Annotated in this window: 45 protein-coding genes and 3 pseudogenes (2 of these 48 cut by a window edge); 32 read left to right on the forward strand and 16 right to left on the reverse strand. The window is 65.8% G+C overall.

Features of this window, described 5'->3' with window-relative positions; all coding sequences use genetic code 11:
• The 11 genes from FB548_RS15505 to lpxC form a co-directional block, all read left to right on the forward strand.
• Nucleotides 1-888: the 3' portion of a UDP-N-acetylmuramoyl-L-alanyl-D-glutamate--2,6-diaminopimelate ligase gene (locus FB548_RS15505; protein WP_142125698.1), read on the forward strand. 597 nt of this gene lie to the left of the window's left edge; 888 of the gene's 1,485 nt are visible here — the last part of the coding sequence; the start codon falls outside the window, past its left edge; its stop codon occupies nucleotides 886-888.
• Nucleotides 885-2,264: a UDP-N-acetylmuramoyl-tripeptide--D-alanyl-D-alanine ligase gene (gene murF / locus FB548_RS15510; RefSeq protein WP_142125699.1), complete on the forward strand. Its 1,380-nt coding sequence runs from the start codon at nucleotides 885-887 to the stop codon at nucleotides 2,262-2,264. The genes FB548_RS15505 and murF overlap by 4 nt, the downstream gene beginning before the upstream one ends.
• Entirely contained in the window at nucleotides 2,254-3,339 is a 1,086-nt protein-coding gene (gene mraY / locus FB548_RS15515; RefSeq protein ID WP_142125700.1) for a phospho-N-acetylmuramoyl-pentapeptide-transferase, read from the forward strand. Before murF ends, mraY begins: the two co-directional genes overlap by 11 nt.
• The gene (gene ftsW, locus FB548_RS15520) at nucleotides 3,339-4,634 is read left to right on the forward strand and encodes a putative lipid II flippase FtsW (protein ID WP_142125701.1); all 1,296 of its coding nucleotides are present in this window, start codon (nucleotides 3,339-3,341) and stop codon (nucleotides 4,632-4,634) included. Before mraY ends, ftsW begins: the two co-directional genes overlap by 1 nt.
• Before the next feature lie 20 nt (nucleotides 4,635-4,654).
• Nucleotides 4,655-5,725 (forward strand): undecaprenyldiphospho-muramoylpentapeptide beta-N-acetylglucosaminyltransferase, encoded by a 1,071-nt coding sequence (gene murG, locus FB548_RS15525; RefSeq protein ID WP_142125914.1) that lies wholly within the window; start codon nucleotides 4,655-4,657, stop codon nucleotides 5,723-5,725.
• Nucleotides 5,725-7,176, forward strand: coding sequence for a UDP-N-acetylmuramate--L-alanine ligase (gene murC, locus FB548_RS15530; protein ID WP_185742151.1), 1,452 nt, complete (start codon nucleotides 5,725-5,727; stop codon nucleotides 7,174-7,176). Before murG ends, murC begins: the two co-directional genes overlap by 1 nt.
• On the forward strand, nucleotides 7,173-8,132 hold the full coding sequence (locus FB548_RS15535; protein ID WP_142125702.1) for a D-alanine--D-alanine ligase: 960 nt from the start codon (nucleotides 7,173-7,175) through the stop codon (nucleotides 8,130-8,132). Before murC ends, FB548_RS15535 begins: the two co-directional genes overlap by 4 nt.
• Complete coding sequence (locus tag FB548_RS15540; RefSeq protein ID WP_142125703.1) at nucleotides 8,132-8,917, forward strand: cell division protein FtsQ/DivIB; 786 nt, start codon at nucleotides 8,132-8,134, stop codon at nucleotides 8,915-8,917. Before FB548_RS15535 ends, FB548_RS15540 begins: the two co-directional genes overlap by 1 nt.
• Nucleotides 8,914-10,149: a cell division protein FtsA gene (gene ftsA, locus FB548_RS15545; RefSeq protein WP_142125704.1), complete on the forward strand. Its 1,236-nt coding sequence runs from the start codon at nucleotides 8,914-8,916 to the stop codon at nucleotides 10,147-10,149. The genes FB548_RS15540 and ftsA overlap by 4 nt, the downstream gene beginning before the upstream one ends.
• An 86-nt stretch (nucleotides 10,150-10,235) precedes the next feature.
• Nucleotides 10,236-11,462: a cell division protein FtsZ gene (gene ftsZ / locus FB548_RS15550; RefSeq protein WP_142125705.1), complete on the forward strand. Its 1,227-nt coding sequence runs from the start codon at nucleotides 10,236-10,238 to the stop codon at nucleotides 11,460-11,462.
• Nucleotides 11,463-11,788: 326 nt separating this feature from the next.
• The gene (gene lpxC / locus FB548_RS15555; RefSeq protein WP_142125706.1) at nucleotides 11,789-12,703 is read left to right on the forward strand and encodes a UDP-3-O-acyl-N-acetylglucosamine deacetylase; all 915 of its coding nucleotides are present in this window, start codon (nucleotides 11,789-11,791) and stop codon (nucleotides 12,701-12,703) included.
• 201 nt (nucleotides 12,704-12,904) lie between these two features.
• On the opposite strand, the gene FB548_RS15560 is transcribed toward lpxC, so the two are convergent.
• On the reverse strand, nucleotides 12,905-13,378 hold the full coding sequence (locus FB548_RS15560; RefSeq protein WP_142125707.1) for a DUF721 domain-containing protein: 474 nt from the start codon (nucleotides 13,376-13,378) through the stop codon (nucleotides 12,905-12,907).
• Between the two features lie 8 nt (nucleotides 13,379-13,386).
• Here FB548_RS15560 and FB548_RS15565 point away from each other — a divergent pair, with 8 nt between their 5' ends.
• From FB548_RS15565 to FB548_RS15575, 3 genes are all read left to right on the forward strand, one after another.
• On the forward strand, nucleotides 13,387-14,337 hold the full coding sequence (locus FB548_RS15565) for a M23 family metallopeptidase (RefSeq protein ID WP_142125708.1): 951 nt from the start codon (nucleotides 13,387-13,389) through the stop codon (nucleotides 14,335-14,337).
• A gap of 269 nt (nucleotides 14,338-14,606) precedes the next feature.
• Nucleotides 14,607-17,360: a preprotein translocase subunit SecA gene (gene secA, locus FB548_RS15570; protein ID WP_142125709.1), complete on the forward strand. Its 2,754-nt coding sequence runs from the start codon at nucleotides 14,607-14,609 to the stop codon at nucleotides 17,358-17,360.
• A gap of 121 nt (nucleotides 17,361-17,481) precedes the next feature.
• The gene (locus tag FB548_RS15575) at nucleotides 17,482-18,456 is read left to right on the forward strand and encodes a Nudix family hydrolase (RefSeq protein ID WP_142125710.1); all 975 of its coding nucleotides are present in this window, start codon (nucleotides 17,482-17,484) and stop codon (nucleotides 18,454-18,456) included.
• A gap of 70 nt (nucleotides 18,457-18,526) precedes the next feature.
• Here FB548_RS15575 and coaE read toward each other — a convergent pair whose 3' ends face one another.
• The 5 genes and pseudogenes from coaE to FB548_RS18905 all read right to left on the reverse strand — a co-directional run.
• On the reverse strand, nucleotides 18,527-19,147 hold the full coding sequence (gene coaE, locus FB548_RS15580) for a dephospho-CoA kinase (protein WP_142125711.1): 621 nt from the start codon (nucleotides 19,145-19,147) through the stop codon (nucleotides 18,527-18,529).
• A gap of 34 nt (nucleotides 19,148-19,181) precedes the next feature.
• Nucleotides 19,182-20,045, reverse strand: a complete 864-nt coding sequence (locus tag FB548_RS15585; protein ID WP_142125712.1) for an A24 family peptidase — start codon at nucleotides 20,043-20,045, stop codon at nucleotides 19,182-19,184.
• A gap of 3 nt (nucleotides 20,046-20,048) precedes the next feature.
• A complete protein-coding gene (locus FB548_RS15590; RefSeq protein ID WP_142125713.1) occupies nucleotides 20,049-21,314 on the reverse strand; it encodes a type II secretion system F family protein in 1,266 nt (421 codons plus the stop codon).
• A gap of 212 nt (nucleotides 21,315-21,526) precedes the next feature.
• Nucleotides 21,527-23,260, reverse strand: a complete 1,734-nt coding sequence (pilB, locus tag FB548_RS15595; RefSeq protein ID WP_142125714.1) for a type IV-A pilus assembly ATPase PilB — start codon at nucleotides 23,258-23,260, stop codon at nucleotides 21,527-21,529.
• A 305-nt stretch (nucleotides 23,261-23,565) separates the two neighbouring features.
• A pseudogene (locus FB548_RS18905) lies at nucleotides 23,566-23,706 on the reverse strand (prepilin-type N-terminal cleavage/methylation domain-containing protein); the annotation flags it as partial.
• A gap of 272 nt (nucleotides 23,707-23,978) precedes the next feature.
• On the opposite strand from FB548_RS18905, the gene FB548_RS15605 reads away from it, so the two are divergent.
• On the forward strand, nucleotides 23,979-24,830 hold the full coding sequence (locus FB548_RS15605) for a glycosyltransferase family 2 protein (protein ID WP_142125916.1): 852 nt from the start codon (nucleotides 23,979-23,981) through the stop codon (nucleotides 24,828-24,830).
• 12 nt (nucleotides 24,831-24,842) lie between these two features.
• On the opposite strand, the gene FB548_RS15610 is transcribed toward FB548_RS15605, so the two are convergent.
• The 8 genes and pseudogenes from FB548_RS15610 to FB548_RS15645 form a co-directional block, all read right to left on the reverse strand.
• Nucleotides 24,843-25,757, reverse strand: a complete 915-nt coding sequence (locus FB548_RS15610) for a lysylphosphatidylglycerol synthase domain-containing protein (protein WP_142125716.1) — start codon at nucleotides 25,755-25,757, stop codon at nucleotides 24,843-24,845.
• On the reverse strand, nucleotides 25,747-26,295 hold the full coding sequence (locus FB548_RS15615; protein ID WP_185742136.1) for a class I SAM-dependent methyltransferase: 549 nt from the start codon (nucleotides 26,293-26,295) through the stop codon (nucleotides 25,747-25,749). The genes FB548_RS15610 and FB548_RS15615 overlap by 11 nt, the downstream gene beginning before the upstream one ends.
• Before the next feature lie 71 nt (nucleotides 26,296-26,366).
• A complete protein-coding gene (locus FB548_RS15620; protein WP_142125718.1) occupies nucleotides 26,367-27,401 on the reverse strand; it encodes a DUF354 domain-containing protein in 1,035 nt (344 codons plus the stop codon).
• Nucleotides 27,402-27,490: 89 nt separating this feature from the next.
• Nucleotides 27,491-29,359 carry a hypothetical protein gene (locus tag FB548_RS15625; protein ID WP_142125719.1) on the reverse strand — a complete coding sequence of 623 codons (1,869 nt, stop codon included), beginning with the start codon at nucleotides 29,357-29,359 and terminating at the stop codon, nucleotides 27,491-27,493.
• A 460-nt stretch (nucleotides 29,360-29,819) separates the two neighbouring features.
• Nucleotides 29,820-29,933, reverse strand: a pseudogene (locus tag FB548_RS18910) (prepilin-type N-terminal cleavage/methylation domain-containing protein); the annotation flags it as partial.
• A 468-nt stretch (nucleotides 29,934-30,401) separates the two neighbouring features.
• Nucleotides 30,402-30,494: pseudogene (locus FB548_RS18915) on the reverse strand (prepilin-type N-terminal cleavage/methylation domain-containing protein); the annotation flags it as partial.
• A gap of 587 nt (nucleotides 30,495-31,081) precedes the next feature.
• A complete protein-coding gene (locus FB548_RS15640) occupies nucleotides 31,082-32,482 on the reverse strand; it encodes a sigma-54 dependent transcriptional regulator (RefSeq protein ID WP_142125722.1) in 1,401 nt (466 codons plus the stop codon).
• A 220-nt stretch (nucleotides 32,483-32,702) separates the two neighbouring features.
• Entirely contained in the window at nucleotides 32,703-34,325 is a 1,623-nt protein-coding gene (locus FB548_RS15645) for an ATP-binding protein (RefSeq protein WP_142125723.1), read from the reverse strand.
• Between the two features lie 212 nt (nucleotides 34,326-34,537).
• Between FB548_RS15645 and sucC the strand changes: the two genes are divergently transcribed.
• The 5 genes from sucC to FB548_RS15670 all read left to right on the forward strand — a co-directional run bounded on the left by sucC (nucleotide 34,538) and on the right by FB548_RS15670 (nucleotide 39,935).
• On the forward strand, nucleotides 34,538-35,707 hold the full coding sequence (gene sucC, locus FB548_RS15650) for an ADP-forming succinate--CoA ligase subunit beta (RefSeq protein WP_142125724.1): 1,170 nt from the start codon (nucleotides 34,538-34,540) through the stop codon (nucleotides 35,705-35,707).
• A gap of 96 nt (nucleotides 35,708-35,803) precedes the next feature.
• Entirely contained in the window at nucleotides 35,804-36,679 is an 876-nt protein-coding gene (sucD, locus tag FB548_RS15655; RefSeq protein WP_142125725.1) for a succinate--CoA ligase subunit alpha, read from the forward strand.
• Between the two features lie 295 nt (nucleotides 36,680-36,974).
• Entirely contained in the window at nucleotides 36,975-37,373 is a 399-nt protein-coding gene (locus tag FB548_RS15660) for a DUF559 domain-containing protein (protein ID WP_142125726.1), read from the forward strand.
• A complete protein-coding gene (locus FB548_RS15665) occupies nucleotides 37,370-39,007 on the forward strand; it encodes an NAD+ synthase (protein ID WP_142125727.1) in 1,638 nt (545 codons plus the stop codon). The genes FB548_RS15660 and FB548_RS15665 overlap by 4 nt, the downstream gene beginning before the upstream one ends.
• A gap of 40 nt (nucleotides 39,008-39,047) precedes the next feature.
• Nucleotides 39,048-39,935: a vitamin K epoxide reductase family protein gene (locus tag FB548_RS15670; protein ID WP_221625980.1), complete on the forward strand. Its 888-nt coding sequence runs from the start codon at nucleotides 39,048-39,050 to the stop codon at nucleotides 39,933-39,935.
• Nucleotides 39,936-40,038: 103 nt separating this feature from the next.
• Here the strand turns inward: FB548_RS15670 and FB548_RS15675 are convergent, their stop codons facing one another.
• Nucleotides 40,039-40,926: an outer membrane protein assembly factor BamD gene (locus tag FB548_RS15675; RefSeq protein ID WP_142125728.1), complete on the reverse strand. Its 888-nt coding sequence runs from the start codon at nucleotides 40,924-40,926 to the stop codon at nucleotides 40,039-40,041.
• Nucleotides 40,927-41,044: 118 nt separating this feature from the next.
• Between FB548_RS15675 and rluD the strand changes: the two genes are divergently transcribed.
• The 4 genes from rluD to FB548_RS15695 all read left to right on the forward strand — a co-directional run bounded on the left by rluD (nucleotide 41,045) and on the right by FB548_RS15695 (nucleotide 43,808).
• Nucleotides 41,045-42,019 carry a 23S rRNA pseudouridine(1911/1915/1917) synthase RluD gene (gene rluD / locus FB548_RS15680; protein ID WP_142125729.1) on the forward strand — a complete coding sequence of 325 codons (975 nt, stop codon included), beginning with the start codon at nucleotides 41,045-41,047 and terminating at the stop codon, nucleotides 42,017-42,019.
• Nucleotides 42,016-42,786 carry a peptidoglycan editing factor PgeF gene (gene pgeF / locus FB548_RS15685; protein WP_142125730.1) on the forward strand — a complete coding sequence of 257 codons (771 nt, stop codon included), beginning with the start codon at nucleotides 42,016-42,018 and terminating at the stop codon, nucleotides 42,784-42,786. The genes rluD and pgeF overlap by 4 nt, the downstream gene beginning before the upstream one ends.
• Nucleotides 42,771-43,304: a DUF4166 domain-containing protein gene (locus FB548_RS15690; protein WP_142125731.1), complete on the forward strand. Its 534-nt coding sequence runs from the start codon at nucleotides 42,771-42,773 to the stop codon at nucleotides 43,302-43,304. Before pgeF ends, FB548_RS15690 begins: the two co-directional genes overlap by 16 nt.
• Before the next feature lie 84 nt (nucleotides 43,305-43,388).
• Nucleotides 43,389-43,808, forward strand: a complete 420-nt coding sequence (locus FB548_RS15695) for a thiol-disulfide oxidoreductase DCC family protein (protein WP_142125732.1) — start codon at nucleotides 43,389-43,391, stop codon at nucleotides 43,806-43,808.
• Between the two features lie 143 nt (nucleotides 43,809-43,951).
• Here FB548_RS15695 and FB548_RS15700 read toward each other — a convergent pair whose 3' ends face one another.
• The gene (locus FB548_RS15700) at nucleotides 43,952-46,372 is read right to left on the reverse strand and encodes a TonB-dependent receptor (protein WP_142125733.1); all 2,421 of its coding nucleotides are present in this window, start codon (nucleotides 46,370-46,372) and stop codon (nucleotides 43,952-43,954) included.
• Between the two features lie 183 nt (nucleotides 46,373-46,555).
• Between FB548_RS15700 and FB548_RS15705 the strand changes: the two genes are divergently transcribed.
• The 8 genes from FB548_RS15705 to FB548_RS15740 form a co-directional block, all read left to right on the forward strand.
• Nucleotides 46,556-47,029 (forward strand): DUF3574 domain-containing protein, encoded by a 474-nt coding sequence (locus FB548_RS15705; protein WP_142125734.1) that lies wholly within the window; start codon nucleotides 46,556-46,558, stop codon nucleotides 47,027-47,029.
• Nucleotides 47,030-47,267: 238 nt separating this feature from the next.
• Nucleotides 47,268-48,851, forward strand: coding sequence for a hypothetical protein (locus FB548_RS15710; protein WP_142125735.1), 1,584 nt, complete (start codon nucleotides 47,268-47,270; stop codon nucleotides 48,849-48,851).
• Between the two features lie 167 nt (nucleotides 48,852-49,018).
• A complete protein-coding gene (clpB, locus tag FB548_RS15715; RefSeq protein WP_142125736.1) occupies nucleotides 49,019-51,628 on the forward strand; it encodes an ATP-dependent chaperone ClpB in 2,610 nt (869 codons plus the stop codon).
• A 228-nt stretch (nucleotides 51,629-51,856) separates the two neighbouring features.
• Entirely contained in the window at nucleotides 51,857-54,094 is a 2,238-nt protein-coding gene (locus tag FB548_RS15720; RefSeq protein WP_142125737.1) for an EAL domain-containing protein, read from the forward strand.
• A gap of 898 nt (nucleotides 54,095-54,992) precedes the next feature.
• Nucleotides 54,993-55,547 carry a spore coat U domain-containing protein gene (locus FB548_RS15725; protein ID WP_185742137.1) on the forward strand — a complete coding sequence of 185 codons (555 nt, stop codon included), beginning with the start codon at nucleotides 54,993-54,995 and terminating at the stop codon, nucleotides 55,545-55,547.
• Between the two features lie 85 nt (nucleotides 55,548-55,632).
• Nucleotides 55,633-56,145 carry a spore coat U domain-containing protein gene (locus tag FB548_RS15730; protein WP_142125739.1) on the forward strand — a complete coding sequence of 171 codons (513 nt, stop codon included), beginning with the start codon at nucleotides 55,633-55,635 and terminating at the stop codon, nucleotides 56,143-56,145.
• Nucleotides 56,142-56,729 (forward strand): spore coat U domain-containing protein, encoded by a 588-nt coding sequence (locus FB548_RS15735; protein WP_185742139.1) that lies wholly within the window; start codon nucleotides 56,142-56,144, stop codon nucleotides 56,727-56,729. The genes FB548_RS15730 and FB548_RS15735 overlap by 4 nt, the downstream gene beginning before the upstream one ends.
• Before the next feature lie 18 nt (nucleotides 56,730-56,747).
• A protein-coding gene (locus FB548_RS15740) for a fimbria/pilus periplasmic chaperone (protein WP_142125918.1) crosses the window boundary here: on the forward strand, nucleotides 56,748-57,189 show its 5' portion. The gene runs 311 nt beyond the window's last position; the window shows 442 of its 753 coding nt (coding positions 1-442); its start codon is at nucleotides 56,748-56,750; the stop codon falls past the right edge of the window.

A 57,189-nucleotide genomic window follows, 5' to 3' on the forward strand; every position in this document is an offset into this window, starting at 1 on the left:
ACCAACCTCACCCGCGACCATCTGGACTACCACGGCGACATGGAACGCTACGGCGCCGCGAAGTCGCTGCTGTTCTTCCGTACCGGCCTGAAGGCTGGCGTGGTCAATCTCGACGATGCCTACGGACGCGACCTGTTCGCGCGCCTGCCGCATGGCGTGCAGCGCATCGGCGTGAGCTCGCGCGGGCAGGCCGAGGCCAGCGTGCGCGCGGATGCTCTGCGCCTGGATGGCAACGGCATCGCGTTCGAACTGGTCGTTGGCGACGACGTGCAGCCTGTGCAGTCGCGCCTGCTGGGGCGCTTCAACGTGGACAATCTGCTGGCGGTCGCCGGCGCGTTGCATGCGCTGGGCGATACCACGGCCGACATCGCGCGCACGCTGTCGCGCCTGGCGCCGATCCATGGCCGGATGAACCGGCTCGGCGGCGACAGCGATGCCGCAGGCAACCTTCGCCCGCTGGTCGTGATCGACTACGCGCACACGCCGGACGCGCTGGAACAGGCACTGGCCAGCCTGCGCGACCACGTGCAGGGAAGGCTGTTCTGCGTGTTCGGCTGCGGCGGCGATCGCGACGCGGGCAAGCGTCCGCAGATGGCCGCGATTGCCGAGCGCCTGGCGGACGTGGTGGTGGTCACCGACGACAATCCGCGCACCGAAGATGGCGACCGCATCGTGGCGGACATCATGGCGGGCTTCTCCCGTCCTGGCGCCGTCACAGTGCAGCGCGACCGCGCACAGGCGATCGCGCAGGCGATCGCGCAGGCCAGCGGCGACGACATCGTGCTGGTCGCGGGCAAGGGTCACGAGCCTTATCAGGAAATCCATGGCGTGAAGCACCCGTTCGATGACACCGCCGTGTCGCGCCAGGCACTGGAGGAGCGTCGATGAAGCGCCTTCCTCTTTCCCTGCTGGCGCACTGGGCGGGCGGTGAACTGCTGGGCGATGACCTCGTGATCGGCTCGCTGACCCACGACACACGCACGCTGGTGCCGGGCAGCCTGTACGTCGCCCTGCGCGGCGAGCGGTTCGATGGCCATGATTTCGCCTACGACGCCTCCATGCGGGGCGCTGCCGCCGTGCTGGTCGACCATGAGGTGAAGGTCGACGTACCACAGGTCGTCGTGCCGGACACGCTGCTGGCGATCGCGCGCATCGCCGCCGGCCTGCAGCGCGACCGGGTGGAGAAGACCGTGGCCATCACCGGCAGCAACGGCAAGACCACGGTGAAGACACTGGTGGTCGCCATCCTGCAGCGCGCCGGCGTCACCTACTTCAATCCCGGCAACCGCAACAACGAGATCGGCTTGCCGATGGCCGTCATCGACGCGCCCGACGATGCCGACTTCTCGGTCTACGAGATGGGCGCGGGCAAGCCGGGCGACATCGCCTACCTGACCGACATCGTCACGCCGGAAGTGGCGCTGGTGAACAACATCGCGGCCGCCCATCTGGAGCGCATGGGCTCGTTGATGGGCGTGGCGGAGACCAAGGGCGCCATCTACGACGCCTTGCCCGCCGACGGTACCGCGGTGATCAACGCCGACGATGCCTTTGCCGAGTACTTCGCCAGCCGCGTGCCGGATCGCCGGATCCTGCGCTTCGGCCTGGAGACCACGGCCGACCTTTCCGCGCGCGATATCCGCGCGACGGCGGAGGGTTCGGATTTCGTACTGGTCGCTCCGCACGGCGAGGTGGGCGTGAGCCTGCACCTGCCGGGCCGGCACAACGTGCTGAACGCGCTGGCGGCCGCAGGGGTCGCGATGGCTTGCGGCGTGTCACTCGCCATCATCGCCGAGGGCCTGTCGGCCGCGCAGCCGGTGGCGGGTCGCCAGGTGGCGCACGCGCTCGCCAATGGTGCGGTGGTGATCGACGACAGCTACAACGCCAATCCTGGCTCGCTGATGGCCGCTATCGACACGCTGGCCGCGGCGAGTACGCAGGCCGGTGGCGAAGGTTGGCTGGTACTCGGGGACATGCGCGAGCTGGGCGACGATGCCGAGGCGCTGCATGCCGATGCCGGTCGTCGCGCCAAGGCCGCCGGGATCCGTCGCCTGTACACGCTGGGTCCGCTCAGTGCCGCCGCTGCCACCGCCTTCGGTGAAGGCGCGCATCCGTTCGACAGCCACGCTGCGCTGGCCGACGCCCTGGGCGTCGAGCTGCGGCCCGGCGTGCGCTGCCTGGTCAAGGGGTCGCGTGGCAGCGCGATGGACCGGATCGTCGCCATCTTGCTGTCCACCGGGGAGGACACATCGCATGTTGCTTGAACTGGCTCGCTGGTTGCAGAGCCTGGAGAATTTCTTCGGCCTGTTCGGCTACCTGACGTTCCGCGGCATTCTCGCTGCGCTCACGTCGCTGTTCCTGTCGCTGTGGCTCGGCCCGGCGGTGATCCGCAAGCTCGGCCAGTTGAAGGGCGGGCAGCCGATCCGCAAGGACGGCCCGCAGTCGCACTTCTCCAAGGCCGGCACGCCGACGATGGGCGGCGCGCTGATCCTGGTGACGGTACTGCTGTCGGTGCTGTTGTGGGGCGACCTGCGCAACAAGTACGTGTGGGTGGTGCTGCTGGTGATGGCGACATTCGGCGCCATCGGCTGGTACGACGACTGGATCAAGATCGTGAAGCGCGACCCGAATGGGCTGAAGTCGCGCTGGAAGTACCTGTTGCAGTCGATCTTCGGCCTGGCCGCCGGCCTCTACCTGTACCTGTACGCCGATGTGCCGGCGGCCACGACCTTCTACGTGCCGTTCTTCAAGTCGATTGCATTGCCGCTGGCCGGCATCAGCTTCGTCGCCATCGCGTACTTCTGGATCGTGGGCTTCTCCAACGCCGTCAACCTGACCGATGGGCTGGATGGTCTGGCGATCATGCCGACGGTGCTGGTGGCCTGTGCGCTGGGCGTATTCGCGTATGCCTCGGGCAACGCGGTGTTTTCCAGCTACCTGCAGATCCCGCAGGTACCGGGCGCGGGCGAGCTGACGATCATCTGCGCGGCCATCGCGGGCGCGGGCCTGGGCTTCCTGTGGTTCAACACCTATCCGGCCATGGTGTTCATGGGCGACATCGGCGCGCTGGCGCTGGGTGCGGTGCTGGGGACCATCGCGGTGATCGTGCGCCAGGAACTGGTGCTGGTGATCATGGGTGGCATCTTCGTCATCGAGACGCTGTCGGTGATGATCCAGGTGGCGTCGTTCAAGCTGACCGGCAAACGCGTATTCCGCATGGCGCCGATCCACCACCACTTCGAACTGAAGGGCTGGCCGGAGCCGCGCGTGATCGTGCGCTTCTGGATCATCTCCGTCGTGCTCGTCCTCGTTGGCCTGGCCACGTTGAAGGTGCGCTGATGAACGACACGCCGCGCCAGGCCACACGTCTTGAAGCCATCGGGGGCCGCTTCGACCCCTGGTTGCTCGGCGCCATGCTGGCGCTGGCGTCGTTGGGCGTGGTGATGGTGGCGTCGGCGTCGATCTACCAGCACGGCAATCCGTTCTACTACCTGGTCCGCCATGGCATGTTCCTCGTCGCCGGCGCGGGACTGGCGTGGTGGGTGACGCGTACCGAGCTGAAGAGCATCGAGGCGCGCAACCACCTGCTGCTGTTGGGGTGCATGGTGTTGCTGCTGCTGGTGTTCGTGCCCGGGCTGGGCGTGAGCGTCAAGGGTGCGCACCGCTGGATCAACCTGGGCGTGTCCAATTTCCAGGTCGTGGAAGCGGTGAAGGTGTTCTTCATCGTCTGGCTGGCCAGCTACCTGGTGCGGTTCCGCGACGAGGTCAACGCGACCTGGGCGGCGATGCTCAAGCCGCTGGGCGTGGTGGTGGTGCTGGTCGCGCTGCTGCTGATGCAGCCGGACTTCGGTTCGTCCTCGCTGCTGCTGGCGATCACCGCCGGCATGCTGGTGCTCGGTGGCGTCAACATGCCGCGCATGTTCGGACCGGTGCTGGTGGGCTTGCCGATCCTTGCGGTGATCGCCATCGCCGAGCCGTACCGCATGCGCCGGCTGACCTCGTTCTCCGATCCCTGGGCCGACCCGTTCGGCAGTGGCTACCAGCTGACCAACGCACTGATGGCGATTGGTCGCGGCGAGTGGGGCGGCATCGGCCTCGGCGGTTCGGTGCTGAAGCTCAACTATCTGCCGGAAGTGCACACCGATTTCATCTTCTCGGTGATCGGCGAAGAACTTGGCTTCGTGGGCGTTTGCCTGGTGGTGGCGCTGTACGCGCTGCTGGTGGGGCGCGCCTTCGTCATCGGCCTGCGCTGCGTGGAAATGCGCAGGCACTTCGCGGGTTACATCGCATTCGGTGTCGCGCTGTGGATCGGCATGCAGAGCTTCGTGTCGATGGGCGTGAACCTGGGTCTGCTGCCGACCAAGGGCCTGACCCTGCCGCTGATCTCGTCGGGCGGCTCCAGCATCCTGATGACCTGCGTGGCGATGGGCCTGCTGCTGCGCGTGTCCTACGAGCTGGAGCGCACGCAGCGCCAGGTCGCGCTGCGCGGGGAAGTGATCCAGGGCGCGGGCGATTCGCCTGCGTCGGTCGATCCGCGTCCGGTGCCCGCCGCGACCGCCTCGTTCCCGCAGACGCTGCGCGGCACCAGCCGCCTGCAGCAACGCGTCGAGCCCACGTTCGAGAGGATCGCATGAGCAGTGCGGGCGCTCCCGTCATGATCATGGCCGGTGGTACCGGCGGCCATATCTTCCCCGCGCTGGCCGTGGCGAAGGTGCTGCGCGCGCGCGGCGTGCCGGTGGTCTGGCTGGGCGCGGACGGGGCCATGGAAACGCGACTGGTGCCGCCGCACGACATTCCGCTGGATACGCTGGCCATCACCGGCCTGCGCGGCAAAGGCAAGTTGGCGTTGCTGGGCGCGCCCGTACGCGTGCTGCGCGCGATCCGCGCCGCCGGCTTCGTGCTGCGCCGCCGCGCGCCGCGGTCGGTGGTTAGTTTCGGAGGTTTCGCTGCCGGTCCCGGCGGTGTCGCCGCGCGCCTGATGGGCGTGCCGCTGCTGGTGCACGAACAGAACCGCGCGGCGGGCTTCACCAACCGCATGCTGGTGAAGGTCGCGCGCCGCGTGATGACCGGTTTCCCCGGTGCATTCCCGTCGCGCGAGGAAGTGGTCGGCAATCCGGTGCGGGACGAGATCGCGGTGCTGCCGCCGCCGGCCGAACGCATGACTGGCCGCACCGGCCCGCTTCGCGTGCTCGTGTTGGGCGGCAGCCAGGGCGCGCGTGCGCTGAATCTCGCGGTTCCGTTGGCCATCGCGACGCTGCCGGCAGGCAGCATCGAGGTGCGTCACCAATGCGGCGAGAAGCTGCGGGACGAAGCCGCCCGGGCCTACACGGATGCCGCCGTGGCCGCGAGCGTGGAAGCCTTCATCACCGATATGGCGGGCGCGTACGCATGGGCTGACCTGGTGGTCTGCCGCTCCGGCGCCTCGACCCTGGCCGAGCTGTGCGCGGTCGGCGTGGGCAGCGTCCTGGTGCCCTTCGCGCAGGCCGTCGATGACCACCAGACACGCAATGCCGAATACCTGGTCGAGCGTGGCGCAGCCGTGCTGCTGAAGCAGGACGACGCGCTGGCCGATGCGCTGGCCACCACCCTGCGCCAGCTGGCTGGCGACAGCGACAAGCGCCTGGCCATGGCGCAGGCCGCACGCGCGCTGGCGAAGACCGATGCGGCCGATCGCATCGCCGACATCATTCTCGAGGAAACAACGAACATGAGGACGCAGGCATGATGATGGCTGCTGCACGCGAGCGCCGCCTGCAACACACCGGCAACCTGGCGAAGGAGTTCCGTCGCGTGCACTTCGTCGGCATCGGCGGCTCCGGCATGAGCGGCATCGCGGAAGTGCTGTGCACGCTGGGCTATGAAGTATCCGGTTCGGACAACGCCGATAACGCCGCGACCCGTCGCCTGGCGTCGCTCGGCGCGCGCGTGATGCGCGGCCACAATGCGTCCAACGTGCTGGGCACCGACTGCGTGGTCGTCTCCAGCGCCATCAAGCACGACAACCCCGAACTGATGGAAGCGCGCAGTCAGCGCATCCCCATTGTTCCGCGCGCGGCCATGCTGGCCGAGCTGATGCGGTTCCGCCGCGGCATCGCGGTCGCCGGTACGCATGGCAAGACGACCACGACGAGTCTCACGGCCGCCGTGCTGAGCGAAGGCGGGCTGGACCCGACCTTCGTCATCGGTGGCCAGCTGCTTGCTGCCGGCGCGAACGCCAAGCTTGGCGACGGCCAGTGGCTGGTGGCCGAGGCCGATGAGAGCGACGGCAGCTTCCTGCGTCTGAATCCGTTGATCTCCATCGTCACCAACATCGATGCGGATCATCTGGAGAACTACGGCAACGACTTCGAACGTGTGAAGGCGGCCTTCGCCGAGTTCCTGCAGCGCCTGCCGTTCTATGGCCTGGCGGTACTGTGCATCGACGATCCGGAAGTCGCCGCCATTGCCGCGGAGACGCCGCGGCACGTGATGAGCTACGGCTTCGCCGAGAGCGCCGATGTGCGGGCCGAAGACGTGGAGCAGGACGGCGGCCGCATGCATTTCACCCTGCGCCTGCCGGAGGACGCGAGCATCCGCGTCAGCCTGGCGTTGCCGGGGCGCCACAACGTGCAGAACGCGCTTGCCGCGGCGGCCATCGGGTGGCAGCTCGGCGTGTCGCCGGAAAATATCGCCGCGGCGCTGGAGAAGTTCGCCGGCATCGGCCGCCGTTTCAACGATCTGGGCGAGATCGTCACGCCGCAGGGCGCGCACGTGCAGCTCGTCGATGACTACGGCCATCATCCGAAGGAACTGGCGGCCGTGTTCGCCGCCGCACGCGGCGGTTGGCCGCACAAGCGGCTGGTGGTGGCCTTCCAGCCGCACCGTTACAGCCGCACGCGCGACCAGTTCGACGCGTTTGCCGCAGTCTTGTCGGAGGTCGATGCGCTGGTGCTGAGCGAGGTGTACCCCGCCGGTGAGCAGCCGATCGCAGGTGCCGACTCGAAGTCGCTGGCGCGCGCCATCCGTGCGCGCGGCCGCAACGAGCCCGTGGTGGTCAGTCAGGTCGCGGACCTGGTCGACGTGCTGCCGGACGTGCTGCAGGACGGCGACTTGTTGCTGCTGATGGGGGCAGGTGACATCGGCCACATGTCGCAACACATCGCGGCGCATGGCTTCACTGCGAAGGACCCGGCATGACCACCGTGACCGTGCAACCGCCGCGCTTCAAGGATCCGGCCCGTTTCGGTCGCGTCGCCGTGCTGATGGGCGGCGTGTCCAGCGAGCGCGAAGTGTCGTTGAACTCGGGCCAGAACGTGCTGGCCGCGCTGCTGTCGCGTGGCGTGCAGGCGTTTGCCGTCGACGGCGTGCCGGCCCTCATCGAAGCGATCCGCGCGGGCAAGGTGGACAGGGTGTTCAACATCCTGCACGGCGGCGACGGCGAGAACGGCGTGCTGCAGGGCCTGCTGCAGTCGCTCGGGGTGCCGTACACGGGCCCGGGCGTGCTGGGTTCTGCGCTGACCATGGACAAGATCCGCACCAAGCAGGTGTGGCAGGCGGCCGGTTTGCCGACCGCGGGCTTCGTGCGGATTGCGCCGGGCGGAGACCTCGCGGCCGCGGTGCGAACGCTGGGCTTCCCCGTGTTCGTCAAGCCGAGCGCGGAAGGGTCCAGTGTCGGCGTGTTCCGCATCCTGGGCGAAGAAGACCTCGTGCCGGCCGCGACGTTCGCGTCCACCTATCCCGGGGAACTGCTGGCAGAGCAGATGCTGACCGGCGGCGAGTTCACCGTCGCCATCCTGGGCGACCTCGCACTGCCGTCAGTGCGTATCGTGCCGGCGCAGGGCTGGTACGACTACCACGCCAAGTACATCGCCGACGATACGCAATACCTCTGTCCCGGCCTGGATGACGCGGCCGAGGAAACACAGATCCGTGCACTGGCGCTCGAGGGCTTCCGCGCCGCCGGCTGCAGTGGCTGGGGGCGGGTCGACGTGATGCGTCACGCGGACGGGCGTTTCCTGCTGATGGAGGTGAACACCGCCCCGGGCATGACGAGTCATTCGCTGGTACCCAAGGAAGCGGCGCAGGTCGGCATCGGTTTCGAGGAACTGTGCTGGCGCATCCTGGAGCAGACCGTGCCGGAGGTCGCCGGCTGATGAATGCCGCTCTGCGCATCATGGCCTGGTTGCTGGCGCTGGCGCTGGTCGCGCTGCCGGTCGTGGCCGTGGTCAATGGCTGGATCGGCGCCGAGCGGTGGCCGTTGTCCAGGCTGCGCGTGCAGGGCGAGTTCGAACGCGTGGACGCGGTGCAGTTGCAGGCCGCCGTGCTGCCCTACGCGAAACGCGGCTTCTTCGCCGTCCAACTGGAAGATGCCAAGCATGCGGTCGAGCGGCTGCCGTGGGTTGAGCGCGCCGACGTGCGTAAACGCTGGCCGGACGTCCTGGAAGTGCGCATCACCGAGCACAAGCCGTTCGCGCGCTGGGGCAACGACAAGCTGCTGTCCGAGCATGGCCGCCTGTTTCCGGTGCCGAAGGAGCTTGCCGGCCTGGATCTGCCGCAATTGGGCGGACCGGCGTCGCAGGTGCAGGAAGTGACCGCGCTCTACAACGAATCCCGCCAGCTGTTCGCGCCGATGGGCCTGGACGTCACCACGCTGGTGATGGATGCACGCGGCAGCTGGTCGCTGCTGCTGGGCAACGGCACCCAGGTGGTCGTCGGCCGCACCGATGCGCGTCCACGCCTGGGCCGCTTCGCGCGGATGCTGCCGCAGCTGCTGGCGGCTGCGCAGGCACAGCCGCTGGTGCGCGCGGACCTGCGCTACACCAATGGGTTCGCACTCAGCTGGGGCGAAGCGCCCAAGGCGCCGCCACCGGCTTCCACACCGTCTCCATTGCCTGCGCCGATCGCGGCCGCGGGTCGTCTTCTGCAGGGCATTACATGAATCGCAAGGGTGACAAATCGCTGATCGTCGGGCTGGACATCGGCACCTCCAAGGTGACGGCGCTGGTCGGCGAGTACGCACCGGGCAATCCGATCGAAGTGATCGGTATCGGCTCGCACGAATCGCGCGGTCTCAAGCGCGGCGTCGTGGTGGACATCGAATCCACGGTGCAGTCGATCCAGCGCGCGATCGAGGAAGCCGAGCTGATGGCTGGCTGCGAGATCCGCTCGGTCTACGCCTCGATCTCCGGCAACCACGTGCAGTGCCGCAACTCGCCCGGGATCGTGCCGATCCGCGACGGCGAAGTGACCTGGGGCGACCTGGACCGCGTGCTGGAAGCGGCGAAGGCGGTCGCCATCCCGGCCGACCAGAAGATCCTCCATGCCATCCCACGCGAGTACAAGCTGGACAATTCGCAGGAAGGCATCCGCAATCCGGTCGGCATGACCGGCGTGCGCCTGGAAGTGGATGCGCACCTGGTGTTCTGTGCGCAGTCGGCCGCCGCGAACATCAGCAAGTGCGTGCAGCGCTGCGGCCTGCAGATCGATGATCTGATCTTCTCCTCGCTGGCCTCCAGCGTCGCCGTGCTGACCAGCGACGAGCGCGAGCTGGGCGTGGTGCTGGTCGACATGGGCGCGGGTACGACTGATCTGGCGGTGTTTGTGCAGGGCGCGATCTGCCACACCGCCTCGCTGCCCATCGCCGGTGACCAGGTCACCAACGACATCGCGCATATGCTGCGCACGCCCACGCCGGAAGCCGAGCAGATCAAGGTGCGCTACGCCTGCGCGCTCGCGCAGCTGGCGACGGCGGAAGAAAGCATCCAGGTGCCCAGCGTGGGCGACCGTCCGCCGCGCCGCCTGCCGCGCCATGCGCTGGCGCAGGCGGTGCAGCAGCGTTACGAGGAAATCTTCGAGATGGTGCAGGCGGAACTGCGCCGCTCCGGTTTCGAGGAGCGCGTGCGCGCCGGCATGGTGCTGACGGGCGGCGCGTCGAAGATGGAAGGCGTGGTCGAACTGGCCGAGGAAATGCTGCAGATGCCCGTGCGCGTCGGTATTCCGCAACACGTCACCGGACTGGGCGAAGTGGTCGGCAACCCGGTGCATGCCACAGGCGTGGGCCTGCTGCTGATGGGCAGCCAGATCGAACATCCCCGGCGTCCGTCGCTGCCCACGGGCAAGGCGGGCAGCTGGTTCAAGAAACTGCAGAACTGGTATCGCGGCGAGTTCTGAGTGAGGCGACACCTACCGCGAAGTTGAAGGCATCACGACGTTCGTTCCACCCAGCAACACATAACTAAATAAACGAGGACAAGGACATGGCACATTTCGAACTGGTTGAGAAGATGGCCCCGAATGCGGTGATCAAGGTCGTTGGCGTGGGCGGCGGCGGCGGCAACGCCGTGGCGCACATGGTCAATGGCAGCGTGGATGGCGTGGAGTTCATCACCGCCAACACCGATTCGCAGGCGATCAAGAACTGCGGCGCCAAGCTGCAGCTGCAGCTCGGCAGCAACGTCACCAAGGGCCTGGGTGCGGGCGCGAATCCGGAAGTCGGCCGCCAGGCCGCGCTGGAAGATCGCGAGCGCATCATCGATGCGCTGGACGGCGCCGACATGGTGTTCATCACTGCCGGCATGGGCGGCGGCACCGGCACCGGCGCGGCGCCGGTCGTGGCGCAACTGGCTAAGGAGATGGGCATCCTGACCGTGGCCGTGGTCACCAAGCCGTTCCCGTTCGAAGGCCGCCGCCGCATGCAGGTCGCGCTGAAGGGCATCGAGGAACTGAGCCACCACTGCGATTCGCTGATCACGATTCCGAACGAGAAGCTGATCACCGTGCTGGGCCGCAACGCCACGATGATCCAGGCCTTCCGCGCCGCCAACGACGTGCTGCTGGGCGCCGTGCAGGGCATCGCCGACCTGATCGTCCGCCCGGGCCTGATCAACGTCGACTTCGCCGACGTGCGCACCGTGATGAGCGAAATGGGCCTGGCCATGATGGGCACCGGTTCGGCACGCGGCGACGACCGCGCGCAGGCCGCCGCCGAAGCCGCGATCCAGAACCCGCTGCTGGACGACGTCAACCTCAACGGTGCCAACGGCATCCTGGTCAACATCACCGCCGGTCCGGACTTCACCATGGCCGAGTTCGACGAAGTGGGCCGCACCATCGAAGGCTTCGCTTCGGAAGACGCCACCGTGGTGGTCGGCACCGTGCTGGACCCGGACATGCAGGACGAAGTGCGCGTGACCGTGGTGGCGACCGGCCTGAACCGCAACGCCGCTCGCCAGCCGGTCGGCCGTGGCGGCGACCTGCGCGAGCCGATGCGTGCGCCGATCAAGCTGGTCCGCGACGCCACCACCGGCATGCCGATCGACGACGGCTTCACCGTGGACCCGATCAGCGCCGCCACCAGCGGCATGGGCCTGCGTCGTGGTTCGGCCGCACCGGCATCGTCCGCACCGGCGTCGGCCCCGATCGCGGCCGACCTGCCGCCGGACTACCTGGACATCCCGGCGTTCCTGCGCCGCCAGGCGGACTGATCGCGTAGAAGTGGAACCCTCCTCCGCTTGCGGGGGAGGGCAGGGTGGGGGCAAGCGGAGTCGGTCGACGCGAATGCCATCCCGTGGGTTCGAGTAAGCGGTCTTCGACGCCCCCATCCCAACCTTCCCCCGCATGCGGGGGAAGGGGCTGTGCACTGCCATGTCCCTTCGCTGCCGGACCTTCGCCGGTCCGGCAGCCCTTTCACGACGTCCCTATCAGGTCGTTGTTGCAGGAACGGGACACACCGGTTCTTCCGTTAAGATTCAGTGGCCTGCGTGATATTCTCGCTGCCCGCTCAGGTCCCCCCTACCTGCGATTCCTTCGAATGGCCCAGCAACGCACCCTCAAGAACGTGATCCGCGCGACGGGCGTGGGGCTGCACAGTGGCGAAAAGGTCTACATGACCCTGCGCCCGGCCCCCGTGAACACCGGTATCGTGTTCCGGCGCGTCGACCTGGAGCCCGTGGTGGAGATTCCCGCCAGCGCGGGACTCGTCACCGAGACCACGCTGTGCACCGGGCTGACCTGCGAAGGCGCCAAGGTGCAGACCGTCGAGCACCTGATGTCGGCGATGGCCGGCCTCGGGGTAGACAATGCCTACGTGGAACTGTCTTCCGCGGAACTGCCGATCATGGACGGTTCCGCAGGTCCGTTCGTGTTCCTGATCCAGTCCGCCGGCATCGCCGAGCAGGACGCGCCCAAGCGTTTCATCCGCATTACCCGTCCCATCGAAGTGACCGAGGGCGACAAAGTGGCGCGCTTCGAGCCGTATGACGGCTTCAAGCTGGGCTTCACGGTGAAGTTCGACCACCCGATGATCCCGACGTCGCAGTCGCGGGCCGAAGTGGATTTCTCCACGGGTGCTTACATCAAGGAGGTCGCCCGCGCGCGCACGTTCGGTTTCATGCGCGATCTGGAGTACATGCGCGAGCGCAACCTCGGCCTGGGTGGCTCGATGGACAATGCCATCGTGCTGGACGAGTTCCGGGTGTTGAACGAGGACGGCCTGCGCTACACGGATGAATTCGTCCGCCACAAGATCCTGGATGCCATCGGCGACCTGTACCTCGCCGGGCACCCGATCCTTGGGGCTTACGAAGGCTTCAAATCGGGTCACGCCCTGAACAACAAGCTGGTCCGCGCCCTGCTGGCCGAGACCACTGCCTGGGAAGAAGTGACGTTCGAGGACCGCGCCATGCCGTCCCCGGTCATCTATGCAACGCCTGCCCTGGCGATCTGAGACGCCCGTCCTCTGCGGACGGTGACCCCGCTGTCGACCGGTTTCCCACCACCATCACGCAGTGGTGTGCGAATGGTTACGCCTTGCCGAAAGTGTGAACTGGGTCAGAAAATCTGGCCAGAAATAACACTTTTCTAACTTCAGGCTAACGCCCCGACGGGCGGTGGCCGGTACCATGCCCCGTCCCTCGTGAAGGCCGAATCAAATTTTTCGCCTTCCACGATGCCCACCCCGCGGGGTGGGAGCACCCGCGGAGTCCGGGGTGGACAGGAGGTCGAGGGCCGCTTGCAGCCCTTTGCGGGAGGCCTCCGATACAGGTACGACCGGATCTTGCGCAGGCTTCACGGGATGGAGCGGCGCGAGGCTCGTCTTGGCGGTGACTTCGGTGACCGTCAGTCCGATGGATTGGGCCGCGTTGATCAGTTCGGGGGCGGCGAGGCGAAGCCTGGCATGCCATACCGGGGAGTCGACGATAAAAACGAGCCGTTTGCCTGCCACGTTCGCCAACCGGCAATGCGGCGCCAAGGCAGGCGGCAGGCAGGGGCGAAGCTGCTGTTCCAAGGCGTCGAGCCATATGGCACGACGCACCGGGTCGGTGGCGGCATCCGTCAAGGCAGCCTGCAGGGCAGGTTGCGCGGTGCCGGTACGGCGCGGCTTGGACTTCGAATCAGACATCGGTATCTATGAGCTTTAAAACCATCGTCAACAATACGCGTACCTGGTGGGCCCATGCATCGGCCCATGGTGCCTATAGAATCCGCCTCGCGTTCCATGCCCGGCCGCTCGCCAGTGCTGCGGTGCTTGTCGCCGCCGGCCTGGTGGCCGGCGTGGGGGGGCGCAGCGCCCTCGGCATGGCGCAGGTCTCGATGCTGCAGGCCAAGGCCGAGCAGCGCGATACCGAGCTTGAGCAGGTCCGCCGTGGCGCCCAGCAGGAAATCAACGCCATGGCCGCGCGCCTGGGCGAGTTGCAGGCGCAGGCCAATCGCCTGAACGCGCTCGGTGAACGCCTCACCCGCGTGGGCCAGCTGCAGGACGGCGAGTTCGACTTCAACGAGCCGGTCGGTGTGGGCGGCAATGACGTGTCCTACGACATGAAGCCGGCCGATCTGACCGCGGGCGTGGACAAGCTGGAGAAGCAGTTCGCCGAATCCGGCCGTCAGCTGTCGGTGCTGGAAGCGCTGCTGTTCAACCGCGAACTCGACAGGAATGCGACCCCGGGCCGCATGCCCATCGCCAACAGCTACATCACCTCCGGCTTCGGCGGTCGTGCGGACCCGTTCGGCGGCGGCGGCCAGAACCACAAGGGCATCGACTTCAAGGCCCGTGTGGGTGATCCGGTGCTGTCGGTGGCCGATGGCGTGGTCAGCTTCGCCGGTGTGAAGGGTGGTTACGGCAACGTCATCGACGTTGACCATGGCAACGGCTACGTGACCCGCTATGCGCACAATTCTCGCCTCAGCGTGCGTGCCGGCGACCTGGTTCGCGTGGGCCAGGAAGTGGCCAAGGCCGGCTCGACCGGTCGCTCCACCGGTGCGCACGTGCACTTCGAAGTGTGGGAGAACGGGCGCGTGGTCAATCCGCGCAAGTTCCTGGGCGAAGGCCCGACGCCGGTGGGGCAGATCAAGCGCGGCTGACCGCGACCTGATGTGGAGCGGAGCTTGCTCCGTCGCTCTTCGGGGCGGGACCGGCATCCGGTGCTGTGTGGTGTCTAGCAAGCTCGATGCTACTGCCGTTGTCCGGGAACCATCCGGCGTCCAGTCGGTCTGACGGCCCGCCTTGATTCCCCGGGCGGCGCCCCAAGCTACAATACGGTGTTGCCAGACAGGGCGCCTTGCGCCCTGTTTCGTTTTGGGCCCGCCGAAGTCGCGCGGCCCCGGTGTCCTTTTCCTTTCCGGTTCCCTACATGATCAACAACCTGCTTACCCGCGTCTTCGGCAGCCGCAACGAGCGCCTGCTCAAGCAGCTGCACCGCACCGTCGACAAGATCAACACGCTGGAAGCGGAGCTGCAGACGCTCACCGACGAGCAGCTGAAGGCGAAGACGCCGGAGTTCCAGCAGCGCATCGCCGGCGGGGAAGCACTCGACAAGATCCTGCCCGAAGCCTTCGCGGTCTGCCGCGAAGCCAGCCGCCGCGTGCTGGGCATGCGCCACTACGACGTGCAGCTGATCGGAGGCATGGTGCTGCACCTGGGCAAGATCGCCGAAATGCGCACCGGCGAAGGCAAGACGCTGGTCGCCACCCTGCCGACCTACCTCAACGCGCTGGAAGGCAAGGGCGTGCACGTCGTCACCGTGAACGACTACCTGGCCCGCCGCGACTCCGCCTGGATGGGCCGCCTGTACAACTGGCTGGGCCTGAGCGTGGGCGTCGTCTACCCCGGCATGCCGCACGGCGACAAGAGCGCCGCCTATGCCGCCGACATCACCTACGGCACCAACAACGAATTCGGCTTCGACTACCTGCGCGACAACATGGCGATGTCGCGTGCCGACCGCTTCCAGCGCGGCCTGCACTACGCCATCGTCGACGAAGTCGACTCCATCCTGATCGACGAGGCGCGTACCCCGCTGATCATTTCGGGCCCGGCCGACGAGTCGCCCGAGCTGTACATCCGCGTCAACCGCATCGTGCCCCAACTGATCAAGCAGGAGAACGAGGAGGCCGAAGGCGACTACTGGGTCGACGAGAAGGGCAAGCAGGTGCACCTGTCCGAAGCAGGCATGGAGCATGCCGAAGAGCTGCTGCTTCAGGCCGGCATCATCAGCGAGGAAGAACCGCTGTATGGCGCCAACAACTTGTCGGTCGTGCATCACCTCAACGCGGCGTTGCGCGCGCATGCCATCTACCAGCGCGACGTGGACTACATCGTGCGCGATGGCGAAGTGGTCATCGTCGATGAGTTCACCGGCCGCACCCTGACGGGCCGTCGCTGGTCCGACGGCCTGCACCAGGCGGTCGAAGCGAAGGAAGGCGTGCCGGTCCAGCGCGAGAACCAGACGCTGGCCAGTGTGACGTTCCAGAACCTGTTCCGCATGTACAAGAAGCTGTCCGGCATGACCGGCACCGCCGATACGGAAGCCTTCGAATTCCAGAGCATCTACGGCCTGGAAGTGATCGTCATCCCGACCAACCGCCCGACCGTGCGCAAGGATTCACCCGACCAGGTGTTCCTCAACCGCCAGGGCAAGTTCAAGGCGGTGCTGGCCGACATCCAGGACTGCTACCAGCGCGGCCAGCCGGTGCTGGTCGGCACGACCTCGATCGAGACGTCGGAAATGCTGTCCGACTTCCTCAACAAGGCCGGCGTGCCGCACGAAGTGCTCAACGCCAAGCAGCACGAACGCGAAGCGCATATCGTCGCACAGGCCGGTCGTCCGGGCGCGATCACCATCGCCACCAACATGGCCGGTCGCGGTACCGACATCGTGCTGGGCGGCTCGCTGGAAGCCGAGTACGAAGCCTTGCCGGAAGGCGCGAGCGACGCCGACCGCACCGCGGTGAAGGCCGAATGGCAGAAACGCCACGACGAAGTGAAGGCCGCCGGCGGCCTGCACATCGTCGGCACCGAGCGCCACGAATCACGCCGCATCGACAACCAGTTGCGTGGCCGTTCCGGCCGCCAGGGCGATCCGGGTTCGTCCCGCTTCTACCTGTCGCTGGAAGACAACCTGATGCGCATCTTCGCCTCGGACTGGGTCCAGAAGGCGATGAAGCTGATCGGCATGAAGGAAGACGACGTCATCGAGGACAAGCTGGTCAGCAGGCAGATCGAGAAGGCGCAGCGCAAGGTGGAAGCGCACAACTTCGACATCCGCAAGAACCTGCTCGACTTCGACGACGTCAACAACGACCAGCGCAAGGTCATCTACGCGCAGCGCGATGAACTGCTCGACGCCGATTCGGTGAAGGACAACATCGATGGCATCCGCGGCGACGTGGTCGCCGAGACGGTCGCCCGTTACGTGCCGCTGAACTCGGTGGACGAGCAATGGGACCTGCAGGGCCTGGAGCGCGAGCTCGGCGAGGAAATGGGCGTGGAGCTGCCCGTGAGCCGCTGGCGCGAGGACGCCGAGGAGCTCGATGCCGAGACCATCGAACGTCGCGTGCAGGAAGCGATGGACAAGCACTTCGCCGACAAGGAAGCGGTGATCGGCGACGAGACCATGCGGGCGCTGGAAAAGCACATCATGCTGACCGTGCTGGACAAGAACTGGAAGGAGCACCTGGCGCGCATGGACTACCTGCGCCAGGGCATCCACCTGCGCGGCTACGCGCAGAAGCAGCCCAAGCAGGAGTACAAGAAGGAAGCGTTCGAACTGTTCTCCGGCATGCTGGAACGGGTGAAGAGCGAAGTGGTGACCCTGCTGTCGCGCGTCCGCATCCGCAGCGAGGAAGAAGTCGCCGCGCTGGAAGCGCAGGAACGCGCCATGGCCGAGGCACAGGCCCGGCAGATGCAGTTCCAGCACCAGGATGCCGGCGGCTACAGCGCCGACGAGGAAGCCGAGCAGGCCCGGCAGCTGGCTGCGGCGCAGGGCGGCTACGTGCAGTCGGGCCCGATGCCGGCGCACCGAGACGCCCCCAAGGTCGGTCGCAACGATCCTTGCCCCTGCGGCAGTGGCAAGAAGTACAAGCACTGCCACGGCCAGCTCGGCTGAGGCGGCGCCGCACCTCGCTTGACGGAAAAGCCGCGCACCGCGCGGCTTTTTCTTTGCGCGCGGCATCGTGTCCGGGCGAGACTATTTGCGTCTACCTGACCGTTCCCGGCAAGCTTCTTCCATGCTCACTCCGTTGCGCTCCATCCACGTCATGGCCGCCGTCATCACCGACGCGCGCGGCCGCATCCTGTTGACTCGCCGGACGGAAGGGCGCGACCTGGCGGGGCGCTGGGAGTTTCCCGGGGGCAAGCAGGAACCCGGGGAAAGCCCCGAGGATGCCTTGGTACGCGAACTGCGCGAGGAACTGGGCATCGAGGCCCGGGTCGGCGATCACCTCATCAGCGTGCCCCAGCAATACCCCGACAAGCGCCTGTGCCTGGAAGTGCGGCACCTGACCGGATGGGAAGGCGTGCCGCGCGGGCACGAAGGCCAGGCGCTGGCCTGGGTCGCACCGGACAAACTCATGCGCTACGACATGCCGCCGGCGGATCGCCCGGTGGTGGCGGCGCTCATGCAGTCGGACCGTTGTCTGGTCACGCCGGAACCCGAGGATCCGCCTCGCTGGCTGGCCTCGCTGGATCATGCGTTGTCGCAGGGTATCCGTCGCGTGCAGGTGCGTGCGCACAGCCTGTCGGGCGATGCCTGGCGATCCCTGGCGAAGGAAGCTGTCGCGCGCTGCCGCACGGCCGGCGCCGAGGTACTGCTGAACGGCGACGTGGATCTGGCGCGCGAACTGCAGGTCGGCGTCCATCTGCGTGCCACGCAACTGGTGGCGCTGTCGGAGCGGCCGCTGCCGGAGGGATTACCCGTCGCGGCGTCCTGCCATGCCGCATCGGACCTGCGGCAGGCGGAGGCGCTCGGATGCGATTTCGCGGTGGTGGGCAGCGTCTACCCGACCCTCAGCCACCCCGGCGGCGAGTCGTTGGGATGGCCGGGCTTCGCCCGCCTGCGCGAGGGTGTGTCCTTGCCGATCTACGCCATCGGCGGCATGGTGAACGAAGACATCGCCGACGCGCGCCGGCATGGTGCTCAGGGCATCGCCGCGATCCGCGGACTGTGGCCGGCCACGGACCGGGAAATGCCGTCGATGGCGTAGAGCCGAGCTTGCTCGGCGGCGGGATGCGTCTCCGACAGCTCCGGCATGAGCCAGCGAAGCAAGCTCCGCTTTACGAAGAGACGGTGGCGGCAAGCGCCAGGTAGCGCCGATGCAACTCGTCGGCGGCGTGTTGCAGGTGGCTGATGTCGCCATCGTTGACGACGATGTCATCCGCCAGCGCCAGCCGGTCCGCGCGCGAGGCCTGGGCGGCCAGCATCTTCTCCGCCAGCGCCGCGTCTATGCCGTCACGCTGCATCAACCGTGCCTTCTGCACGGCGACCGGGGTATCCACCACCACGATGCGGTGCAGCCAGGGATAGGCCTGGCGGCCACCGCCTTCGGTGAGCAGGGGGATGGTCGCGATCGCATAGGGGCTGTCGGCATGCTGGCAGAGGGCGAGCAATCGTGCGCGGATGGAAGGATGCAGGATCGCTTCCAGCGCACGCCGTTCCTTATCGTTCCCGAATACGCGGACACGCAGCGCCGCCCGGTCCAACTGGCCATCCGCCATCAGCACATCGCGCCCGAAGTGCTCCGCCACGGCGGCCAGCGCGGGTTCGCCTGGCCGGACCACCTCGCGTGCCAGCAGGTCGGCATCGGCCACCGCGATGCCGCGTGCGGCGAATGCTTTCTCAAGCGCACTTTTCCCGGAGGCGATGCCGCCGGTCAGTCCGATGAAGTAATCGCTCATGGGCGGATTATGTACGAGCGCCCGCGAGGCGCCCCTACTTCAGGCCGGCGAAACGCAGGTAGGCGTCCACGATCTGCTGACCCCAGAAGAACACGATCCAGCCCGCGATGGCCAGATAGGGGCCGAACGGGATCGGCGTGGCGCGGTCGCGGCCCCGCATCGCCAGCCAGGCCGAACCGACCACGGCACCCACCAGCGAGGAGATCAGGATGATGGGCAGCACGCCATTCAATCCCACCCAGGCGCCGAGGGCGGCGAGGAGCTTGAAATCGCCCCGGCCCATGCCTTCCTTGCCGGTGATCTGCTTGAACAGCCACCACACCAGCCACAGTGACACGTAGCCGGCGATGGCGCCCAGCAGCGCGGGCTTGGCGGGCATGTAGAGGTTGTCGAGGCTGCCGATCAGGCCCAGCCACATCAACGGCAGCGTCAGCTGGTCGGGCAGCAGCCGTGTGCGTAGGTCGATGCCACTCAGCGCCACCAAGTAGCAACTCAGCAACGCCGCGCCAAAGCCCTGCCAGCCGAAGCCGAACCGCCAGACCGAGGCCACCGCCAGCACCGCGGTCAGCAGCTCGACGAGCGGGTATTGCGGCGAGATCGGGGCCTTGCAGTGGCGACACTTGCCGCGCAGGACCAGCCAACTGAACAGCGGGATGTTCTCGTACCAGGACAGCGCCGTCTTGCAGTGCGGGCAGTGCGAGCGTTCCACCACGATGCCGGGAGGCGGCGGATCGTAGATCTCCGGCTCCTCCAGCACCTCGCGGGCGTCACGCTTCCACTCCCACTCCAGCCGCCTCGGCAGCCGCAGGATGACCACATTGAGGAAGCTGCCCACCAGCAGGCCGAGGCCTGCCACCACCGGGTACCCCAGTTCGGGGTGCTGATCCAGAAACGCCATGGATCAGCCGACCACCGTCGCCGCAATCTTGAAGATCGGCAGGTACATGCCGATGACCAGGCCACCGACCAGCACGCCGATGATGACCATGATGAAGGGCTCGATCAGGCTGGACAGCGCATCCACCGCGTTGTTGACCTCCTGCTCGAAGTACTCGGCCACCTTGAACAGCATGGTGTCCAGTGCACCGGCTTCCTCACCGATGGCGGTCATCTGCACCACCATGTGTGGGAACAGTTGGGTCTGCTTCATCGCCATGTTCAGCGGGTAGCCCACCGATACGTCATCGCGCATGCGGTGCACGGCCTTTTCATACACCGTGTTGCCGGTGGCACCGGCCACGGTGTCCAGAGCTTCGACCAGCGGTACGCCAGCCTTGAAGGTCACAGCGGTAGTGCGGGCGAAACGGGCGACCGCCGAGTTGTGCATGATCTGGCCGATCACCGGCACCTTCAGGATCAACTTGTCCACGGCATGCTGGAAAGCGGGGGACCGCTTGAAGAGGAAAAGCGTCCCGAAGATGGTGCCCGCCACCACGATCAGGATGGCCCACCACCAGCTGACCATGATGCGCGAGGCGCCCATGATCAACTGGGTGAATGCGGGAAGCTCGGTGCCGAAGCTGGCGAAGGTCTTCTCGAACTCCGGGATCACGAACATCAGGATCACCGAGGTGACCAGAATGGCGACCGCGATCACCGCTGCCGGATAGAACAGCGCCTTCTTGATCTTGCCCTTGAGGGCTTCGATGTTTTCCTTGTAGTTGGCGACAGTCTCCAGCACCGTCTCCAGCACACCGGCCGACTCGCCTGCCCGTACCAGGTTGCGGTAGAGCTCGTCGAACTGGACGGGATGCTTGCTGATCGCTTCGTGCAGCGAGGAGCCCCCTTCGATGTCGAAGCGGATCTGCTCGACCATCTTCTTCATGCGGACGTTCTTCTGTCCACTCTCGATGATCTCCAGCGACGACACGATGGGTACGCCGGATTTCATCATCGTCGCCATCTGGCGGCTGAAGAAGGCGATGTCTTTCGGCGATACCGGCTTGCCGGCGGAGCCGAACAGCGGCTTCCCCTTCACCTTGACCACGTTGGGCGTGATGCCCTGCTTGCGCAGCTCGGCGCGCAGGAAGTTGGCGTTCTTGGACTGCTGCTCGCCCTTCATCTTGACGCCGCGCTTGTCGGTGCCCTCCCAGACGAACAGGTTCAGCGGGTTCTCGCGGACGGGCGCGGAGGCGGCTTTCTTGGCGGCGGAACGGGTCACGGCCATCGGATTTCCCCTGTCCGGCTTTCCCCATCCGGACTTCATCGCCCCATGTTAGCCGGTTATCCGCCCAAGGGAAGCGCTGCGCCTGTGACGGCGGCCGGGTTTCGGTGATATGGCCGGGCCCGGCGGTCCCGAGCGGGCCGCCGCTGCGCTCCTACAACCGCTTTGGATGGAGCATCAGGTGTGGAATTGCGTGCGGGAGCCTGTCCTTCGCCTCAATCCTTGGTGACGCGGTTGATCTCGGCCAGGCTGGTGATGCCGTTGCGCACTTTCATCAACGCTGACTGGCGCAGGTCGCGGATGCCCGCCTTCTGGGCCTTTTCCGCGATCTGCATGGCATTGCCGCCTTCCAGCACGATCTCCTGGATCGCGTCGTTCATCGGCATCACCTGGTAGATGCCGGTACGGCCCTTGTAGCCGCTCGTGCACTCGTCGCAGCCCACGGCCTCGTAGACGGTGAAGCCGGCGGCGATCTCGGCCTCGCTGAAGCCTTCTGCCAGCAGCGCCTGCGGGGGCAATTGCACCGGGCGCTTGCACTTCGAGCACAGCCGGCGCGCCAGGCGCTGCGCGATGATCAGGGTCACCGAGCTGGTGATGTTGTAGGGCGCGATGCCCATGTTCATCAGGCGGGCGATGGTCTGCGGTGCATCGTTCGTGTGCAGCGTGGACAGCACCATGTGGCCTGTCTGCGCGGCCTTGATCGCGATTTCGGCGGTTTCCAGGTCGCGGATTTCGCCGACCATGATGATGTCCGGATCCTGGCGCAGGAAGCTGCGCAGGGCGGCGGCGAAGGTCATGCCGCGGCGGTTGTTCTGCTGTACCTGGTTGACGCCGGGCAGGCGGATTTCCACCGGGTCCTCGGCGGTGGAGATGTTGCGCGTCTCGTCGTTGAGGATGCCCAGTGCGGTATACAGCGACACGGTCTTGCCCGAGCCGGTGGGGCCGGTGACCAGCACCATGCCGTAGGGCTTCTGGATGGCCTCCTCGAACAGCTTCTGCTGGTCGGGCTCGTAGCCCAGCTTGTCGATGCCCAGCTTGGCGGCGCTGCCGTCCAGGATACGCAGCACCACCTTCTCGCCGAACAGCGTGGGCAGCGTGCTGACGCGGAAGTCCATCTGCTTGCTCTTGGACAGGTTCAGCTTGATGCGGCCGTCCTGCGGTACGCGCTTCTCGGCGATGTCCAGTTGCGCCATCACCTTGATGCGCGCGGCAATGCGGTCCTTCAGCTTGGTCGGCGCCTTGGCGACCTGCTTCAGGATGCCGTCCACGCGCAGCCGCACGCGGTAGTCGTTTTCGTACGGCTCGAAGTGGATGTCCGAGGCGCCGCGCTTGATGGCATCCACCAGGACCTTGTTGACGAACTTCACGACCGGCGTGTCGTCGCCCTTCGAGTCGACCGCATTGTCGGTACCGCCGTCCTCATCGGAAGCATCCACCTCCAGGCTTTCCAGCCCGTCGTCGTCATCGCCGAAGTTGCTGGACAGGGTGTTGGCGGCGTTCTGCCATTGTTCGAGGGTACGACGCAGCTGGTCCTCGTCCACCAGCACCGGCTCGACGATCAGGTTGGTGTGGAACTTGATCTCGTCCAGTGCGCCATGACTGCGGGTGGGATCGGCGACACCGACGAAGAGCTTGTTGCCGCGCTTGAAGAGGGGGAGCACCTGGTGCTTCTGCACCAGTTCCTCGCTGACCAGCTTGAGTGCGCTGTGGGTCGGGTCGAATGCCGTTGCATCCAGCAGCGGCATACCGAATTCCATGGCATTGGCGGCTGCCAGTTGGGGCGCGGTGACCAGTCGCTTTTCTGCGATCCATTGCGGCAGCGGGAGTTTGGCCTCGGTGGCGTTCGCCATCGCAGCGCGGGCAGCGGCTTCGTCCAGCGCTCCGTCCTGCACCAGTCGGCGGGCGATGCCGGTGATGCCTACGAGATTGGGGGCGGCGACTGCGTTCATGGCGAATCTGGTCCTGTGACAACGGCGGGCACTTTAATTCAAGTCGTCCACGCATGGTTCTGCAGAGGGCGGTGATATCGGCATCCGGGTGCAGGTGTCTGCACGACCGGGATGGTTCATTCGAGCTGGCAGTCGCCCGTGGTCATGTTGCAGACCGCTTGGCGGTCGCCCGGCGCCAGCGGTGTTCCCGAGATCGCTACGCCCTCGGCGGTGGCGTCATCCGCGTTCTGGCAGGCGGCGCGTGGGGCAGCGTCGGGAGCGTCACCGTTGCGGATGACCGCCAGTGAGATGCCGGCATAGGCCTCCATCTCGGCCAGGCAGGCATTCTCCGCGCTGCGGACGCGATATCCGTTGTAAGCGGGAAGCGAAATGGCGGCCAGGATCCCGATGATCGCAACGACGGTCATGAGTTCGATCAATGTGAAGCCTCGTGCATCGCGACGCATGCTGTCCACCTGTTGTAGGGTCCCTTGACGTTTAACACATGCAAGTAGCGAGCCAACTCTAGACGAGCGGGGCAAGTAAACGGTAGGCGCTCGGGTGAATCTGTGACGGGTGTCGGTGGAAGGTTGTTGCGGCGGCCCGTCCGCCGGTTCCGTGCCGTCCAGCAGCCAGCTCGAGGGGTGATGGTGGGGCCATGGGGCAACGCGCCGCGGCCCGGTCCGATGGGTTCCCCGTGGCCGGGGCTTCCGGATACCCTATCGCAAAGGGGAAAAAAATGACCATATCCGTCATCCTGCCTGCCAAGAACGAGGCAGAGGGTCTGCGCCGCACGCTGCCGGCATTGCGCGAGCGCATGCCTCACGCGGAGATCATCGTGGTGGACGACGGTTCGACCGACGCGACCGCCGAGGTGGCTGCATCGTTCGGTGCGAAGGTGTTGTCTTCCCCGTATTCCATGGGCAACGGCGCCGCCATCAAGCGCGGGGCGCGCGCAGCGGCGGGCGATGTCCTGGTTTTCATGGATGCCGATGGTCAGCACGACCCGGCTTGCATCGCGCCCCTGCTGGAGACGCTGGAGCAGGGCTATGACATGGTGGTGGGGGCTCGCGACTGGGCCGGGCAGGCCGGGGTCCATCGTGGGGCAGCGAATGCTTTCTACAACTGGCTGGCCAGTCGCATGACGGGCTTCGACGTCAAGGACCTGACGTCGGGATTCCGGGCGGTGCGCGCTGAGCGGTTCCGGGAGTTCATCCACTTGTTGCCCAATGGGTTCAGCTACCCGACCACCAGCACCATGGCATTCTTCCGCAGTGCCTATCCGGTGGCGTACATGCCCATCCCGGTCGCCAAGCGGCTGGGCAAGAGCCACATCCGCCCGATCAGGGATGGCATCCGGTTCCTGCTGATCATCTTCAAAATTGCCACGCTGTATTCGCCGTTGAAATTGTTCGCACCCACGGCGATTACGTTTTTCATGATCGGTCTTGGCTATTACGGGTACACCTTCACCACGCAAGGTCGCTTCACCAATATGAGTGCGTTGCTGTTCAGTGCCTCGGTAATCGTGTTCCTGATCGGATTGATCTCGGAGCAGATCACATCCCTGACCTACAAGCGCGATGCGTGACGCGAGCTTGTCTCAGCGTTCACCAGAGGAAGAAAGTCTTCTCTGCGCGAGCAGGACAAAAGTCCCGCTCAATAGCAGTTCGGCGATCACAGTCAGTAGCCGGATCAGCGCGACTGACACGACAGCAATTGGCAAAGGCATCAGTGTCTGCAGCAGGCCTACCAGTACAGCTTCGCGTACCCCAATGCCTGCGGGGGCGAATAGCGCGAGCATTCCCATGAGCCCCGCAAAGTAATAGAACACGGTGATCTCGACGATGAGCGCGGGAGAGATCGTGGTGAATGCGAGGATTGCCAGGAGCAAGCTGGCGCCATGCAACGTCATGACGACAGTCTGCAATCCAACAACCTTCATGAGGAGCGCGCTGTCAGCGCGGGTCTTCGGGGGGGAGAGGCTTCCGAGTGATTTGAAGCGGCTAAAGAACTTGCGCAGGAATGGGCCTGAGGACAGGAGCAAAAGGGCTGCAAGTGCTACGGCGATCAATGTCAGGTGAAGCGGGCTGAGGGCGACGAATCCTAGCGCCGAGAAAACCAGTATGAAGAAGCAGACAGAAATCAGCGACGACGCTGTTTCGATGTATAGCGCGACGCCTGCCTTGCTGCGATGGGCCGATTCATACCCATCTACACGAAGATAGATCGTGGCGATCTTCCCTGGCACGTAACGCCCGAGTCGCGAAACCGACCAGATCCGTGCATGCGAAAGCCAGCTCGCATGTGCGCCGTAGTGGGACGCTATGCCTATCCAGATGGCGATGTTAAGCAGGTAGGCAAGCAGCACGAAAATCAGTGACAGGGGGATGAAAGTCCAGTCGAACTGGTAGCCGTATGACAAGATCTCGCGCGCATTCTTCAGGAGGTAAGTCGCGACGAATGCGATCACCGCCACCCACAGCAATGGCTTGAGCTTCCGATAGTCAGGTTTCATCGCGCGAATCTTTGACTGCGATCGCGATGGTCTGGTGGCACCATGGTCGAGGGAATGGAATCAACCCGAGAAAAGGTACGGGAAAGCCGCCGGAATGCAGTTCTACGTCGCAGAATCCGCTGTTCTCCATCATCCGTATGAGCCAGCGCTGCGGATACAGGCAAAGATGTTCGGTTGTGTAGAAGTAATTTCTGTTGAGCGTGATGGTCAGCAGGCGCTCGATCGGGGAATTCGGGTTTGGAGTGGAAAGGACAATTCGCCCCTTTTCACTGAGCAGCGAGCGGCAGCTCCGCAGGAAGGCATGTGGCTGCTCGACGTGTTCAAGGATTTCTCCGGCCAAGATGGCGTCAAATCTTCGTCCGGAGAAGATGTGGGTCATGTCGTGAGCGTCGCCCGCCACGCTCTCATGATAGTTGCGCGGAAGCGAGCGCTGATTGAGGTCGAAGCCGACCACGTTCTCGTTGAGGAGAAAGGGATTGGGTGATTGCGCCCAGCCGATGTCGAGTACAGATTGGCAGCCTTCGACGAGCTTGGCCATGCGCTTCATTCGCAATGACTCGTCCAGATGAATCGACATCGGCGGTGAGGCCTCTTGGGGTTGAGGGGCAGTCAGCGATTCAGGGTGCTGAGAACCTGTTGGACGACGAATGCTGCGACATTCTCGCAGTCCCTTAGCATTCTGTCTCTGGCTTCACGGTATGCCTCGGTGCGCATGCCCAACAGCCAGTTGAGACCGTGCTGTAGCGATTCGGTGTCGAGCGAGTGGATGTTCTTGACCAGGCCGTACTTCGACTCCTGCTCATCCGTGTAGCCTCTTCGACTGTTCGCCATGTAAATGGCCGGCACTCCGAGTACCGCGCATTCCGACGCCATCGTGGCGCTTTCTCCAAAGTACCCGGTGCAGAACGCCATCAGGTGATGCATATGGAGTGCTGGCCCGCGATACAGGAACCGCTTCAGGTGGGGTGGCAATTCGGCTTCGGATGACACGATGACTTTGCCATGTGCGGAAAGCCGCTCGATGGCGGCTTCCATTAGCGCAGGGCTTAGGCCACGGTCGCCGATGTCGTGATTGGCGGTCCACGAAACAAGACGGACGAGGTAGGTAGGGCGATGCTCATCCAGTCCAGCCTCCAGTGCCGTCGCGCGATCAGGTTTGAACCAGCGAGGGTCGAGATAGCTCAGCTCGTGATAACCCGGGTAACGAACAGTCTTGCCCCTCGGCGTCCACCCGCTGTAGCAGTTCGGCACCACCACGCGCGTGGCCAGTGGATAGGTAATCCGATTCTGCATGCTTGCCATTTCGGTGTCGTAGAAGACGACGCTTGGAATGCGCGAAATGAACGCGGATTGCGCGGCGAATGTGCCACCCAAGGCGACGGCGATGTCTGCCTTGGTCCTGCGGATGTGCTGCGTTAGTAGCAGGTTGCGCCGCACCAGCTCGCTCGCTAGTCCGAGCGGTGTGCGCGCCGCTTCGCCCAGTGATTTGTGGGGGATATCGAGTGAATCCAGAATCTCGATAGCGACGTCTTTGTTGCGCGACGTTACTGAAACTTGGTGGCCTTCTTGTGTCCACAGGTGGATGGGTACACGAAAAAAATGCGCGTGCGCAGGGTGACAGACGTCAACGAGAATTCGGGCCATGGTCTTGTCTTGGTCTCGCGGGATTGGATACCGTCAACGCGCGGAAAACTGCGCTGCGTCCGTTGCAGCGATCTTGCTTGCGCCGATTACTAGTGGTTGGCGTTTTCCTGCAATCTGCTTCGTGCGATGCCGACCTGCTCGATCTTCCGGGCCAGATCCGGTCTCCCCTTGGCCCTAAGTTCGGCGGCAAGTTGCAGAGGAAAGGGGTCATTGGGCGGATTGGCGTAGATCGCTGCTTCAAAGTGTGGAAGAGCAAGCTCAGGCTCAGCAAGATCCTCCATGATGAAGTAGCCCGTCGCAGCGGCATTGAATGCGCCTAGTGCTCTGCGGTTCAGCAGGCCGGAGAATGTCTCGATGAGTTCTTGCTTGTCCAGTTGCACACCTTTCCGCGCGTGAAACGTCAGGATCATGAAGATCCTGGCGTTGTCGCGCGTCATTGGAACGGTCTCCATCCGGCGCTGAAGGCTATCCCAGTCTTGAGGTGTAATGCTTCCCTGAAGCGACTTCAGCACTATCAGCAGGGTCTGGCTATTGAGCGAATCCGGTGCTGCTGCCGAGCCCGCGCTGCAGGTCCTGATAGCTTGGTCCAGGCGCGGATTCCCTTTGACTGCACCACCTCCCGCATTGAAGTAGCTTGCGCAGAGTTGAGTCCACGCGCGTCCAGAGCCGCTCGCCTGCTCGGTAGCTTGGCGAGCGATGCCCTGGTTGCTGGCCCACGTGTGCGCGCGGAACAGGGTGGCGCCTGACAGTGCAACAAGGGCGGCCGCACAAGCGATGACTTGTAGAGAAGGCTTTAGCCGCAGGCGAACGGCGGCATGGGCTAGCAAGCTTCCCAGGGCGAGTACTGCTCCTATCAAAGCAAAGTGGTTGCGGTGCTCAAAGGCGAGTTCAAGCCCGATGACGTTGCTCGTAATGAAATGGGCACCGAAATACAAGAACACGCCAAACGAGAAGAGGGGCAAACGCGCGCGCAAGCGCCATGCAAGGCCAATCAGGGCCAGCACCGTAGCGATGGCAGGCACGGTCGTCCAAGGGTGTAGCAAGTTGCGGGAAGGTTGAATCCAGTCGTAGTAGAACGGCATGTGTCCTGGCAAGGGCAACAAGATTTGCCACAGGTAGAGACACAGCACCCTTCCCTGCGTGAGCACGCGTTCGCCGGCAGTATAGTCGCGGCCTAGATACGCCTTCCCCTCCCAGAAATGGGGGACGATCACAAACAGGTAGGCGGCCGTGCCAATCAGCGCCGCGAGCAAGTAGCCACGGCGCAGCCAACTGGCTTGTCGCTGATCGGCTGATGCGAAGCGCAGCACCGTCAGCTCCATGGCCAAGGTGTATAGGGGAAAAAGTGCGGAGTCCTCCTTGCAGCCCATCGCGACGACCCATAGCAACAGCGCAAGCAATAGGTTTGTCCGGCCGGAGCGGCCTTCGATTTGCGCGTGTCGCGCCTGAAGGTATGCCCACAGTGCGAGCACAAGAAACAGGGTGCCCATGGTCTGGAGGCGCTGGACCACATACAGGACCGACGACACCTGGAGGGGATGTGCCGCCCAAATCAGCGTGAGCAAAGGGGCCATCCACCGAGCCCGCGCAGCAGTGACGCCTGCCGTCAGCAACAGGCTACGGAAGAACCACGCCAAGACAACGGCAGTGATCGCATGGAGCAGGATGTTCGAGGTCTTGAACGCGCCGGGCGCCGGGCCATCCGCTCGCCAGTAGTCCATCGCGAACGTCAGCATCGGCAATGAGCGCGTCGTGCCGGACAGTTGCAGGCCAGTCAACACCTTCGTTAGGGTCTCGGCATTCAGCTGAGTTAGATGAAGAACCTCGTTTGTCGTGATGTTCGGGATGTCATCGAAAATGAACTCGCCCGGCAAGCCGGGCGTGAACAGTAGCGCCGCAAACAGTGCGACAAGCAGGCTAGCGATCAGGAACCGGCCATTGGCAGAGAGCGTGCGCATGCAGGGGATTGGCGTAGTAGCGTTGGAGTGCCGATGATCGCACGCCGCTGACGCCCAGGGGCGTGCGGCGTTGCCGCGGCAGGGGTTACCCCGCGAGGGCATCTCGGATATCAATATGGAGAGCAAGTGCTCTCGTCTCGCGGTCGTGCCGTCATGTTCGCCTAGTTTCCGGCTAGGGGACGCGGGGCACAGGGACTCTGACCTTGCTTGGAAGCCGGCGATGCAGCGCCTTCATGTAAGTCCGCTAGTTGAGCTCGCAGGTGCCACTGTCCATTTCGCAGGTCGTCGTCCTGTCGCCAGGCGTCTGCGGGGTTCCAGTGATCGGGGTGTCCATGTCCGTAGCAGTATCGATGTCGGAGCAAGCTCCCAGGACTGGGGGGGCTGGAGTCATCTGGTTATACATCGCGGTCAATGCGAAGCTGGCGTAGTTCTTTGTCTCAGCCAGACAGGCGCTCTCCGCAGAACGTATGCGGTAATTGTTGTAGGCCGGCAATGCAATGGCAGCCAGAATTGCGATGATGGCCACCACGATCATCAATTCGATCAGCGTGAAGCCGCGAGCGGTACTGCGCATGGCTAAATCCCCTAGGCAATGATTGCCTTGCCTGCTGCATAAGCAAGTAATCGGCCAAAAAAGCGGGGCCGGAATCGCCGGAAACCGATTCCGTGACTGTCGTCACCTATCTTCGTATGCTCGATAAAGCGCGGCGGCCATCAAGTCATCAAAACGAAGAAGGCCCCTCTCGCGAGGGGCCTTCCACACCAGCGTCCGAAGGGAGCGACGGCCCGGAAAGGCGTCGCGTTCCTCAGATTAGTTGATCGAGCACGTACCGGACTGCGTATCGCAGGTCGGATCACGCTCACCCGGAGCAGCAGACGTGTAGTTGCCGGCACGGGCATCAGCTTCGGTCGTACCATCGCACGCGGCCGCAGTCCACGTCGGCAGGGTCATGTCGGACACCGAGGCCGCGATGTACGAGTTCATGTACGCCTTAGCTTCGCCGAGGCAGGCATTCTCAGCCGAACGGATGCGGTAGTTGTTGTACGCCGGCAGCGCGATGGCGGCCAGGATGGCGATGATCGCGACGACGATCATCAGTTCGATCAGGGTGAAGCCCTGGGCGTTCTTCTTCATGGTGTTTCCCCTTTCAGGATTGGCTTGATGGTTAGGGACACAAGCCCCGTGTCCCTACATGGACCGTGGGCGCCGCGTTTAAACGACGCGTGCACGGGATGTAGAGCAGGTTGCGTGCCAACTTCTGATACCCCCAGCGATTCCCCCACACTTCCCCGGAAGGAAACCCTGACGCCGAAGTCGGGCGGGACTATCGCATCATTCCCGGCCGTTGTGTATCGGGAATCGTGGTCAATGCCGGAGCAGTTCACAGATTGCGACATCGGCCTGTCGGGGGGGGGGCGCGTCAATCCAATGGCGCTTGCATGGCAATGTGACTGTCTGCGTCATAAAGTGACATGAAAGGTCACCCGGGTCACTGTGGGATGCGGCGCACGTTTGTGCGGAGGCACATATATAAGGCGTCTCCGCAGGCCGCGTCCCGCGCATCGCGGATGCAGGCGCGGCATCCCACAGCACCCCGGTGCACGACATACGTCGTGCAGGAGCGCCCTTCGGCGCGATGCTTTCGCGAGTGACCCATCCAGGAGCGCCGAGCCCGTGCCGATCTGCGGGTGCGTGGGCAATGGCGCGCGGGGCGCGCCGGCCTACTCCATCCCCAGCTTCTTCAGCTTGTAGCGCAGCGCCCGGAAGGTGATGCCCAACTGGGCAGCGGCCTTGGTCTTGTTCCAGCGGTTCTCTTCCAGCGCCTTCTGGATCGCAGCGCGTTCCAGTTGCTCGATGTACTCGGGCAGGGCGCCGGCCGCGGGGTCCACGTCCACAGCGCCCGGGACATCGCGGATCACTTCCCCCGGGCTGAAATCGCCACCGAACTTCTTGCCGGCCGGCGCCTGCGGCAGATAGAGGTCGTCGATCTCGATGCTGTGGCCCTCGGACATGGCCAGCGCGCGCTCAAGGATGTTCTCCAGTTCGCGCACATTGCCCGGGAACGGGTAGCGGCCCAGCGCTTCCATCGCCTCCGGCGACACCGACGGCGCCATGCGGCCGTGTTGGGCCGCCAGGCGTTCGAGGACGGCGCTGGTCAGCTGGGCCAGGTCGCCCGTGCGCTCGCGCAGCGGCGGCACCCGCAGTTCGATCACGTTGATGCGGTAGTACAGGTCATGGCGGAAGCGGCCGTCGGCGGCCAGTTCGCCAAGATCCTTGTGGGTAGCCGACAGGATGCGTACGTCCACCTGCGCTTCGCCGGACGCACCCACCGGGCGCACCGCTTTCTCCTGGATGGCCCGCAACAGCTTGACCTGCATGGGCAGCGGCAGCTCGGCCACTTCATCCAGGAACAGCGTGCCGCCACTGGCAGCCTGGAACAGGCCCTGTTTGTCGGCGTGCGCGCCGGTGAAGCTGCCCTTCTTGTGGCCGAAGAACTCGCTTTCCATCAGCTCGGCGGGAATCGCGCCGCAGTTGACCGGAATGAACGGACCGGCAGCGCGCGCACCCTGCTCATGGATGGTGCGGGCCACCAGCTCCTTGCCGGTGCCGGACTCGCCCATGATGTAGACCGGCGCCTGGCTGCGCGCCACCTTGCCGATCGTCTCGCGCAACGCATCCATCGCAGCCGACGTGCCCAGCAGGCGGCTGGCCTGTTCGGGCGGGGGCGGGGGCGGCGGAGCGCGATCGGTGTTGTTCAGTTCCAGCGCGTGCTTGACCAGCCCACGCAGGACGGCGAGGTCCACGGGCTTGCTGACGAAATCGAAGGCGCCGGCCTTCAGGGCTTCCACCGCCAGCTCGATGTTGCCGAACGCCGTGATCATGGCGACCGGCGTATTGGGATAGTTGCGGGAGATCTCGCCGACCAGGTCGATGCCGTTGCCATCGGGCAGGCGCATGTCGGTGAAACAGAGGTCGTAGGTGTTGCGGGCCAGCAGCTCGCGGGCTTCACCTACATTGGCAGCGGTATCGATGCGCAGGCCCATGCGGCCCAGCGTCAGCGTCAGCAGTTCGCGGATGTCGCGCTCGTCGTCGACGATCAGGGCGCTACGGCTTTGATTCATGCATCCCCCCTATTGCCCCTGTGCAGGCAGTGTACCGGCTGAATGTGAATCATGGTAGGCAACGGCCCGTGATCGTGGCGTGGCATGCGCGCGGGCCTTCCCGGAGCAGCACGCCCGGGTGTGATGCGTCCTTGCGTGAGCCCCTGAATGCATCGTGGCAATGTAGTCCGCTGGGGCATGAGGGGTGCTGCAGGGTTCCTGGCGGCGTGGCCGGTCGAGCCTACGCGGGCAGCAGGGCGTGCGGGCCGGGCAGGATGATGCGGAAACAGGCGCCACCGCCCGGCACCGGGACGTATTCAAGCGTGGCCTGGTTGGCCCGGCACAGCTCGCGGGCGATGTACAGGCCCAGGCCGGTGCCGTGTTCGGAGGTGGTGAAGAACGGCCGGAACAGTTGCGCGGCCACGGCCTCGGGGATGCCGGGGCCGCGATCCATCACGTCGATGGTCGGGCGCCCCTCGGCATTGAACACGCGCAGGCGGACGCGCGCCGATTCGCCCGGCAGGCGCCCGTAGTTCAGCGCGTTCTGCACCAGCACCGTGACCACCTGCTGCAGGTGGCGCGAATCGACCAGCGCTGGCACCGGCTTGGCGCCGATGATGGTTTCCAGCGTGTCGGTCTCGATGGAGAGCGTCTGCTGGTATTCGTCCACGAAACGCCGGGCGAACGTGTTGAGGTCGATGTGTTCGGGCGTGGCGCGCTCGCGGCGGGCGAGGCCCAGTACGCTCTCGACGATGCCGTTGGTGCGCTGGCACTGCTGATGGATGATCTGCAGCAGGCGGCGGTCGCCATCGCTGACCTGCTGGGATTCCTCCAGCAACTGCACGGCGTAGTTGATCGCGGCCAGCGGGTTGCGGATCTCGTGCGCCAGGCTGGCCGAAAAGCGGCCCAACGCGGCCAGGGTCAGGGATTCGGCCCGGCGCGAAACCACCGTGGCGTCGTCGAGGAAGATCAGCGAGGTGTCGCTGTCGGCCAGCAGGCGGGCGAAGCGGGGTTGCACTTCCGGCTGGTCCGGCGAGAACTGCATCGGGGTCTCGTCGGTCTGCCAGCCATTGCGCCAGCGCTGCAGGCGGCGGGCAAGTTCGGGCGCCGCGTGTTGCAGCGACACCCCCTTGCCGTCGACGCCCTTGCCATCGCCACCGTCGCCCAGCAGCAGGCTGGCGGCCTCGTTGGACAGCTTGATGTGGTTGTCGGCGTCCACCACCAGCACGCCGGTGCGCATGCGGCGGATGATCAGTTCGTTGACTTCGAACAGGTTGGCGACTTCCTCGCCGCGCTTGTCCGCCAGCGCCTGGCTGGCACGCGCCTTCTGCCCGGCCTGGTGGGCGAGGTAGGCCAGGGCCAGGTAACTGACCGCGAACATGATGACTTCGGCCAGCGAGCGGCTGCTGTTCTGGTCGTGGAAGAAGGTGAAGAAATACTCGCCGAACAGCGCGGCAATGGCGATCAGCGCCACCACAAGCGCCATCCGGGTGGACGGCAGCAGCAGGGCCGCTGCGGACACGTTGAACAGCAGCATCATCGCCACACCGGCGGTGGCGCCGGGCAGGGCGTGGGTGATCAGCGCGGCGACAAGCACGTCCAGGCAGACGCTTATGAACACGATCCACACCAGCCACTGCACGCTGCGACCGACGAAGAACAGCACCAGCGCCAGCACCAGGTAGCCGATGGCCACCAGCATGCCGAGGTCTCCATGGCGGGGCTGGCCGAGCAGATCGCCCAGCGGGCTGAACATCAGTGCGGCCAGGATGCCGGCTTCCAGCACGCGGTAAAGCGCGAAGGAATACAGCTCGCGGCGCGGTACTGATTCGATGCGGGACAGGAGCGACTGGGCCTGACGCAAGACTCGTACTTCCCCGTGACGAGGCGGCCAGTATAGGCAGGCTGGCCCCCGGCTGCGCGTTGGAACCCTGTTTCCGCCTGTTCCACCAAAGGCTTAGCTGCCGGGTTTTGCGCCATCCGGTCCGGTCGGCGACAATAGGGGGCTCGCCCGCGCCGCCGCCCCTGTGGCCCCGGCCGTGGGCGATGTCTTCTGTTCCCTACCCACGGTGACGCATGAATTTCCACGAATATCAGGCCAAGCAGCTGCTGGCCGAGTACGGCATCCCGGTCCCGGCCGGCAAAGTCGCCGCCACGGCGGACGAAGCGGTCGCAGCCGCGCAGTCCCTCGGCAACGGCCCCTGGATGGTCAAGGCCCAGATCCACGCGGGCGGTCGCGGCAAGGCCGGCGGCGTCAAGTTCTGCAAGACCGTCGATGACGTGAAGGCGGCCGCCGGCAAGATGCTGGGCACCAAGATGGCCACCTACCAGACTGCCGGCGTCGAGCTGCCGGTCAACCTGGTGCTGGTGACCACCGCCGGCGAGATCGTCAAGGAGCTGTACCTGTCGGTGCTGGTCGACCGTGGCACCCGCACCATCACCTACATCGCCTCGTCCGAGGGCGGCGTGGAGATCGAACAGGTCGCGGCCGAGACCCCGGACAAGATCCACAGCCTCAACGTCGACTTCGTCGAAGGTGTGCAGCCGTACCAGGGCCGCGAGTTCGGCTTCAAGATGGGCCTGACCGCCAAGCAGGCCGGCCAGTTCGCCAACATCATGGTCAACCTGTACCGCATCTTCAACGAGAAGGACCTGGCGCTGGTAGAGATCAACCCGCTGGCGATCCTGGACGACGGCAATCTGTACGCGCTGGACGGCAAGTTCAACAGCGACGACAACGCCGCCTTCCGCCACAAGGACCTGGTCGCCATGCGCGACAAGAGCCAGGAAGACGAGACCGAAGTGCTGGCCTCGGAGATGGACATCAACTACGTGACCATGGACGGCAACATCGGTTGCATGGTCAACGGCGCCGGCCTGGCGATGGCGACCATGGACGTCATCAAGCTCAACGGCGGCGAGCCGGCGAACTTCCTGGACGTGGGCGGCGGCGCCAACAAGCAGCGCGTGATCGAGGCGTTCAAGCTGATCCTGTCCTCCGACAAGGTCGAAGGCATCTTCGTCAACATCTTCGGCGGCATCGTCCGCTGCGACATGATCGCCGAGGGCATCATCGCCGCGGTGAAGGAAGTGGGCGTCAAGGTGCCGGTGGTCGTGCGCCTGGAAGGCACCAACGTGGAAGAAGGCAAGCAGCTGCTGCGCGACAGCGGCATGGCCATCATCCCGGCCGACAACATCAACGACGGTGCCAAGAAGGTCGTCGCTGCTGTCAAAGCCGCCGCCTGATCCCCCGCGTGTCGTAGTGCGGGCCCAGGCCCGCCATCGACCGATCCAGACATCAAGACGGCGGGCCAGGGCCCGCCCTACAGGAAGACAGATTCCATGAGCGTTCTGATCAACAAGAACACGAAGGTGATCGTGCAGGGCTTCACCGGCCAGCAGGGCACCTTCCACGCCACCCAGATGATCGAGTACGGCACCCAGGTCGTCGGCGGCGTCACCCCGGGCAAGGGCGGCACCACCCACATCGACCTGCCGGTGTTCGACACCGTTGCCGATGCGGTCAAGAGCACGGGCGCCGACGCGTCCGTCATCTACGTGCCGCCGCCGTTCGCGGCCGACGCCATCCTTGAAGCGGCCGCAGCCGGCATCAAGGTCATCGTCTGCATCACCGAGGGCATCCCGGTGCTGGACATGCTGCGCGTGGACAACGTGCTGAAGGGCTCGCACCCGGATACCGTGCTGATCGGGCCGAACTGCCCCGGCGTGATCACCCCGGGCGAGTGCAAGATCGGCATCATGCCGGGCCACATCCACAAGCCGGGCAAGATCGGCATCGTGTCGCGCTCCGGTACGCTGACCTATGAAGCGGTCAAGCAGACCACCGAAGTGGGCCTGGGCCAGTCGACCTGCATCGGCATCGGCGGCGACCCGATCAACGGCCTGAACTTCGTCGACTGCCTGAAGCTGTTCAACGAAGACCCGCAGACCGAAGGCATCATCATGGTTGGCGAGATCGGCGGTGACGCCGAGGAAGCCGGTGCCGAGTACATCGCCAAGTACGTGAAGAAGCCGGTGGTCGGCTTCATCGCCGGCGCCTCGGCTCCGGCCGGCAAGCGCATGGGCCACGCCGGTGCGATTGCGTCGGGCGGCAAGGGCACGGCGGAAGGCAAGTTCGCGGCGATGGAAGCCGCGGGCGTGGTCACCGTTCGTTCGCCGGGCGACCTGGGCGCGGCGATCGCGAAGCTGGTGAAGTAAGCCTCTCTGTCGCGCGTCAAGCAGAAAGCCGCCTTCGGGCGGCTTTCTGCTTTCTGGGTGGCGGGTAAAGGGGGCGACGTCAGGGTTCTTCCGGGCAAGTGTGGGGACATGGGCTTCGTTGCCCCACCCCAACCCTCCCCCGCAAGCAGAGGAGGGGGCCTTATCCGGGGCCGGCAGAGTCTCCCAGTCCCCGATCCAGATCCAGATCCGCGCGCGGTTGGCCCCTTCCCCCGCTTGCGGGGGAAGGCTGGGATGGGGGCAAAATGCCGCCGTAGCCATTGCACAGGATGTGCCCATGCGACAAGGACAGAAACGCGACCGGGCGCGCGAGTTACGCCGGGACATGACGCTTGCGGAGCGGAGGCTCTGGAATGTCCTCAAGGATCGCCAGCTGGACGGCTTCCGTTTCCGGCGCCAGCATCCGGTCGGTCCCTACATCGCGGATTTCGCCTGCCTTGAGGCTGGAGTGATCATCGAAGTCGATGGCGGCCAGCACATGGACGCAGCGTCGGACAGTGCGCGCGACGCATTCCTGCATGGTGAAGGGTTCCGCACCCTGCGCTTCTGGAATAATGAGGTCTTGGTGAACCTTGAAGGTGTCCGGGCACTGATACTCCGTTGGCTCGGACACTCGCCCCCATCCCAGCCTTCCCCCGCGCGCGGGGGAAGGGGCAGTTTCAGAAGGCCGACATGACCCAGACCCTCCGCATCGCCATGGCCCAGTTCGACTTCCCGGTCGGCGGCGTCGTGCAGAACACGGCGAGCATCCAGCGCATGATCGCCGAGGCACGCGACGAATACGGCGCCGACGTGGTGTTGTTTCCCGAACTCGCGATCAGCGGCTATCCGCCGGAGGACCTGCTGCTGCGGCCGCGCTTCCTGGCAGACTGCGAGACGGCGCTGACGGAGATCGCCGCCACCACACACGGCATCGTCGCCGTGGTCGGCTGGCCGCAGAGTGCGGGCAGCGTGGTCTACAACGCGGCCAGCGTGCTGCGCGATGGCGGGGTCGAGACGACGTACCGAAAGCGCGAGTTGCCCAACTACGCGGTATTCGACGAGCGCCGCTACTTCGATGTCGATCCCGACGGTGGCAGCTGTGTCTTCGAGGTCAAAGGCACGCAGGTGGGGCTGGTGATCTGCGAGGACCTCTGGTTCCCCGAGCCGTTGGCCGAGACGGGCAAGGCAGGCGCGGTGTTGACGCTGGTGCCGAATGCCTCGCCGTTCGACCGCGACAAGCATGCCCAGCGCGATGCCTTGATCGCCGAGCGCACGCGCGAGACCGGTATGGCGCTGGCTTACCTCAACGTGGTGGGCGGACAGGATGCGGTGGTGTTCGACGGCGCATCCGTCGTCGCGGATGGCGACGGCACCGTGCATCCCGCAGCGGCCGCGTTCACCGACCAGTGGCTGGTGGTGGATTTCGACGTCACCACGCGCAAGTTCACGCCGGTCGTGTGGATGGACGATGGCGACGAGAGCCGGGATGCGTTGGCTTGGCGTGCCATCGTGCGCGGCATCCGCGACTACTGCGGCAAGAACGGATTCTCGAAGCTTTGGCTGGGCCTGTCTGGCGGCATCGATTCGGCGCTGGTGCTGGCGCTGGCCGTGGATGCGATGGGTGCGGAGAACGTCACCGCGGTGCGGCTGCCGTCGCGCTACACCGCCGGCTTGTCCAACGACCTGGCCGCCGAGCAGTGCGCGGCGATGGGCGTGAAGCTGGAAGCGATCTCGATCGAAGCGCCGTTCAAGGGCTTCCTCGAAGCGCTGGGTCCGGTATTCGGCGACACGCCTGCCGATACCACCGAGGAGAACCTGCAATCGCGCAGCCGCGGCGTGATCCTGATGGCGCTGAGCAACAAGTTCGGCGGCCTGTTGCTGACCACCGGCAACAAGAGCGAATACGCGGTGGGCTACGCCACCATCTACGGCGACATGTGCGGCGGCTACGCGCCGATCAAGGATTTGTACAAGACGGAGGTGTTCGCGCTGGCGCGCTGGCGCAACACCGTGGGCGGCGCGCCGGTGATCCCGCCGGCCGTCATCGATCGTCCGCCGTCCGCGGAGTTGCGCGAGAACCAGAAGGACCAGGACTCGCTGCCGCCCTATGACGTGCTGGACGCCATCCTGTTCCGCTACGTGGACCTGGAGCAGTCGCGCGACGAGATCGTCGCCGCCGGCTTCGACGCCACCACCGTGGACCGCATGCTGCGGCTGGTGCGCATCAACGAGTGGAAGCGCCACCAGGCGGCGCCCGGTCCCAAGGTGTCGCGCCGGGCCTTCGGTCGCGAACGCCGCTACCCGATCACCAACAAGTACCCGTTGTGAGTCCGCCCCAGCGCCGCGCACGATCCATCCGGAGATCCGCATGACCCGAAAGAAGAAGCGCACGGCGCACCATGAGCGTCCGGCGTCCACCGCGCCGCGCGCGGCGACGCCGCCGGATCGCGTGATGCTGGCGCTGGCGGCGCTGGGCCTGCTGATCACCGGCTACCTGGCGTGGACGGCGGGCAGCGGTTCGACATCGGCGTTCTGCACCAGCGCAGGCGGCTGCGATGCGATCCAGCGCAGCGGCTGGTCCACGCTGCTGGGCTTGCCGATGGCGTTGTGGGGGTTCGGCCTGTATGCGGTGGTCGCGCTGGTGTCGCGGTCGCGCAAGGCGTCGCTGCTGCTGCGCTGGCAACGGCAATGGCGACTGGTGCTGTTGGGGCTGGCGATCAGCCTCTACCTGACCGCCGTGGGGGCGCTGGTGCTCGACGCGTTCTGCGTGGGCTGCCTGGCCTCGCTCGCGGTGCTGGTGGTGATGTTCGGCTGGTTGCAGCTGCGGCGCCCCGCGTCCGCTCCCGGCCAGCCATGGAGCCGCTGGTGGGCTGTGCAGGCGCTGCCGGTGCTACTGGTCGTGGCCGTCCTGCATGTGCACCAGAGTGGACTGTTGCACCAGCGGCCGGAAAGTCGCCGTGCGGCAGCGCTGGCGCAGCACCTGTCCGACTACGGTGCGAAGTTCTACGGCGCGTCATGGTGCGTGGAGTGCAGCCGGCAGAAGCGCCACTTCGGTCATGCGGCGGAGCGGCTGCCGTACGTGGAATGCTCGCCCGGCGGACGCAACTCACCCATGACCTCTGCCTGCGCGGCCGCAGGCGTGACCGTGTTCCCCACCTGGGTGATCGATGGCATCGAGCACAACGGGGTGATCGAGCCGCAGCAGTTGGCGGTGCTGACCCGCTTCGACTGGGAGGGTGCGGCGAACGACGAGTGAGTCGTCGCTGCACGCGGCGCAGGATGCCGCATGCAGCGCGCGCCGGCACCCGCACATGAAAAAGGGCCTTGCGGCCCTTTTTCGTTGCAGCGACCGGGTCGAATCAGTCGTCGTTGCGCCTGTCGGCGGTATTGATCGACTTCTCGGCACCGAACGGATTCAGGCGGCGCACCATCCACGGGTAGTTCGGCCACTTGCCGGCCAGCCAGGGGTGCTGCGGATCGTTGATCTCCAGCACGCGCTTGGCATCGGCGGCCAGGGTTTCGTTGCCCAGTTGGGTATAGGCTTCGGCCAGCACGGCGATGGCGTCGTTCTGATGGCTGCTCTGCGGGTAGGTTTCCAGCAGGTACTTGGCGCGGCTGGCGGCGGACACCCATGCATCACGGCGCAGGTAGTAGATCGCGGTGTCCAGTTCGTGCAGGGCGAACTGGTTGCGCAACACGGTCATGCGCTGGCGCGCGTCGGCGGCGTAGCGGCTGTTGGGATAGTTCTCGGCGACGCGGTTGAGGTCGTTGTAACCCTGCATCGGTGTGGCCAGGTCGCGACGGCTGGCTTCCAGGCGCCAGACCTTCTGCAGGAACACCGTGTCGCGGTTGGAGTTGGCCAGGCCGCGCAGGTAGTACATGTACGGAACGTTGCGATGGGTCGGATAGGTGCGGATGAAGCGGTCGATGGTGGTGACCGCGTCGTCGAGCTTGCCCGACTTGTACTCGGCATAGGCCGATTCCATCAATGCCTGTTCGGTATAGGGCCCATACGGGTACTGGGCGATCAGGCGGCGGAAGTTCTGCAGGCCGCGATCCCAGTTGTTGTTCACCATGGCCTGGTGGGCTTCCTGGTACATCACCTCGACAGGCTGGTTCTCCGCTGCTTCCTTTTTCTTGAAGATCTTGCCGCAGCCGGTGCCGGCGAAGCCGATGACCAGGGCCAAAAGGACGAGGCGAGTGGTCGCGGAGGGGCGGGAGAAGCGGGGGAAGGCACGCTGGGTCATGGGCTGGCGGCAGGCCGCGGCAGGGAAACAGGCCGTCGATGATAGCCTAGGCGCCGCCTTCGCCATGAACAATCGGCCAATACGGACCGGACCATGGCCTCCCTGGATGTCTTTCCGCATGACCGATACCGAATCCCCCGATAGCCTCCGCACCGCCATCGTGCCCGCCAGCGCGGCCGGCCGGCGCTTCGACGCCGCCCTGGCGGAGCTGTTCCCCGAGTTCTCCCGGTCGCGCCTGACCGAATGGATCAAGTCCGGCAATGCCCTGCTGGATGGCCAGGTGGTGCGCCCGCGCGATCCCGTGCGCGGCGGCGAGACCGCCAGCCTGGACGTGGTGCTGGATACCCAGACCCATGCCGAACCGGAAGACATCCCGCTGGACATCCTGTACGAGGACGAGCACGTCTTCGTGCTGGACAAGCCCGCCGGGCTGGTCGTGCACCCCGGCGCCGGCAATCCGAACGGCACACTGGTCAATGCATTGCTGTTCCGCGATCCGTCGCTGTCGGCGCTGCCACGCGCGGGCATCGTGCACCGGCTGGACAAGGACACCTCGGGTGTCATGGTGGTGGCACGCACGGTGCCGGCGCACACCTCGCTGGTGGCGCAACTGGCCTCACGCGACGTGCACCGCCAGTACCTGGCCGTGGTGGTCGGCGCGATGGTGTCCGGCGGCACCGCCAACGCACCGATCGACCGCCATCCCCGCGACCGGCTGAAGATGGCGGTGCGAGAGGACGGCCGCGACGCCGTCACCCACTATCGCCTGCGCGAACGCTTCCGCGCGCACACGGCGCTGGAATGCCGGCTGGAAACCGGCCGCACGCACCAGATCCGCGTGCACATGGCGCACATCAAGTACCCGATCATCGGCGACCCGCTGTACGGCGGCCCGCTGCGGTTGCCCAAGGGCGCCAGCGAGGAACTGATCGCCGTGCTGCGCAGCTTCCGTCGGCAGGCACTGCACGCCGAGACGCTGGAGTTCGCCCATCCCGTCAGTGGCGAGCCGGTCCGCGTCACCGCGCCGGTGCCCGCCGACATGGTGGCGCTGCTGGCGGCGCTGCGCGCGGACAGCCAGGCCAAGCGCGGATGAATCGCGTGCCGGTGGTGGCAGCGGACTGGCCGGCACCTGCCGGCGTGCACGCGTTCACCACGCTGCGACATGGCGCCGGGTTTTCGGCAGCGCCGTTCGACAGCTTCAATCTCGGCAACAAGTACGCCGCCGATGGCGACGATCCGGCCAGGGTGGCGCGCAACCGCGCGCAGCTGGCCGAACTCGCCGGCCTGCCGTCCGCACCGCACTGGCTGAAGCAGGTGCACGGCATCGATGTACTGCGCGTGGAAGCACATGCGGATCCCGAATCCACCGAGCCCGTCGCCGATGCCGCGGTGACGTCGACGCGCGGCGTGGTGCTCGCCATCCTCACTGCCGACTGCCTGCCGGTGGTGTTCGCCGCGAAGGACGGCAGCGAGATCGCGGCCGCGCATGCCGGCTGGCCCGGGCTGTCGAAAGGGATGCTGGAAGCGACACTGGACGCAATGGACACGCCGGCTGCGGACGTGGTCGCCTGGATCGGCCCGGCGGCGGGGCCTGCGCGCTATGAAGTGGGCAAGGACGTGTTCGACGCGTTCGTCGCACACGATGTGGATGCCGAAGCCTGCTTCGCGCCGACACGCGAGAACCATTGGCTGGCCGATCTGCCGGCGCTGGCACGCCGGCGCCTGGTCGCGCATGGCATGACGCCTGCGGACATCCACGGCGGCGACCTCTGCACGATCAGCGAGCCCGCGCGCTTCTTCTCGCACCGCCGTGATGGCCGCAGCGGCCGCATCGCCACGCTGGCATGGATGCAGCCGTAAGGTCGTTGTTCGCGCAGGTCCTGGGGCCGGCGTTCGACGGGCTGCCGGCGCAGGTACGCGCGCTGCACGTCGCGCAAGGCGTGAATCGGTATCGAGGTGGCGTCGAGGTCGAGCGCGGCGGTCGATGGCTGTCACGGCTGGTCGCCGCGGCCACCCATCTTCCACCCGCCGGCGACGGTCCGCTGTGCGTGGAGATCGAAGCCTCGCCTGACGCCGAGCGCTGGACGCGTTTCATCGGCGGTCGCGCCATGCCCTCGCGGTTGTGGCGCGACGGTGAGGTGCTGTGCGAGCGGCTGGGCCTGGCGACGTTCGGCTTCCGGCTGAATGTCGTGGACCACGCCATCGTATGGCGCGTCGTCCGGGTGAGCGTGTTCGGCGTGTCGTTGCCGGCGCGTTGGTTCAGGGGCGTGGGCGCACGAGAGTTCGCCGAGGACGATCGCTACCGGTTCGACGTCTGGGCGTCGTTGCCGTTGACCGGTCTGCTTGTGCATTACCGAGGGTGGCTGGATGTGGAGTGAGCTCGTCGTGATGCGTAGCTCGCCGGACCGCCTTCTCCCCGCATGCGGGGAGAGGGGAGCGATCAAGCGTCACAGAGAGGTTGAATGACGGCAAACGATCCCTCCGCCGCACAAGGCCCCATCATCGTCTTCGACGGCGTCTGTGTGCTCTGCAACGGCTGGGTACGCTTTCTGCTGAAGCATGACCGCGTGGGACGCTACCGCTTCGCCGCCATGCAGTCGGATGCCGGACGCGAATTGCTGGCGGGGCACGGACTGGATCCTGACGATCCGGCGTCGTTCCTGCTGGTCGACGGCGAGCGCGCGTGGACCGACAGCGAGGCGATCCAGCGCGTGCTGACGGGCCTGGGTGGCGTGTGGCAATTGGCGAGGGTGATCGCAGTAGTGCCACGCGTCGTCCGCAATCCGCTCTACCGCTGGGTGGCACGCAACCGGTACGGATGGTTCGGGACGACCGCGTGCCACGTGCCTACCGAGGAAGAGCGGGCGCGGTTCCTCAAGTAGACCGATCAGGTCGGCCTCCCTGATCGTCATCCCGGCGGAAGCCGGGACCCAGTGACTTTTTGCCTGCGGAAGATCCGCTGCCATACGCAAGAAGCAACGACACTGGGTCCCGGCCTTCGCCGGGATGACGGCGTTCGTTGAACTCAGAACGTGTAGCGCACCCGCGTGTAGTAGTACGCGCCGTTGCTGCCGATCGGCGACAGCACGTCGTAGGGCAGGTTGCCGAAATAGGAGATGTCCGCGCTCGACAGGTCCGGGTACTCGTCGGTCAGATTCAGGCCGCCCAGCGCGACGCTCCACTGCGGCGAAAACCGGTATTCGACTTCCGCATCCAGCTGCCACTCGGCGCCGTAGGTCTGCTCCGGCTCGAAGCCACCGCCGAAGTTGAACACGCGCTTGGCGCTGCCATGGCGGGTGACGCGTCCAAGCAGCGACCAGGCCGTGCTGTCCCAACTGGCAGTGAAGATGCCGCGCGTGCGCGGTGCGGCATCGGTCAGCGTGTTGCTCTCTTCCACGCCGAACAGCACGTAGCCCGGATCGATCGCCAGTAGTTCGGCCGGCGTGGCGGCGATGTTCTTCAATTCCGTCTTGGCGTAGCTGTAAGCGCCGGTCAGCAGCAGGTTGCCGTCGCCCAGCGCTTGCCGCCAGTTGGCCACCATTTCGGCGCCCTCCGTGCGGGTGTCTGCCGCGTTGATGAAGAAGTTGGCGCTCTGCACGCCGGGCACGCCGAAATTGTCCAGCACGAAATCGGTCAGCGCGTCGCCGCTGATGCGCTCGGTGATCGCCACGCGGTCGTCGATGTCGATGCGGAACACGTCCAGCGATACGTCGAAGTGATCGCCGATGCGACTGGTGAAGCCGAGGCTGAGGTTCAGCGCCTTCTCTGGGTCCAGGTCCTGCGCGCCGAGCGCCCGGGCGATGGGATTGTTGACCGACAGCAGGCGGCCCTGGGTGAGCTGGCCGGAGGCGTCGTAGCCGGTGGAGGTGGATTCGAAGCCGATCTGGCTCAGCGACGGCGCCCGGAAGTTGTTCGACACCGAGCCACGCAGCGCGAAGGCCGGCGCGAACTCGTAGCGGGCGGCCAGCTTGCCCGTCAGTTCGCCGCCGAAGTCGTCGTAGTGCTCGTAGCGCGCGGCGATGTCGGTGGTGAACTTCTCGCCCCACTGGCTGCTGAGACTGGCGTAGACGCTGGACACGTCGCGGTCGAGGTCGGCGGTGTCCTGCGGCGTCAGCCCACCGCCGGCCTGCGAGCCGGTCGGGCGGTCGGTGAAGGGACCGGCTGCGTACGAGGCGGGATCGCCTGCGCCGGTCTCGAAGGTTTCATGACGGAACTCGAGGCCGGTGGCGAACGTATGCGCGCCGAACACGCGGCTCAGATCGAGGTTGGCGAGCGTCTGTGCGGACTCGTAGTCGCCGGTCTTGAATCGCGTGGGACTGCTGGGCCCCAGCGAGGCGTTGAGCGAATTGCGCAGCCGGTAGGTGAATTCATTGCGGCCATGATTGAGGCTGGCGTCGTAATCCCAGTCGCCCCATTGCCCGCGCACGCCGGCCACGCCGGCCAAGTCCAGGTTCTCGCCTTCGGAGATCGGGCGGTAACCGTTCGGATAGACCTCTTTCCAGTTCGCCACGCCATCTGGGTAACGGAAGTAGTTGGCGCCTTCAGTGTCGCTCTGGTGGTAAGTGCCGAACGCGTAGAACTCTGCGGATTCGCCCAGCGGCACGGCCGCGTTGAGCCAGGCGTTGATGTCGCGCGAGCTGCCATCACCCAGCACGTAGTTGCGCTGGCCGGCCAGCGCCAGGTTGTCGGGCGTCTGTTCTTCGAAGAACGGGATCTGGTCGAAGCCAGCGCGATTGGTGCCCTCGCGCTGCTTGTACTCCAGGCCCACCCGGAAGAAGCCGCCATCGCCGATACGGTCGCCGACCTGTGCACTGAAGAAGCCGCTCTGGCCGTCGGTGACGGTCTGGTCGATCGGCTCCACCTTCGTATGGTGCGCGCCATAGTTGGCCTCGAAGGCCCCGCCTTCCGGCGCATCGTTGAGGATGACGTTGATGACACCGGCGACGGCATCGGAGCCGTACTGCGCGCCAGCGCCGTCGCGCAGCACTTCGATGCGCTTGATCGCGCTGACCGGGATGGCATTGAAGTCCACCGGTGTATTGCCCTTGCCGATCTTGCTGTCGGTATTGACCAGCGCGCTGGTGTGGCGGCGCTTGCCATTGACCAGCACCAGCACTTGGTTGGGGCTCAGGCCGCGCAGCTGCGCGGCGCGGATGTGGTCGGCGCCGCCGGAGTTGGACTGGCGCGGGAAGTTCAGCGACGGCAGCAGCGCCTGCAGTGCGCTGCCGAGTTCGCCGTTGAGCACGCCGGCCTTGCGGATGTCCTCGGCGGTCAGCACGTCGATGGGCGAAGTGGATTCCAGCGCGGTGCGGTCGGTGGCACGGGTGCCGGTGACGATCACGGCGTCCAGGTCGGTGGCGCCGGCAGGGGCGGTCTGGGCATGGGCGGGGAGGGCGAGCGCCAGCACGATGGCGGCGCCGAGCGGAGCAAGGGTGGGGTGGGACATGCGGGTCTCGTGGGGCGAGGGAGGAGGCGGGGTAAAATCTATCGCTATATTGCGATGAAGCGATATATTAGCCGCCGCTGCGGGCTGTGTGTCATCTCCGCTGTCCATCACCTTATGCCGTCGCGTCATATGGCCATCGCGGTGGCGTGCTCCATCCTGTCCTTCTTCCACGAGGTATTCCCCATGTCCCATCGTGTTGTCTGGTTGCTGGTCCTTCTCGCGCTGGCCGGATGTGCGTCCACGCCGCCCGTCGCGCCGGCCCCTGCCACGACCGCCGCGCTGGAAGGCGATGCGCTGCGTCCGGCCAGCGCGAACGGCTGGGTGCGCAGCGAGCTGTACTTCGGCGTGGGGGAAGAGACGGGACCGGCCGACCGTCCCCAGGCCGAGCCGATCAGCGAGGCGACGTGGCGCGCCTTCCTGGACAAGGAAGTGACCGCGCGCTTCCCCGATGGCCTGACCGTGTTCGACGCCTACGGCCAGTGGCTGTTCCGCGGCGCGAAGGAACCCAACCGGCTGAAGACCAAGGTGCTGGTGGTCCTGCACGAGGACACGCCGCAGCGCCGGGCCGACATCGAGGCGATCCGCCTGGCGTGGAAGCAGGCCACGGGCCACCAGTCGGTGCTGTGGTCGCGCCACGCGGTGGACGTATCGTTCTGAGTCGATCCGCTCCTTCCCCCGCGTGCGGGGGAAGGCTGGGATGGGGGCAGGCGCGCGCGCAGACGATGATGTGCGTGCGACATACGCACGGGCGCGAGACGCGCGGCGCGACGCTTCGCGCGAGGGCGAAACCGGTCGGCTTCGTCGCCCCTACCCCACCCCTCCCCCGTGAACGGGGGAGGGGGCTTATCCTGCGTTCTCCGGTTCCCTCCTTTCCCTTCTCCTTCTCCGACCTCCCATGACCGCATCGGCTTCTCCCGTGCGCCGCTGGTTCGTTCCCGGCGACCTCAACGGTTTCTTCGGCCTGGTGGTGGACAACCTGTCCATCCTCGGCTTCATCGCCGCCGCGCTGATCGGCATCTTCCAGTTCCCCGCCGAGGTGGTGTTCACCCGCATGTTCCCCGGCACCGCGCTGGGCGTGCTGGTCGGCAACCTGATCTACACGTGGATGGCGCACCGGCTGTCGGCGAAGACCGGGCGTGACGACGTCACGGCGATGCCGCTGGGCCTGGATGCGCCCACCAGCATCGGCATGGCGCTGCTGGTGCTGGGCCCGGCGTTCGTCGGCTTCAAGCAGGCGGGCATGGACGAACAGGCGGCGGCAACCGCCACCTGGCAGCTCGGCATGGCCTCGCTGGTGGTGATGGGCGTGCTGAAGCTGGTGCTGTCGTTCTTCGGCGATGCGGTCACGCGCGCGGTGCCGCGTGCCGGCCTGCTGGGTTCCATCGGCGGCGCGGCGCTGACGCTGCTGGGCTTCCTGCCGCTGATCGAAACGCTGCGCCAGCCCATCGTCGGCTTCGTCACCTTCGGCCTGCTGCTATACGTGCTGGTGGCGAAGGGGAAGCTGCCGGTGAAGATTCCCGGCGTGCTGCTGGCCTTCATCGTCGGCACCACGCTGTATTACGCGCTGGGGCTGTCCGGTCTCGGCGCGCCGGGCTTCAAGGTGCCGGATGCCGTGCCGCTGGCGGTGACGCTGCCACTGCCCACGCTGGGCTGGCTGGATGGCCTGGCCTACACCGTGCCCTATCTGCCGCTGCTGCTGCCGTTCGGCCTGCTGATGGTGGTGGGCGGCATCAACGTCAGCGAAAGCGCACGCGCCGCCGGCGACGATTACCGCACGCGCGACGTGCTGCTGGCCGAAGCGGTGTCCACGCTGGTGGCCGGTTTCTGCGGCGGCGTGGCGCAGACCACGCCCTACATCGGCCAGCCCGCCTACAAACACATGGGCGCGCGCAAGGGCTACACGCTGCTGACAGGTCTTTTCATCGGCCTGGGCGGCGTGCTGGGCTACGTGTCGGGGCTGGTGCAGTGGCTGCCGGTGGCGGTGCTGGCGCCGATCATTGTTTACGTGGGCCTGGACATCACCGTGCAGGCCTTCACCGAAACGCCGCGCAAGCACGCCATCGCGGTGGCGCTGGGCTTCCTCCCGTCGGTGGCCTACCTGCTGACGATCAAGTTCGGCAATCCGGCGTGGATCGCGCCGGACCGCTTCGCCGCCCTGTACGAGGGCGTCGACGGGCACGGTCTGCCCGACCTGGCCACCATCGTCACGCTGGGCAACGGCTTCATCATCACCGCGATGATCTGGACCACCGCGCTGGTGGCGATGATCGATGGGCGTAATGGCCGTGCCGTGGCCGCGCTGCTGGTCGGCGCGGTGCTGACGCTGTTCGGCATCATCCACTCGGTGGATCCGCGCGGCGGCATCTACCTGCCGTGGGACGTGGAAGGCCTGCGCGCGACCATTCGGTGGCAGTTCGCCGGTGCGTACGCCGCGCTGGCTGTGCTGCTGGGCCTGCTATCGCTGCAGAAGAAGCCGTAGGGCGGGCCCTGGCCCGCCACGCCTCGCAGCCATGCACAGGAAGGTGGGCCAGGGCCCACCCTACGTTGAACCCGGGTCTCAGCCGGTCTTGAAACACCGGCGCTTAACCTCATCTCGGTAGCATCGGCTGGCATTCGCCGGCCCCTACTTTTCCTGAGGTTCTCCCGATGCGGATGGACAAACTGACCTCGCGTTTCCAGCAGGCGCTGGCTGACGCGCAGTCGCTGGCCGTGGGCCGCGACCACACCATGATCGAACCGGTGCACGTGCTGACCGCACTGCTGGAGCAGCAAGGCGGCAGCACGCGTCCGCTGCTGTCGCAGGCCGGCGTCAACGTGCCCGTGCTGCGCGAGCGGCTGGGCGAAGCGCTCGACAAGCTGCCGAAGGTGACCGGCCAGGCCGGCAACCTGTCCATCGGCAACGACCTCTCGCGCCTGCTCAATGTCACCGACAAGCTCGCGCAGGACAGCGGCGATACCTACATCGCTAGCGAGTGGTTCCTGCTGGCCGCGCTGGACGACAGCGGCGCCGCCGGTCAGGAGTTGAAGGCCAGCGGCGCCGACAAGCAGAAGCTGCGTGCGGCTATCGACCGCCTGCGCGGGGGTGAGAAAGTGCAATCCGAGAATGCCGAAGACCAGCGCCAAGCGCTGGAGAAGTACACCATCGACCTCACCGAGCGTGCCGAGATCGGCAAGCTCGACCCGGTGATCGGCCGCGACGAGGAAATCCGCCGCACCATCCAGGTCCTACAGCGCCGCACCAAGAACAATCCCGTGCTGATCGGCGAACCCGGCGTGGGCAAGACCGCCATCGTCGAAGGCCTGGCGCAACGCATCGTCAACGGCGAGGTACCGGAAGGCCTGAAGGGCAAGCGCGTGCTGAGCCTGGATATGGGTGCCCTGATTGCCGGCGCGAAGTTCCGCGGCGAATTCGAGGAGCGCCTGAAGGCCGTGCTGAACGACCTGGCCAAGAACGAAGGCCAGATCATCCTCTTCATCGACGAACTGCACACGATGGTCGGCGCCGGCAAGGCCGAAGGCTCCATGGACGCCGGCAACATGCTGAAGCCGGCGCTGGCGCGCGGCGAACTGCACTGCATCGGCGCGACCACGCTGGACGAGTACCGCAAGTACGTGGAGAAGGACGCCGCGCTGGAGCGCCGCTTCCAGAAAGTGTTCGTGGGCGAACCCAGCGTCGAGGACACCATCGCCATCCTGCGCGGGCTGAAGGAAAAGTACGCCGTGCACCACGGCGTGGAGATCACCGACCCCGCCATCGTCGCCGCGGCCACGCTGTCGCACCGCTACATCGCCGACCGCCAGCTGCCGGACAAGGCCATCGACCTGATGGACGAAGCGGCGTCGCGCATCCGCATGGAGATCGACTCCAAGCCGGAAGAAATGGATCGCATGGAGCGCCGGCTGATCCAGCTGAAGATCCAGCGCGAGGCGCTGAAGAAGGAGAAGGACGCGCAGTCGAAGCAGCGCCTGGCCGATCTGGAAACCGAGATCGAATCGCTGCAGCGCGAGTTCAACGACCTGGAAGAAATCTGGAAGGCCGAGAAGGCCACGCTGACCGGCGCCACGAAGATCAAGGAGCAGATCGAGCGGGCGAAGCTGGAGCTGGAAGCCGCGCAGCGCAAGCAGGACTACGCGCGCATGAGCGAACTTCAGTATGGGCAATTGCCTGAACTGGAGAAGCAGCTGGCGGCAGCGCAGGAGGCCGAGCAGAAGGGCTTCCGCCTGCTGCAGGACAAGGTCACCGAAGAGGAGATCGCCGAGGTCGTCAGCCGCTGGACCGGCATCCCGGTCAGCAAGATGCTGGAGGGTGAACGCGAGAAGCTGCTGCAGATGGAGCAGTCGCTGCGTGGCCGCGTGATCGGCCAGGAAGAGGCGATCAAGGTCGTCTCCGACGCCGTGCGCCGGTCGCGCGCCGGTATTTCCGATCCCGACCGTCCCAGTGGTTCGTTCCTGTTCCTCGGCCCCACCGGTGTCGGCAAGACCGAGCTGTGCAAGGCGCTGGCCGAATTCCTGTTCGACAGCAGCGACGCGATGGTCCGCATCGACATGAGCGAGTTCATGGAGAAGCACGCGGTGAGCCGTCTGGTCGGCGCACCCCCGGGCTACGTGGGCTACGAGGAAGGCGGTTACCTGACCGAGGCGGTGCGTCGTCGCCCGTACAGCGTGATCCTGCTGGACGAAGTGGAGAAGGCGCATCCGGATGTGTTCAACATCCTGCTGCAGGTGCTGGACGACGGTCGCCTGACCGACGGCCAGGGCCGCACGGTCGATTTCCGCAACACGGTCATCGTGATGACCTCCAATCTGGGCTCCAGCCTGATCCAGGACATGAGCGATGGTGGCGGCGCGGGCAACACGCCGGAAGCCTATACGCAGATGAAGGCCGCCGTGATGGGCGTGGTGCAGGCACACTTCCGCCCGGAGTTCATCAACCGGCTGGACGACATCGTCGTGTTCCATCCGCTGGACAAGGCGCAGATCCGCGAGATCGCCCGCATCCAGACGCGCTACCTCGCCAAGCGGCTGGCCGAGCGGCAGATCACGCTGGACATCGACGATTCCGCGTTGGCCCTGTTGGGCAACGTCGGCTTCGACCCGGTGTATGGCGCGCGTCCGCTGAAGCGCGCGATCCAGGCGCAGCTGGAGAATCCGCTGGCGCACAAGATCCTGTCAGGCGACTTTGGCGCGGGCGATACCGTGCACGTGCATGCCGAAGGTGGGCAGCTTCGCTTTGCGCGAAGCGCGGCGACGTCGTGAGTCCTGCCGCCGGGCTGCGCACCACCAAGGTGTAGAGGTCGGGCATCGGGTGCGGACCGCGTATGCGGCCGCACCTCGAAACCGGTCGCGACGGCCGCACAGCCGACTCACATTAGCGTCGCGCTTATCGCATTGTCGTTGACGGCGGAGTAACGTCGGCTCCGGCGCGATGCGGAAAGCGGGGGCTTGTCCGCACTGGCGTCATCCCGGGGGGGAGGAGACGCAACGATGGTTTCGCGACGTCGCGCTTGGTGGGTGGACGCGTGTGTGGTCTCGTTCGCGTGCTGGCTACTGCAGGGCGTCAGCGTCGACTACAGCGCGCGCTTCTTCCATCATGCAGCGCTCTCCGGCGACGCCTCGCTGGTGCATGCGCATGCGGGCCTGCTGCTCGGCGTGGCATTGCTGGGTGGCGATCGGCGCGTCCTCGCCACGGCCTTCTTCACGAGCTTCCTGCATTGGTGGTGGCGCGCCCGACTGCAGGATCCCCCCGAATCCTATGTGGCGGGCTTCGCCGTCGCGATGGTGCTGCAGTGGCGCTGGACCGAGTTGTGCGCCCGCTGGGCAGGTGGCCCCTTCCGGGGTGGGCGCCGCCTGAAGGTATCGGGGATGTTCCGCTACGCCGTGGCGGGCCTGTTCCTTTTTCCCACCGGCTGGACGCTGTTGTCGGCCGCCGTCGCCTGGACGCATGGCGAACCGTTCGCCGCCGTCGCCAACACGTCGGCGCAGCTGTGGCTCGCCAAGCACGTGGGGGTGGGCGCGGTCACGCTGCCCTTCCTGCTGCTGTGGACCGATGACTGGTTGCGGCGCGCCATGCGCCGCCGCTGGGTGGCCGTTGTGACATGGCTGTGCGCAAGCGTGCTGGCTGCGCATGTGCTGCAAGCGTGGCCCTCATGGCGGTGGGTGGAACTGGTCTACGACTATCGCGCGCTGGCCGGCGTGTTGCTGGGCATCGCCATGCTGCTGTGGCGTGTCGAGTACTCCATGCCTTTGCTGACGTCGATGCACCTGATCCTGCTGCATGGCCTGACGGACCAGGCGGGGCAAGCCGCCTCGCCGTCGCAAGTGATGGGCCTGCTGGCGCACCTGGTCGAATGCAATTTCATGGTGCTGATCCTGGCAGTGCTGTTCCTGCTCAATCGCGAGCGCAAACACAGGTATCACCATCTCCGCGCGATGTGCCGCCACGACGCGAGTAGCGGTCTGGACAACGCCCATGCGCTGCGCGAGGCGTGGCGCACATCGCCCACGCGGCCCGCGGTGCTGGGCTTCCTGTTGCTGGATCAGGTCGAGCGCGTGCTGGGAAGCTACGGTTGGCGAGCGCAGTCGCAGCTGCTGCGGGAGATCGGCAGGGAAATGGTGCCACTGGCGCGTCCCTACCACATGGGGGGCGGGAAGTTCGTGTTGCTGCCGCTCGGAGCCGAGCAGGCCGGGGCCAGTGCCGGGAAGATGGAGGAGATCCTGAGACGGCTGCAGGCGTTCGTGTTCCAGTGGCATGGCGCACAGCTGCGGGTAAGTCCATACCTGGGCGTCGCACCCTGCGACCGGGCGGGCGTGGAGGCACTGGACGAATGCCTGGCCAATGCGTGCGACGCCGCCCTGCGTGCACGGGAGGTGGGCGAACACAATCCAGTGCCCTGCGAACCCAGTCCGTTGGGCAGGCCCGATGCGCAGGCACGGCGACATCGGCTGGTCGCCGCCGCCGAGGCGCTGGCCTGCGTGCATGCCGGCAGGGTGGAGCTTTACGTGCAACCCATCGTAGCCCTGGCCGGCCAGCCCTCGGCGGGGTTCCAGGGCGAGGTCCTGTGCCGGCTGCGCACGGCGCAGGGCAGCCTTTTGCTTCCCAACGAATTCATCGCCGACCTCGAGGCGGGCGGTCACGCGTCCGAACTGGACATCGCGGTGATCGAGTGCCTGTTCCAATGGCTGCGGACGCACCCGCTCGCGATCCCGCGTATCGCCAGGCTCGGCATCAACCTCAGCGGCAAGAGCGTGGCCTCCGCGTCGTTCCGCGCGCGCTTCGCGGAACTGCTGCGGCAGGCGCCGCTGCCGCATGCCGCGCTGTGCTTCGAGCTGACCGAAACGGCTGTGATCGCCAGCCAGGAGCCGGTGCTGCGCCTGTTCCACGACCTGCGCGCGCGCGGCTGCTCCCTGTCCCTGGACGACTTCGGCAGCGGCATGCAGAACTTCGAACGCCTCAGGCAGGTGCCGGTGGACAGCCTGAAGATCGATGGCCAGTTCGTACGCAACATGCAGAGCCAGTCGCGCGATCTGGAGATCGTGCGCGCTGCTGTGGCGGTTGCCAAGGCCCACGGCCTCGCCACCGTGGCCGAGTACGTGGAGACCGCCGAGCTCGCCGACCAGTTGCGCGATCTGGGTGTGCAGTGGGGGCAGGGCTATCATTTCGGCCATCCGGTACCCATCGGCACGCGGCTGTTGCCGGACGTCGCGCCTGTGGCCTGTTCCTGACGGCGTGCCGACGGCCGCTTTGGACAGGAAACCAGGCGCGGATTTAGGCGCGGCGTCCGCTTCCCCGCCTCTCGTTGAGATTGAAAGTAGCGAATCTGCCGCCCCCAGCCCGAGGTTTCGATGAAGACGGCGGAGCTTGCTGGGGCACGGATCATCCGATCTTCCAGGCACACCACAACCGATAGTGCAGGTACGACGGGACTGGAACCGGCGCGTCTTCTCGCCGAATGGCACGGTGGAGTTTGCCTGTGATAACGCGTTTTGCGGACGAGGAGTCCGGGCTGCGGGGATGAGCGCGCTCATGGTGCCTGGCGCTCGCGCACGGGGTGTACGCCGATCCACTGTCGGATGACCGGCGATGAGGTGTCCGGACCGGCCAGCCTTTGATGGATTAACTGTCAGAGGGGAGGACTAAATGTGAGTTTAGTCGCGCGAGATAAATTTAATATAACAATTCTGTTCTGTGAGTGATCTCATTGTTTTTGTGAGTGCCGAAGTTCTATATCCGCTCGCGGATCTCCGGTTAACGCCTTGAATGAAGGAATGGGGGGCGGTTGAGGAGGGTGGAGCCTGCCAGCGCGTGTGGGGAAATCACAATGCTTTGCCAGAGGGATGGAAAGCCTATGACCGGCGATGAGTTGTCTGGATCGGCCAGCCTTTGATGGATTAACTATCAGAGTGAGACACTAAATGTGAGTTTAGTCGCGCGAGATAAACTCCATATAACAATTATGTTCTGTGAACAATGTCGTTGTTTTTGTGGTCGCCGAAGTTCTATATCTGCTCGCGACTCTCCGGTTAACGCCTTGAATGAAGGAATGGGGCGCGGTTAAGGAGGGCGGAGCCCGCCAACGCGTGCGGGGAAATCACGATGCTTTGCCAGAGGGGTGGAAAGCCTATGAACAGAACACTGCGCTGTGGCCTGCTGATGGCCACTGTCTTCGCCGTATCGGTCATTCCGGAAGCGCGGGCCGGTTCCGTATCCGGCAATATCGACGCGACGATCACGATAGGAACCGGCTGCTCGGTGACCAATGGTACTTTGAACGGTGGACAGAACCAGTTCGGTTCTGTCGATTTCGGTGAGCACGCTTTGCTCGTCAACAATATCGATGCCGATGCGGCTGCGGCAACGGGAGGCGGCCCGATCCAGGTCACCTGCTCGCTGGCTTTGGGCTATGCCGTTGGTATCGATTACGGCCAGCACGCGACAGGCAATCAGCGAAGGATGGCGCTGGGTGTGCTGGACAGCATCGATTACGGTTTGTTCAAGGATCCGGCGCGCACACAGCCGTGGGGTCCGATCGGTTCCGGGTCTGAGATGCTCGGGCTGATCGCCGTGGCCACCGCGTTCGATGTCCCTGTACACGGGCGGGTGCCGCCGCAGGGGGTGAGCGGCATCAAGTTGCCTGGCGTGTATACCGACACGGTGGTGATGACGGTAGCTTGGTAGTCGTCCGAACAGGTTCGCCTATGCGATCGCAAGGATAGTCCGGATCTTCCGGCGCGCGAGCGCCGGATTTCGGTGGGGGGGAGCGATGAGCACTGTGCAAAGCTGCGCAGCGTTGCTGTGTCTGCTCGCAGGCATGGCGCCGCTGCGCGCGGCCGAGAAGTCCAGCAATCTCGAGGTCGGTGCCAAGATCGTGGCGGGGTGCACCGCGGGCCAAGTCCTGGCTGGTGAAACGACATTCGGCACGCTCGATTTCGGCTTGCACGCACTGATCCTGACGCCGATCGATCTGACCGGCAGCCAGGGTGCGGGGGCGATCAGGTTGAGCTGCACCGGTGGGCTGCCGTGGCGGGTGGTGATGAACTACGGTGCGCACGCGGCGTCCGGCCAGCGGCGCATGCACGATGGTGGTTCTGGATACGTGAACTATCAGATCTATTCCGATAGTGCGCGTACGGCGGTGTGGGACGATGTGGTTGGTGTGAGTGGCACGGGCGAGGGCCTGGATCAATGGCTGCCGGTCTTCGCCCGGGTGCCTGCGCCACAGGTGCCGACACCAGGGACGTACACCGACACCGTCCAGGTTGTGGTGAGTTGGTGATCGGCGTGCGCGCGGCCTGCAGAAAGGGAGTGCGGCGTCGCTGGGGACGATCGGCCTTGCTTGGCCTGATGCTTGGCGGATGCGGTTGCGCATGGGCCGACACGGGCGTTGACGACCAGACCAGGCAACAGGCGTTCAATCTGACCGCCTTTGTCGCTGACGGTTGCGTGCTGGGCCAGGCGGGCGACGACCCCCTCAGTCTGGGCGCTCTGGATTTCGGCCAGCACGCCGTGCTGGTCTCGGATGTCGTTGCGAGCACCTCGCTGGGCCAGGGCTCGGTGGCATTCCGCTGCACGCCCGGCCTGACGATCGTGGTGACGATGAATCCCGGTTTGCACGCTATGGATGTGTCCGGTGGTCGGTACCTGGAGCGCGCGGGGGGCGCGGACACCTTGCGGTATCAGCTTTTCCAAGACGGGGGCCATGCGGTGGTCTGGGGGGACGGTGGCAACGGCGGAAGCGCCTACAGCCTGACGGCCACCGGCGAGCTGCAAGTCCTGACCGTTCACGGAAGGCTGTACGCCCAGGCAGTCGGCGCTTCCGGCGACTACGGAGACACCGTGCGCGTGACTGTGAGTTTCTAACCTTCAGGGGAAGTGGAGATGCACCTGCGACGGCTATCCTGGCTCTTATTGCTGCTTCTGGCGCCGATCTTCGCGAAGGCGGGATCGGTGTTGATCTTCCCGGTCAATCCTCGCATCGCCGGTGACGAGAAGGCGGTTGCGGTGTGGATAGAGAACCAGGGCAGCGCGCCGTTGCGTATCCAGGCACGGGTGCAGGCGTGGGAGCAGGGCGATGAGGGCGAGGTGCTCACTCCCCAGACGTCCGTCGCCGGAAGTCCGTCCATGATGCAGATCCTGCCGGGCAAGCGGCAGATGCTGAGGCTGATCCGGGTACAACCGACGCCGGCGGGCGCCGAGCAGGCATATCGCGTGCTGATCGACGAGTTGGATGCGGGGCCGGTTGCGCCGCAGGCCAACGGTGTGCGGCTGCAGATGCGCTATTCCGTGCCACTGTTCGTGCAGGGGCCCGGGCTGGGCCAAG

Origin of the sequence: Pseudoxanthomonas sp. 3HH-4, from assembly GCF_006716465.1 — a bacterium.
In the GTDB taxonomy this organism is placed as follows: Bacteria; Pseudomonadota; Gammaproteobacteria; order Xanthomonadales; family Xanthomonadaceae; genus Pseudoxanthomonas_A.

What these genes read in the sequence shown, in the direction of transcription:
- murF (WP_142125699.1), top strand. Translation starts at nt 885, where the DNA reads ATGAAGCGCCTTCCTCTTTCCCTGCTGGCGCACTGGGCGGGCGGTGAA.
- mraY (WP_142125700.1), top strand. Translation starts at nt 2,254, where the DNA reads ATGTTGCTTGAACTGGCTCGCTGGTTGCAGAGCCTGGAGAATTTCTTC.
- ftsW (WP_142125701.1), top strand. Translation starts at nt 3,339, where the DNA reads ATGAACGACACGCCGCGCCAGGCCACACGTCTTGAAGCCATCGGGGGC.
- murG (WP_142125914.1), top strand. Translation starts at nt 4,655, where the DNA reads ATGATCATGGCCGGTGGTACCGGCGGCCATATCTTCCCCGCGCTGGCC.
- murC (WP_185742151.1), top strand. Translation starts at nt 5,725, where the DNA reads ATGATGGCTGCTGCACGCGAGCGCCGCCTGCAACACACCGGCAACCTG.
- FB548_RS15535 (WP_142125702.1), top strand. Translation starts at nt 7,173, where the DNA reads ATGACCACCGTGACCGTGCAACCGCCGCGCTTCAAGGATCCGGCCCGT.
- FB548_RS15540 (WP_142125703.1), top strand. Translation starts at nt 8,132, where the DNA reads ATGAATGCCGCTCTGCGCATCATGGCCTGGTTGCTGGCGCTGGCGCTG.
- ftsA (WP_142125704.1), top strand. Translation starts at nt 8,914, where the DNA reads ATGAATCGCAAGGGTGACAAATCGCTGATCGTCGGGCTGGACATCGGC.
- ftsZ (WP_142125705.1), top strand. Translation starts at nt 10,236, where the DNA reads ATGGCACATTTCGAACTGGTTGAGAAGATGGCCCCGAATGCGGTGATC.
- lpxC (WP_142125706.1), top strand. Translation starts at nt 11,789, where the DNA reads ATGGCCCAGCAACGCACCCTCAAGAACGTGATCCGCGCGACGGGCGTG.
- FB548_RS15560 (WP_142125707.1), bottom strand. Translation starts at nt 13,378, where the DNA reads ATGTCTGATTCGAAGTCCAAGCCGCGCCGTACCGGCACCGCGCAACCT.
- FB548_RS15565 (WP_142125708.1), top strand. Translation starts at nt 13,387, where the DNA reads ATGAGCTTTAAAACCATCGTCAACAATACGCGTACCTGGTGGGCCCAT.
- secA (WP_142125709.1), top strand. Translation starts at nt 14,607, where the DNA reads ATGATCAACAACCTGCTTACCCGCGTCTTCGGCAGCCGCAACGAGCGC.
- FB548_RS15575 (WP_142125710.1), top strand. Translation starts at nt 17,482, where the DNA reads ATGCTCACTCCGTTGCGCTCCATCCACGTCATGGCCGCCGTCATCACC.
- coaE (WP_142125711.1), bottom strand. Translation starts at nt 19,147, where the DNA reads ATGAGCGATTACTTCATCGGACTGACCGGCGGCATCGCCTCCGGGAAA.
- FB548_RS15585 (WP_142125712.1), bottom strand. Translation starts at nt 20,045, where the DNA reads ATGGCGTTTCTGGATCAGCACCCCGAACTGGGGTACCCGGTGGTGGCA.
- FB548_RS15590 (WP_142125713.1), bottom strand. Translation starts at nt 21,314, where the DNA reads ATGGCCGTGACCCGTTCCGCCGCCAAGAAAGCCGCCTCCGCGCCCGTC.
- pilB (WP_142125714.1), bottom strand. Translation starts at nt 23,260, where the DNA reads ATGAACGCAGTCGCCGCCCCCAATCTCGTAGGCATCACCGGCATCGCC.
- FB548_RS15605 (WP_142125916.1), top strand. Translation starts at nt 23,979, where the DNA reads ATGACCATATCCGTCATCCTGCCTGCCAAGAACGAGGCAGAGGGTCTG.
- FB548_RS15610 (WP_142125716.1), bottom strand. Translation starts at nt 25,757, where the DNA reads ATGAAACCTGACTATCGGAAGCTCAAGCCATTGCTGTGGGTGGCGGTG.
- FB548_RS15615 (WP_185742136.1), bottom strand. Translation starts at nt 26,295, where the DNA reads ATGGCCAAGCTCGTCGAAGGCTGCCAATCTGTACTCGACATCGGCTGG.
- FB548_RS15620 (WP_142125718.1), bottom strand. Translation starts at nt 27,401, where the DNA reads ATGGCCCGAATTCTCGTTGACGTCTGTCACCCTGCGCACGCGCATTTT.
- FB548_RS15625 (WP_142125719.1), bottom strand. Translation starts at nt 29,359, where the DNA reads ATGCGCACGCTCTCTGCCAATGGCCGGTTCCTGATCGCTAGCCTGCTT.
- FB548_RS15640 (WP_142125722.1), bottom strand. Translation starts at nt 32,482, where the DNA reads ATGAATCAAAGCCGTAGCGCCCTGATCGTCGACGACGAGCGCGACATC.
- sucC (WP_142125724.1), top strand. Translation starts at nt 34,538, where the DNA reads ATGAATTTCCACGAATATCAGGCCAAGCAGCTGCTGGCCGAGTACGGC.
- sucD (WP_142125725.1), top strand. Translation starts at nt 35,804, where the DNA reads ATGAGCGTTCTGATCAACAAGAACACGAAGGTGATCGTGCAGGGCTTC.
- FB548_RS15660 (WP_142125726.1), top strand. Translation starts at nt 36,975, where the DNA reads ATGCGACAAGGACAGAAACGCGACCGGGCGCGCGAGTTACGCCGGGAC.
- FB548_RS15665 (WP_142125727.1), top strand. Translation starts at nt 37,370, where the DNA reads ATGACCCAGACCCTCCGCATCGCCATGGCCCAGTTCGACTTCCCGGTC.
- FB548_RS15670 (WP_221625980.1), top strand. Translation starts at nt 39,048, where the DNA reads ATGACCCGAAAGAAGAAGCGCACGGCGCACCATGAGCGTCCGGCGTCC.
- FB548_RS15675 (WP_142125728.1), bottom strand. Translation starts at nt 40,926, where the DNA reads ATGACCCAGCGTGCCTTCCCCCGCTTCTCCCGCCCCTCCGCGACCACT.
- rluD (WP_142125729.1), top strand. Translation starts at nt 41,045, where the DNA reads ATGACCGATACCGAATCCCCCGATAGCCTCCGCACCGCCATCGTGCCC.
- pgeF (WP_142125730.1), top strand. Translation starts at nt 42,016, where the DNA reads ATGAATCGCGTGCCGGTGGTGGCAGCGGACTGGCCGGCACCTGCCGGC.
- FB548_RS15690 (WP_142125731.1), top strand. Translation starts at nt 42,771, where the DNA reads ATGGATGCAGCCGTAAGGTCGTTGTTCGCGCAGGTCCTGGGGCCGGCG.
- FB548_RS15695 (WP_142125732.1), top strand. Translation starts at nt 43,389, where the DNA reads ATGACGGCAAACGATCCCTCCGCCGCACAAGGCCCCATCATCGTCTTC.
- FB548_RS15700 (WP_142125733.1), bottom strand. Translation starts at nt 46,372, where the DNA reads ATGTCCCACCCCACCCTTGCTCCGCTCGGCGCCGCCATCGTGCTGGCG.
- FB548_RS15705 (WP_142125734.1), top strand. Translation starts at nt 46,556, where the DNA reads ATGTCCCATCGTGTTGTCTGGTTGCTGGTCCTTCTCGCGCTGGCCGGA.
- FB548_RS15710 (WP_142125735.1), top strand. Translation starts at nt 47,268, where the DNA reads ATGACCGCATCGGCTTCTCCCGTGCGCCGCTGGTTCGTTCCCGGCGAC.
- clpB (WP_142125736.1), top strand. Translation starts at nt 49,019, where the DNA reads ATGCGGATGGACAAACTGACCTCGCGTTTCCAGCAGGCGCTGGCTGAC.
- FB548_RS15720 (WP_142125737.1), top strand. Translation starts at nt 51,857, where the DNA reads ATGGTTTCGCGACGTCGCGCTTGGTGGGTGGACGCGTGTGTGGTCTCG.
- FB548_RS15725 (WP_185742137.1), top strand. Translation starts at nt 54,993, where the DNA reads ATGAACAGAACACTGCGCTGTGGCCTGCTGATGGCCACTGTCTTCGCC.
- FB548_RS15730 (WP_142125739.1), top strand. Translation starts at nt 55,633, where the DNA reads ATGAGCACTGTGCAAAGCTGCGCAGCGTTGCTGTGTCTGCTCGCAGGC.